Source organism: Vibrio sp. RE88 (genome assembly GCF_013113835.1).
GTDB lineage: Bacteria > Pseudomonadota > Gammaproteobacteria > Enterobacterales > Vibrionaceae > Vibrio.
On record NZ_VTYQ01000001.1, the window covers coordinates 403,701 to 461,371 of the forward strand.

The window sequence follows — 57,671 nt, forward strand, 5'->3', positions numbered from 1 at the left end:
CTCATGAAATGCGTACACCGCTCAATGCCATCATCGGCCTGAGTCAAAAAGAGTACTATGAGGGCTCTGATGAGCAGACCCGTCAGTTTCTTTCGATGATTAATCGCTCAGGCGACCACTTACTTAAGCTGATCAACAATGTGCTTGATTTGAGCAAGATTGAGCAGGGTAAATCCAAGCTCGAGCAGGAGGATTTCTATCTCAGTGAGCTGGTGGATATTTCGAAAACCGTGTTTATCAATTTTGATAAAAAGCATGACGTTGAGGTGTTTTTCTCTCTATCACTGGAGAGTAATTTTAAAATCCGATCGGACCGCACCAAGTTAGTACAGATCATCAATAACCTGGGTTATAACGCGATTAAGTTTACGGCCAGTGGCTACGTCGATATTAACGTCGCTTTGCGCCGTGAAGGGCAGTCCGGACAGTTGATCATCACGGTGAAGGACACTGGGATTGGTATGGCAGCGGAGCAACTGGAGAAGGTGTTTCAGGAGTTTACCCAAGGAGACGACTCGATTACCCGCAAGTATGGCGGTACCGGACTGGGCTTGTCTATCTGCCAATCTTTGGCTTCCTTACTTGGCGGCACTATCGATGTTCGCAGTGTGCCTGATGCTGGCAGTGAATTTACGGTCGATATTCCTGTTGAGATTGTTGAAGACAAGCCACTGATGAGTGCCAGTCGCCTCCTTCCTTCAGTGCGTGTCGTTTCAGAAAATCATTACGCCGCCGAGTTGATCACATCAGAATTGCAGCAGTTGGGTTTGTACGATCCGGAAGGGGAGGTCAGTTTATGCTTTCTCAGCCATGACGGAATAGAAGACGACATCCTTCACATCCAAAAGCAATCGAATGGGCCGATTATCGTGTATGGCAACATCAATACCCACCCTTCAGTGATGGACAACCTGTCATTACTAAGTAAACCCTATGATCTGTTTAGTTTAATCCAGTGCCTAGAAGATAAAGGGCAAACTCATCAGCAAGCAGAACAAGTCCCGACGGCGGAACGCAATGGCGGTCTGTCTGTCATGGTGGTTGAAGACATTCGTATGAATCAGATTGTGGCAGCTAAGATGCTGATGACGTTGGAGGCGCAGGTCACCACTGCTAATAATGGTCAGGAGTGTTTGGACCTGCTGCATGAACAGCACTTTGACATTATCTTTATGGATATCCAAATGCCCGTGATGGATGGCCTTGAAGCGCTGCGTCAAATCAAACAACGCAACCTTGCGCCAGATACGGCCATTATCGCCCTAACCGCCAACACCTTTGAGAGTGACGTTCAGAACTATTTGCAGCAGGGCTTTGATAACGTGTTGCCTAAGCCATTTAAACTTGATTGGTTACGGGGAATGCTGAATAAGTATTGTGCCAGTTGCTAAACTAAAACGCCCTTGCAATGAGTCGTCATTGCAAGGGCGTGGTGTGTCTCAAAGAGAGATTAGCTAGCAAACTTTTTTGCGTCGATGCGTCCTTCTGCATCATAGGCTTTCTCGCCATAGATGTATGTCTTAGAAACAGTGCGGTCATCGCCAAGGCTCATCAGCACAAACAGCTTTTCTTCCAAGGTTTTGGCCTGTTCCATACGGAAGCGCATCAGTTGCGTTGCGTGTAAATCCAGCACGACAAAGTCTGCTTCTTTACCCACTTCAAGGTTACCAATTTTGTCTTCAAGGTGGAGTGAACGTGCGCCGCCCAGTGTGGCTAAGAACAGCGATTTCAATGGGTGCAGTTTCTCCTGTTGAAGCTGCATGATCTTATACGCTTCACTCATCGTCTCAAGAATCGAGAAGCTGGTTCCGGCGCCGACATCGGTGCCCATACCTACGCGAACTCCATGCTCTTCCAGTTTAGGCAGCTTGAAGAGACCAGAACCGAGGAAAAGATTCGATGTTGGACAGAAGGCAATTGCCGATTCAGTTTCTGCCAAACGCTGACATTCACAGTCAGAAAGATGAATGCCGTGAGCAAACACAGAGCGCTTATGCAGCAGACCGTAATGGTCGTAGACATCCAGATAAGAGTCGCGCTCTGGGAACAGCTCAAGTACCCATTCAATCTCTTTCTTGTTCTCTGAAAGGTGGGTATGCATGTACACATCTGGGTATTCTTCCAGAAGTTTACCTACAGTCGCCAGCTGCTCAGGTGTGCTGGTTGGAGCGAAACGAGGCGTAACCGCATAAAGCAGTCGGCCTTTGTTATGCCATTTTTCAATCAGCTCTTTAGATGCTTCATAACCAGATTCTGGTGTATCGGTCAGGTAGTCTGGCGCGTTGCGGTCCATTAGGACTTTACCTGCGATCATACGCAAGTTGCGGCGCTCTGCCTCTTCAAAGAACACGTCGACCGACTCTTTATGTACCGTGCCAAACACCAATGCTGTGGTGGTGCCGTTACTCGCTAGCTCATTGAAGAACAGCTTCGCGACTTTATGCGCGTAAACCGGGTTTTTGAAGCGTCTTTCTTCTGGGAAGGTGTAGTTTTCTAACCAGTCGAGCAGTTGCTCACCGTAAGAGGCGATCATGCCGGTTTGCGGATAGTGAATATGGGTATCAATGAAACCCGATGTGATCAGTTTGTCTTCATATTCGGTGATGTTGAGATCGTTTGGCTGCCTTTTAAGCACCTCTTCTGTTTCACCGATATCAATGACGTGGCCATCTTCTACTACGAGAAGACCGTCGTCAAAAAACTGATACGAGTTTTCCAGTCCGACGTCTTTTGGGTCAGCAATACTGTGCAGAAGGCTTGCACGATAAGCTTTGCGTTGAGTTGTCATGTTTACTTCCTTTAAAGGCCCTCTTTCGGGGCTAGGCGATTTTCTCTTCCAATGATGAATCGCTCAGTTGTTCTTCTTTACTGTGTGGCGTAGGGCGCTTCTCTTCAAGCTCCATTCCCTGATAGTGTGCGATGAGTTCACCCGCAACCGATACCGCAATTTCAGCAGGATGTTTTCCATTCACCATGCTGATGCCAATTGGGCAAATCATCGTATTGATCTGTTGCTGGTTATAGCCGCGCTGCGCCAAACGCATGTCGAATTTTTTGCGTTTGGTTAGCGAACCTATCATGCCGAAATACACACTGTCGTCGCGATCAATGATGGCCTTGGCCAACTCAAAATCGAGTTGATGATTGTGTGTCATGACCAGATAGTAGCTGTTTGGTGACATGTCACGCACTTCAGCGACCGGATCATCGCTCACCAGTTTGGTTACGTTACGAGGGAGTTCGTCAGGGAATACGTCTTCACGCTCATCAATCCAAGTGACACGGAAAGGGAGAGTCGAGACGATATGTAAAAGGGCTTTGGCAACATGGCCAGCACCGAATACCACTAGATGTTTTTGCGCGGTTCCAATTGGCTCGAAGCTCAGTGTTGCCATTCCGCCACAACACTGACCTAAACGAGCCCCGAGATTAAAGCGCTCCACTTTCAGTGAACGTTCACCCGCGAGCAGCATTTCACGCGCCATTTTGGTGGCGATGTGCTCCAGATGACCACCACCAATGGTGGCAATCAAACGGTCGCGAGTGACCAACATTTTTGTGCCCGCATCCCGTGGCACTGAGCCACGGTCTTCCAATACGGTCACCATCACGCAAGGTTCACTGTTTTTCTCTAGCTGTGCCAGTTCATGAATCCAATTGTCCTTAAACATACGTCTCTCCTTGAACGGTAAACCCTTGAATAACCGCTTAAACCTCTTGCGTGTTCTGTTTTGCCACTTGTTGTTGCGTTTGCGTTACCTCGTTGATTGCCATCAACACACGCTCTGGTGTTGCTGGTGTATCTAACTTAGGTATAGCACCTTCAACGGCAACTGAGGCAATGGCATCTTTCAGTGCACTCCACACTGACATGCCGAGCATGAATGGCGGCTCACCGACAGCCTTGGAGTTAAACACGGTATCTTCTGGGTTGGCTCGATTTTCCAGAAGGTGAGTGTGGAACTCGATAGGCATATCGGCGATCGCCGGAATCTTGTAGCTGGCAGGCCCATTGGTCATCAGACGACCTTGTTCGTTCCAGATCAGCTCTTCTGTGGTCAGCCAGCCTACACCTTGCAGGAAGCCGCCCTCGACCTGGCCAATATCAATTGCCGGGTTAAGAGAAGCACCTACATCGTGCAGGATGTCTGCGCGCAGAATTTTGTATTCGCCTGTCAGGGTATCAACAATGACTTCTGAACAAGAGGCACCGTACGCGAAGTAGTAGAACGGACGGCCACGCGCTTTTTCATGGTCATAGTAGATTTTTGGTGTGCGGTAAAAACCTGTGCTCGATAGCGATACTTGGTTGAAGTAAGCCAGCTGAACAAAGGCTTCGAAGGTCAGAATTTCATCACGAATCATGACCATACCGTTTTTGAACACCACTTCTTCTGCTGACACTTTGTAGTGACTGGCAGCGAAGTCGATCAGACGCTGTTTGATGGTCAATGCGGCGTTCTGGGCGGCCTTACCGTTGAGGTCGGCGCCCGATGAGGCCGCGGTTGGTGATGTGTTCGGTACTTTGTCTGTGTTGGTAGCGGTGATTTGGATACGTTCAACATCTACTTGGAACTCCTCAGCAACGATTTGCGCCACCTTGATGTTCAGACCCTGACCCATTTCCGTACCACCGTGATTCAAATGAATACTGCCATCGGTGTAAATATGGATGAGCGCACCAGCCTGATTCAGGAAAGTCGCAGTGAAAGAAATACCAAATTTCACTGGTGTGATCGCCAGACCTTTTTTAAGGATCGGGCTTTGCTTGTTGAACTCAGCGATGGCTTTACGACGGGCGTGATAGTCACTGCTTTGTTCAAGTTGCTCAGTGATTTCTGGCAGGAAGTTATCTTCAACTGTCTGGTAGTAATGAGTGACGTTACGTCCCTCACCACCGTAGTAATTCGCTTTACGGATTTCGAGTGGATCTTTACCCAGATAGCGGGCAATTTCATCCATGATGTGCTCAATGGTCATCATCCCCTGTGGGCCACCAAATCCACGGTAAGCCGTATTCGACGCTGTGTTGGTTTTGCAGCGGTGACCTGTCACGGTGGCATCACCCAGATAATACGCGTTGTCTGAGTGGAACATGGCACGGTCAACAATCGAGCTTGATAGGTCCGGAGAGTAACCACAGTTACCCGCTACGATGATGTCAGCCCCTTCAATGACGCCATCATCGTTAAATCCGATTTTGTACTGGTTGTAAAATGGGTGACGCTTGCCCGTCATGGTCATGTCTTCCATGCGAGGCAGACGCATCTTAGTCGGGCGTTTAGTCAGGTGCGCAATGACCGCAGCCATACACGCTGGCGCCGCTGCTTGCGTTTCTTTACCCCCGAAACCGCCGCCCATACGACGCATGTCGATCACGACTTTGTGCATCGAAACCCCAAGTACTTCGGCGACCAGCTTTTGTACTTCAGTCGGGTTTTGTGTCGAGGTATAAACGATCATGCCACCATCTTCGGTTGGCATCACGCTGCTGACCTGAGTCTCAAGGTAGAAGTGTTCCTGACCACCAATCTCCAGATCGCCTTCAATCACGTGTTTTGCTTTGGCGAGTGCAGCCGCTGAGTCACCGCGTTTTTGCTGGTGGCTTTCAGTGACAAACAGCTCTTTCTCAAGCGCTTCTTTTACGTCGAGTACTGGCGGTAGGGCTTCGTATTCAACAATGGCGGCTTGCGCGGCTTTGCGTGCCGTTTCCATATCATCTGCGGCAACGGCAAGTACTGGCTGGCCGTAATATTGAACCAGACCGTCAGCAAGCAGTGGATCACCCGGCAGAATGGCACCGATATCCAACTGGCCCGGTACGTCTTCGTGGGTGATGGCAATCGCAACGCCTTCAAATTCGTAACACGGCGAGACGTCCAATTTGGTGATTTTTGCGTGAGCTTGAGTACTCAGGCGTGCATACACGTGCAACTGATTAGGGAATTCTAAGCGGTCATCAATGTAAACCGCTTCACCTGTGACCTGCTTCGGAGCGCTGTCGTGTTTTACGCTTTTACCAACGCCGGTTTTCAGATCCTGCTTTACGATGGCGACCATCTCTTCTTGAGTCATGGTCTGATGATGTGCGTTAGACATAAGACGTTACCCTTGTTTCGATCTGGTTGTTGTGATGAGTCTGCTCGATGTAGAAGCGACGCAGCATGTTCGTTGCTGTCATTGAGCGGTACTCTTTGCTGGCACGGAAGTCACTCAGTGGCTCAAAATCGTTATGGATTTCAGCCATCGCGGCATCAATGGTTGCTTGTGTCCATTCTTTGCCTAATAGCGCGTTTTCACAGTGCGTTGCACGTTTTGGCGTTGCCGCCATACCACCGAAAGCGATGCGGGCATTGATGACTTTGTTGTCTTCAATCTCAATATTGAATGCGCCACAAACCGCTGAAATATCGTCGTCTAGACGCTTGGAAAGCTTGTAAGCACGGAAGGTTTCGTTCGTTTTTGATTTAGGAATAATCACTTGCTCGATAAATTCACTTTCTTGCTGAGCAGTGACTTTGTAGCTGATGAAGTAGTCTTCAATCGGCAGGATTCTGGTCTGCTTACCACGGCGCAATTTCACTTGTGCATTCAGTGCAATCAAAAGCGGTGGCGCGTCACCGATAGGGGAGGCGTTACCAATGTTGCCACCCAGTGTGCCCTGATTACGCACCTGTAGAGAAGCAAAGCGATGCAGCAGCTCACCAAAATCAGAGAAATGTTGAGTCAGAAGTTGGTAGGCATCGCTGATCGCAACGTTAGCACCAATGTGTAGAGCATCATCACTTTCTTCACACACTTTCATGTCTTCAACCAGATTTACGCTGATCAACGTTTCAATCTCGCGATGGAATTGAGTGACTTCAAGAGCCAAATCTGTACCACCAGCAACCAGCTTCGCATTTGGATTTGCAGTGTAAATTTGTGCCAGTTCGTCAATGCTACGAGGGATATATGCTGTCAGGTTGCCTTGGCTCAGGCTGGCAGGTTGCCCTTCAAGCGCTTCTAGTCGAGCAATGGTCTCTTTTTCCAGCTCAACAAACTGGTCCATCAAAGGTTCGTCAGAAGCTAGAGACAAAGCGGCGTCAACAATAGGGCGGTATCCGGTACAGCGACATAAGTTACCCGCCAGAGACTCCATGACATCTTCCTTGTTCGCCGCAGGTTTGTTCTTGCTCAGAGCAAACATCGACATGATAAAACCTGGAGTACAGTAACCACATTGAGAACCGTGGAAATCGACCATCGCCTGCTGAGTTGGGTGAAGCTTGTTTTTGTTCTGCAAGTCTTCAACGGTAATCAGCTGCTTACCATGTAGTGCGGATACGAACGTCAGACAAGAATTCACTGAACGGTACTGAAGTTGACCATCGATCACTTCGCCTAGTACCACGGTACAGGCACCACAGTCACCTGAACCACAGCCTTCTTTAGTACCTGTTTTTTGTACATGTGTTCTCAGGTACTGCAGCACTGTCATATTTGGTGACAGCTCACTCTCTTGTCTGAGTTCTTGATTGAGTAGGAAAGTAATCAAGAGACCTCCTTGTGCATTGACACTATTGTTCCAATAATAATTTTCTGACCTTTGGGTCAATAATTGGATAATTTGACTGTAAGGTCAACTTTAATTTTACAATATTGCAACATGAAATGACCGACAAAAATGTCATTAACGGGTAAGGTAAGATGATAAGTATATGAATTTAATGATGTTAAACTTTATTTTTATGTAAAAAATTTTAACGTAAAGAAATTTAATATTGTATTTTATTTTGTGTACAATCTTTATGGTGAGAAACAAAAAGTCCGGCAGGGCGCCGGACTTAGATGATGCAAAATCAGTGGATTATTTGCTTTTCAGTAGGTCGGAGAACACGACATGCAGGTCGTTTGAAGCGGCATTGCTATCAAGGTTTAGCTTGGAGCGAATGTGAGACAAGTGCTCCTCCATCAGGCAGATTGCTTGTTCGGTATCGCCAGATTCAATCGTATCTAGCAACTGAGTATGCTCATCCTGAGAACAGTTTGAATGGTTGCCAGTTTCATACTGAGCAATCAGCAGTGACGTTTGCGACACTAAGCTTCTCTGGAACGCGAGCAGTGGGGCGTTGTTCGCCATCTCGGCCAGCTTAATGTGGAATTCACCAGACAGTCGAAGCCCTTTACCGTAATCACCGTTATCGAAAGCTTCGTTTTCTTTCTCTACCAAACGTCGGCACTCGTCTATCTTAGCGGTGGTGGCATGTTCAACGGCGAGCTCAATAATAGCAAGCTCCATGACTTCACGCGCTTTGATGATTTGCTTGGCTTCTTCCTTGGTCGGTGCAGACACCATTGCACCGCGGTTTGGCCTGATGCTGACCACCTGTTCCATCGACAATCGGAGCAAAGCTCGGCGTATGATGGTTCGACTAACACTGAAGATCTCAGCCAAAGCTTCTTCATTCAGCTTGGTCGCAGGTGGCAACCGTTGTTCAAGTATCGCATCGAAGATGTGGCAATAGACCACGTCATCCTGCGTTTGACCGGCGACTTTTGTTTTAATGTTTTTCGCCACAGAATTTTTTAGATTTGCCATAGGCGGCTTGTCACCCTCAACCTATTTATTTCCCTGATAAAACAATGATACTTCACTTTGTATACACGTGGCTAGCATTGGCATGTCAGGCAAGCACAGAAGTGAAACCTAAAGCGCAAAATTCCACCCATTTTTCTAGCGTGATTGTTAATAAAGTGTTTTGTTCAGCACTGCTGATATTCAGAGAGTTGCTGTGCACTTTCAACTAGCGTATCCCACCAAATTATCCTTGTTTCTGTATGCGGTAGATAGGCTGATAGTTGCTTCCATTCATTAAGCGCATTTCTGTGTATTCGTCATTGAGCATTTTAAACCGCCACAGTTGTTTACCACGGTGGAACTCAAGGTAATTGCCGTCAAAGTGCAATTGTGTCGTAACAAACCCTCGACCAAAAGAAACGCCGTGTTGGTTTATGTTCATAGTCGATGCGGTGTAGGACGGTACGAATTGCTCAACCCACGTACCGTAGATAATGTGTGTAGCTGGCGTTCGCCATTTAGAAATGATCACACCTGAGAGATACACCACCAAGACTGAGGCAATGATAGTTAATACGGTAAGGGACGAAATCCCCCAACTGTGTTCTAGCCAACTTGAGAACTTAATGCGAATCGCTGTGCTCACACCTTTCAGAGTGCCCATCAACTATCCCCTTTAATCAATCTGTACAATTCAGTCATATCGAGAAACTACGTTAGAGTTAATGGGAAATATGAAGTGGTTTGTCATAAAAAAAGCGCCCTAAAAAAGGCGCGTCACAAATCAAAAATAATAAGCGAATACGAAGTTAAAACTAACCTCTTCAAACGTAATAGCAGTTGTCTGATCGTCAAAACACAATAATGTTTAAGGCAATCAAAAGGGTCGCTAGCCCTCGTAGTGGGTACACCGAGATAGATTTGTGTCGACCACCACGAAAAGGCTAGCGTAGTGCTGGGGTAACTTGGGGGAACCTCAGCACTCAGAGAATAGTAACAACTTCCTAATCGCATTTCTTGAAGCTATTTTCTTACAAAAATGAGTGAGTTAGAGGGGAGTTATGTCAGGTGTGGTGCTTATCTTTTATATATTCTAACCCTAACTTGTCTGACTGTATGTAACGGCTCTAAGACAATTTCTTTGCGACAATAAAATAGCTAGACGCTCCTTTATATATTTCTTCGGATGCAACTGTCTGGAAACGACTTGTTTTTATTAAGTTATCCAAATCCGAGCTTTTGTATCTTCTTATTGTGATAGGGATTAGTCCGAGTCTCGAAAGGCCTCTGACGAGATAAATCTGCATGCTAACTAACAGGGACTTTCTGCCACCTAAACACGGTGTGGTCGAAATCAATAACCCATTCGGCTTTAGTAATTCATATATTCTCTGAACGACATGGTGTGGGCTATCTACTGTATGTAACATATTGAAAGCGAAGATCACGTCAAACGACTCCCGCTTGTATCTGCTGTCAAAAATGGTTGTCTGGGCAAATTTGACGTTTTTGATATTGCTATTGGCTGCTTTAGCTTTCGAAACTTCAATCATTTTTGACGATATATCAATAGCATGTATTTCCTTAACCTTGCCAGAAAGCTCACATGATTTTGTCCCTGTTCCACATCCGTAATCCAATACAACATAACTAGGATCAAGGTACTTACTTGTGTTTTCTCTGGTCTTGTTATGGATGTATTCGAAACGTTTTTCAGATTTATCGTAGTCCTTTGAAGCTTTATCCCAGAACACTTTTGCTTTGCTCATTGTCTGCACCTTGTGAGTGTTGAAGATATTGCATTGCGTGTTCGGAACAACATGCAATGATCAAAATTGATGGACGTTCAGAATTGTATCAATGCTAATATGAATAGATATAAGCAAAAATGCATGAATGGTATTCATATGGGAATAGATTGGAAGGCAGTAGACTTTGACTGGAACTGCGCCAGAGCCTTCTTAGCGACTGCTGAACTCGGTTCCTTATCAGCAGCGGCAAAGGTATTAAACAGCTCTCAGTCTACGTTGAGTAGGCAGGTGAGTGCATTGGAGAAACAACTTAAGGTTGTTTTGTTTGAACGTGTTGGCAAAGGGTTGGAGTTGACACCTAGTGGCATTGAGTTGGTCGAATGTGTAAAAAACATGAGCAATGCAGCCTCTCATTTATCCCTCGTAGCTTCAGGGAAATCAGAATCGCTAGAGGGAGTGGTGTGCATTAGTGCGTCCGAAATAATGGCGGTGTACGAACTGCCAATTCTCATTTCAAAACTGCGAAGTCTTGAGCCCAAAATCACCATTGAACTCGTTGCATCTAATGAGACTAGTGATCTGAAAAGAAGAGAAGCAGATATCGCTCTAAGATCCTACAGGCCAACTCAACCTGACTTAATTGCCAAGAAAATTAGGAATGATGATTTTTTCCTCTGTGCGACGTCTAGTTACCTAGAATCAGTTGGAGAGCCCAGTACTTTGGCTGATTTTAATAACCTTGATTTTATAGGGCCTCCAGACTCGCAAAAGGTAGTTTCGATGTTGAATCAGCGTGGCCTAGATTTAACATCAGAAAGCTTTGCTGTTACAGCAAGCAATTATGCCGTTTATTGGGAGTTAGTTAAGCATGGCGTTGGCATTGGGTTTGTTCATGACAACCTAGTTAAAACAGAAGATATGGTGGAAAAAGTACTGCCTGAAATAGGTCCATTCACAAGTGAACTTTGGCTTGTTACTCATCGTGAGCTAAGAACAAACAGACGAATTCAATATGTCTTTGAGTTTTTGAGTAAAGAGTTGTCAATCTATTGTTAGCGCAAGCGGATTCATGAGAGATATTCACTATATCCACGGGTTGAAAGGGGTCTTCCAATGTAAAAGGCTCCTTGCCCAATAAGATCGAGGAATGAAACCTAATTGTTGGACAGACATGAGCCAGTCGAAGTTAGACTGGCTTGAAGTAAGACAACTTGGTCATCTAATCGGAATGTAGATTTCGGTTTTTAAGTTCTCTGGCTTGGTTCGTCTTGGATCCCGGTTTTGATAAACCTCGAAACATGGATCCTCTCGTAGCTTGAAGCCACTATCTGGTAGCCACTTTAGGAGTAAATAGCTATAGGCTTCAGATAGTTTCTCGTAGGCTCCTTTATGTAACACCATTGCATATTTTCCGCCCACAATCGTCTTACGTTCTATCCCATCTGGTAAGTCCATCTCAGTAAAAATCGTTGCGCAGGCGTCGTAACGAATGTTGTCTACATGAGTAATATTCGGATCGTCGTGGCTTATTCCCATCGTTATGGTCTCAGGTTTAATTAGACGATTACCATAAACAAACGGCATCAGTTTCTCCCATGCCATTGTTGCCGCATCGCTATATTTTCCACTGCCTCTGGAATATAGAACTTCCACTGGTTTGCGATCTACCACTTTTACGTTCATCTTGATGCCCTCAAAATTAGTCAATTGATACTCTTTTAATGCTGGAACTGTCTTTTGATAACGGATGTCCGACGGAGTACAAGAAAACTGTTTGCGCATCGCCTTATTGAAAGAGGCTTGGTTTTCATAGCCACAAGCAAAAGCAATTTCAGTCACGCTCTCATTCCCATAGGCTAGACTTCGTGCTGCCCTTTCTAAAAGCAGGCGTTTACGCATCGCATAAACTCCCTCCCCATAGCAAGCGCGGAACAAGTGATGAAAATGGTATTTTGAGAAGTGAAACTTTGATAGTAGCTCTTCAATAACCAAATGCTGATCAAGATGAGATTCTATATGCCTTACGACCTTCTCTAATCTTGCATAGTTGTTTTGCATTGTTTCTCCATCCGTCATGCTTCGACACAAGTAATGTCCCATATGACGACACAAATTAATTTTCCATTATTGCTAATTTTAGAGAAGTAGCCCCGGTTCAAGAATGACTTAGCCCCAACCCCATAAACACACTATCAGAATAAGAAAACGTATCGGAGAAAGGCAGGTTTTAGTTTTCTAAAAGCATTTCCATATCAAAGTTAACAAGAGTGAAACCTTGCCGATGTAACTCATATTGACCTCCTTTTAAGTGCTACGGGTCAGTATTGAGTTTGGCTATCAATAGGAATGTTTGGGTAAGTAGCAAGTGATAAGAAATGAGCGCTCTTATCGCTGAAAGTAAAAGTTGGTACGAACGAGTAAAAACTGAGTTTGAGTAAGAGAGTTGTCTCTCTGTCAGGCAAGATACTGCAATATGAGTTTATTCATAAGCAGGGCTAGGGTTAATTTGAGTTTATGAACCGTTCAGCACTAGCAAACAGCCTATCACAGTTTTTTTTCTGTTTGGTATGCTCAGGAGTGCCTTCGGTCATTGAATCAAGAATTTCTTTAGCTTTGTGATATTCAGCCACCATAAGAGAAAACTTCTCTTCAAAGTTACTCTTTCGAATTTTATTACTTGATTTCTTTGCTGGTTTTCTCATTTTCATCTCATAGGTCCCATAATTTTTTCTGCTCACGTTCTAATAGAATATCCTCGATTTTCTTTCTTATCTCATGGATGGTTTCTTTACGATCGCCGTTTTCATTACTCTCGACAACTTCTGCTTTCAACTTACGAACCGCTGTTTTTTTCAAAGGCTAATCTCCTCGGCCTACAAAGATATAAAAATGTCCTAAGACGATATCTTGTGAATCTCTTATTTCCCCAGAATTTTCAGACTCACAAAACAAAAATTTCAGGTTTAAGCAGTGAGTATTTGCTCTGGGAAGGATATGACGTTTCAAAACATCGCTGTTTAGCTGATTTATGGTCGCTGACCAAGAGGTATTTTTGTGATAAAGATAATATTTAATTTGGTACAATTAACTGTTGCTCTTAAGGTACTTTTTCTCACGCAAAACATAGTACCAATATTTTTTTCGGTTGGTTCTTCGAATCATTTCACTCCTTAATAAGTGCTAAAATGGAGAGATCTCACCGTAACTAGGAAGTCAGTAAGATCTCACCAGAATGCTTACAATACAGTAACGTTAGCTGCTTGTGGGCCTTTGCCACCTTGCTCTACGTTAAACGAAACTTTTTGGCCTTCCGCTAGTGTTTTGAAGCCATCGCTGGTAATTGATCTGAAATGAACAAATACATCAGCAGTGCCATTATCTGGTGCGATAAATCCAAAGCCTTTTGTTTCGTTAAACCATTTTACTGAGCCAGTTGTTTTATTTGACATGCATATCTCGATAGATTGATTGAGTTAAAAAGAGAGCTACTAAATAAGGAATGAAGAAAAAGGTATCGCAGGATAGATATGATGAATCAAATCGAAAGAGAACTGAGAAGATCTTGAACTAAATAAGTTATCAATAGCTCACTGTTTGAGCTGCTCGCTACTATACACTGTATGAACTAAATAGATATACATTTCTTCGTCTATTTTTTTTCAATATAAATCATGCAGTTACGCGGAGCTTTCTCTCTACCTTAATTTGGGAACCCAATAAGCTTTGGGCCAAAACCTTCTCAGACTTATCCCTGTCCTGTAAACCGAACACGTAAACGACATCCAGCACAAATCTCACCATTGGTGACTATTTAGCCTCCGTTCTACTGTACATTCACAAGGCTGAAAAAATTTTTGAGTGCGTGTCGAAAATGGCGCAGCGAAAACGTCCTTGAGTATGAAACAACAAAACCAGAAGGAAACTTAAGATGAAATACATGCTTTTGCTTTATGCTGCACCAGATCAAGAACCGGCGTTTGGTACCCCTGAGTTTGACAAAATGATGGAAGATTTTGCCCTTACCACTGAGACTTTCGAAAAGGATGGGGTATTTGTTGGCGGTGAGGGGTTGCAGGAGGTTGAAACAGCGACTTCACTGCGGATTAAGTCCGGTAAGGTGGAAACCATGGACGGCCCTTTTGCGGAAACGCGTGAACACTTGGGAGGGTACTATATCGTGGACGTTCCCGACTTGGACGCCGCACTGCGATGCGCAGAAATCATTCCTGTGGCTAAGTTTGGCACCGTCGAAGTCCGCCCTCTATTGGATTATAACGAAGTCGGTTAACGTATGAAAAACGCCTCTTCAAAAGCCATCGCGGTCAGTCATGTTGTTAATGATGTCTTAAGTAAAGACAGAGGGCGGCTTTTGGCGGGGCTTATTTCACGTCTTAATGATTTTCAATTAGCCGAGGATGCCTTACAGGAAGCATCGATGGCGGCATTGAAACACTGGGCTCGCTCTGGCCCACCTCATAACCCTGAAGCTTGGCTGCTAAGGGTGGGTTTGAACAAGGGTATAGACCACATTCGTCGAGCACAGCGAGAGCAACGTAAAGTGGGGGACCTTGCTGAGACTTTCACCGGTGGTAAAGAGCTTGATGTTCCCGAAATCATTCCGGACGAACGTCTACGCCTTATCTTTACCTGCTGTCATCCAGCCTTGGAAGAAAAGTCTCGTATCGCTTTGACCCTGCGTACGGTCTGCAATTTAACGACCAAGGAAATTGCCGCCGCTTTTCTTGATAGCGAGCAAACCATGGGGCAGCGATTGTATCGTGCCAAGGCTAAGATTAAAGCCAAAGGAATTCGGTTCTCAATCCCCGAAGCAGACAGATGGCATGACAGACAGGAGACGGTGTTAACAACCATCTATTTGATATTCACCACTGGCTATGTCATGGAAGAGGAGTGCCCGCGAACCCTATGCCAAGAGGGCATCTTTTTGGCCAGACTTCTCACGAAACTGCGACCGCATGAGCCGGAAATAGAAGGCGCACTGGCGTTAATGTTACTGACCGATGCGAGAAGCGCAGCTCGAATAAACGTAGATGGAGTCATGGTGCCTGTCGAAGAACAGGACACTGCGCTATGGCAGCAAAACAATATTGATGAAGCTCGCCACATCCTTTCCTCTGCCTTAGAAAGAAGACAACCCGGGCCGTTTCAGATTAAGGCAGCAATTGCAGACTGCCACATGATGCAGCCCAGCCCCGATTGGGTTCAGATGTTTCTGCTTTATCAATCGCTCTGGCGATTCGAGCCTACTCCGGTTGTCGCCTTGAACTGGGCAGTCGTGATGGCAGAGCTGGATCATACCGAACTTGCGCTTAAGAAGTTGGATGAATTAACAGAGGACCTTAAAGATTACCAACCTTGGTATGCAGCGCGGGCGCATATTCTCAGTAAGTTAGGGCAAAAAGCAGAGGCAAGCATTTTTTATAAACTGGCAATTGAGAAAGCACCAAGTGCCGCAACTCGTAAGTTTTTGGAGTTGAGATTACGAGAGCTCATACATTAATTTAGTCCCTCTTGGTTAACATGGTGTTGTCAAAAGTGAGTAGCTCATGCTAGCGAACTCACCTGATAATTTAGCCTTCACCTATCCACACCAGAGGTTAACCGTTTATGTGTTGAAATCGACAGCATTAACGCTTTAAAAAATGGATAGTTACTCTGCATTAGGATGCAACTGTTCATGATGGCGTTTGCTCCAGTCACACAGCATATCCATTATCGGTCTCAGTTCATCAGCGATGTCTGTGCTCGAATATTCAACCTTTGGCGGCACCTCAGCATAGACTTTACGTTCGACAAGACAATTTGACTCCAATTCACGTAACTGCTGCGTCAACATTTTCTGGGTAATCTTAGGAATACGCTTTCTAAGCTCGCCAAAGCGCAGCGTGTTATCTCTTAGGTGATACAAAATGATTACTTTCCATTTTCCGCCAATGACATCCATCGCGTTGGTTACTGGGCACTCCTGATTCTCAGTACAACCTTTATTGTCATATAACTCATTGTTTTTACTCATTAGTTACCTGCTGTATATCTAGTTTACAAACGGTGCGTACTTGAACTTAATATATCAAAACCTTATGGTATATAAAAGATACCAAGGGATAAAAAGTTCCTTTGAGTTATTTTTGTCTGTATGCGATTAAACATATCAGATATAGGTATCAAAACGCACAGTGCTGCTAAAAACGAAGCAGTGAATGATTTGTATAACGGGATTAATTCGATTACATCGAATCTGGAGAACACGAACAATGATTAAAGTACTACCTAACTTCAACAAGAACCTAACTCTGTTCAGCTTACTATTGCTGGCTTTGCTCGCACCTTCGATGAGTATGGCTGGTGGTGTTTCCTCAGCAACAGGGACGCCACAAAAACCGGTATCTGAAGAGGGGGCTGCAAAACCAATGGTTAAGATCAGCTACCTTATGAGCCGCAAGTCTGGAATGACTCGCCAAGAGTTTCTGGATTATTGGTCAAATCAACATCCAGCAGCGGGAGGTGAAGGTTCTTTTGAAGCTCTGGGCGTAAAACGATACATTCAGACCCACACCTTGGATATTCCTGAGCTTGAAGCCGTAGTAAGCGTGCGCACAGGTTTGCTTCCTGAATTTGATGGCGTCGCGGAAATTTGGGTCGAGCGAGAGTATCTTGAGAAAGAATGGCCGACAAAAAAGGTGCAAGACTTTATTAAGAAGTTTTATGCTGACGAGTTGAACTTCGTTGACTGGTCACGATCAACTATTTTGGTGTCGAAAGAATTGGTTTACATGCCTTAAAAGTCATTGAATTCACAAGAGGGTCTTGAGACTGGGTAAATTAATGAGTTTTCAGTTTAGAAGCCATGCTCTGCCCACACTTCATGCCTATCTATGAACTCCGATTAAGCCAGATGTTTATCGCATCTGGCTTTTTCTTTAAAACTGTCAACGTATTTTAGGAAAAGGCAAAGACTTTTGTTTCCAGTCGGATGTCGCTGGCATTAAAAAGAGGTAAAGAAGCCTCCCTGAACGGAAGACCCCTACTCAAAACCTGATTAATCCATCAGACTTTTGGATTTAATCGCTTTCTTGGCCAGTTCTTTGGCAAATTCATTGATATCTGCTTCGAAAGCTTCAACGCTCTGGCGAATGTCGTCTAGCTGCACGGTTTCCATTTCACGTTCATGCATGACGACTTGCCCGTTGACGATGGTGGTTGAAACATTGCTTGGGTTAGCTTGGTATACCAAGGTCGCGTACGGGTCATAGTTTGGCATCATGTTCGCAGACTGTGTTTCTACAATAATGATGTCCGCTTTTTTACCTTTCTCCAATGAACCTATCTGGTCTTCCATGTGCAGGGCTCTTGCGCCGCCGATGGTAGCCAGCTCGATGGTTTGCTGAGGAATCATGATGGTACGGTCGTTATGTTTGAGTCTTTGCATGTTGGCGGAGTAGCTTAGCGTGCGCCAGAGATCGACCTGATTCGAACTCATTGGCCCGTCTGTACCTAGCCCCATACGTATACCTGAGCGGTACATCTCCCATGCTGGGGCAATACCTGTTGCACCTTTGGCGTTGGCCATTGGGTTGTATGATACACCTGCATCAGCTTGTTTGATCAGTTGCTGATCTTGTTCTGACAGGTGGATGGCGTGAGCTAAAACGGTGCGTTTATCCAGTGCGCCAATCTGAGCTAGGTAATCAACCGGAGATTTGGCGTTGTGTTCTTCTTTGATGCGCTCCTGTTCATTCGGGAACTCGGCAACATGGATAAGCACAGGCACATCATGTTGTTTTGACAACTGATTGATTTGTTGAAGTTTTTCTTTGCTGACCGTGTAAACGGCGTGAGGTGCGTAAGCCGGAGTGATCAGCGGGTCGTTTTTGTATGTGTCGATAAAGTGTTCAGCGTATTCAATGCCACCATAGGGCTCTTTGGCATCTACGACGGGAAACTTAATCACGGTCTCACCTAATACCGCGCGCAGACCCACTTCTTTGGTCGCTTTGGCCATTTCATCCATGTGGTAATACATGTCTGCGTAGGTCGTTACGCCACTTTGCGCGAGATCGATAGTGCCGAGTTTAGTCGCATTATAAATCAGTTCTCGGCTGAGCTTTTCGCCCTCTAGGGGGAAGAAGTAGGCGAACAGGCGATTGGAAATCCCTTCTTCGCCAAGACCGCGAAAGGCAATCATCGGCAAATGGTTGTGGGCGTTGATAAAGCCGGGTAATACGATGCCATCATCAGCATCGATGGTTTGTTTAGCTTGATACTGATCAGCCAGTTCTTGCCCGCCAATCGCGACAATGGTGTCATCTTTAACGACAACGACACCATTGTCGATCACGTCCATGTCGGCGTTAATGGTCAGAACTTGGCCGTTGGTGATCATCAGGTCGACTTGGTTTTCTGGTGCAAGCTGAGCACAACTAGAGAGGAATGTTGCTGCGATAGCAATGGAGAGTGTTTGCTTTTTCATGGATGCCCTGAAGCCTCTTTGTTTTCGAAACGTATCGATAGCAAGAGGAAAAATTATCTGTATATAAAAAGCGCGCCAGCCTAACACCGAAATATGACAGTTTTAGGTCAGTGCAGTTACCGAATTGAGTAAAGTATCATGACGCGAAGCAAGAGGCTTGTCTGTGCTTAGTATCAAAAAATGCCAGTCAGCAAACGCTGACTGGCACTGTTGTTTAAGGATAAATTGGCGAGTTAGTAGCTAGCCTGAACGCTGACACCGCTAAAGCTCGTGTAGCCATTAAGCATCACGTAGTAGCGACCGTTTTGAGTGCTAGACACAGTACATGTTTCGCTGTTGCCGTAGCGATATGGGCGGCAGTCCCAAGAGCTGGTCGTTGGTTTGGCGCCAAAGCGAACATAGAGATCGGCATCACCCGAACCACCATTGATGTTGACAGTCAGTCTTTGGCCAGCAGTCACATCAATGTAGTAATGCTTCTGTTCACCACGGCTTCCACTAATACCTGTCACTGGTGTGCCATTAGTCAATTCACCATCTGGAGAAGGCGTGCCACAATCTGGGTCACAGCCACTGTCGGTTTGGCTGTATAGCAGTTTGTTCACAGTACCTTTAGTATCACTGACTTTGTTTGCGCTCGCGCGTTCGCTGATCAGCGTTGATACTTGAGCAGGTGACAGTGAGCTGTTTTCTTGTAGATACAGAGCCGCGACACCAGCTACGTGTGGCGTTGCCATGGATGTACCACTGATGGTGCGGTAGCCGCCATCGTACCAAGCCGATTTGATATCCGAACCTGGCGCAAATACGTCAACACAGCTACCCCAGTTAGAGAAACTTGAGCGGCTATCACTGCTGGTTGTTGAGCCTACCGTCACACCGCTAGACTCGCGTGCTGGTGAGGAGTTACAAGCGTCAGCGTTGGAGTTACCTGCTGCGAGCATAAAGCTGATGCCTGATTGAACTGCGCTGGCGACCGCTTGATCAAGTGCTGTTGAAACGCCACCACCCAAGCTCATGTTGGCTACTGATGGGCCAGAAGCGTTTGCTGCTACCCAATCAACACCGCCAATGACGCCCGACGTTGTACCTGAACCGCTACAACTTAGTACGCGCACCCCGACGATATTGACGTTTTTCGCCACACCGTATTGTGAGCCACCAATCGTACCCGCCACGTGGGTACCATGACCGTTACAGTCGGTTGCGTCACTATCGTTGTCGACGAAGTCATAACCTGATCTTGAGCGGCCACCAAACTCAACGTGAGTGTTTGTCACACCAGTATCGATCACGTACGCAGTCACACCTGAACCATCGTAGTTATAGGTGTAGCTGTTACTGAGTGGTAAATCACGTTGGTCGATTCGGTCTAATCCCCAAACTGGATTGGTTTGAGTCGCGTTGGCAGAGACAACAGGGTCAAGTGAAATGATTTGGTCTTGCTCAATGAAGTCAACTTGTTGATCGGCGCGCAGCGCTTTCAGCTGTTCAGCGGAGAGGGTCGCGACAAAACCACTTAACGAACGATCATAAACTTTATCGATCTTAAAGGCGTGCTGGCTAGCTAAGCCCGAAACGGTTTGCTGAGTAAATTGCTGAAGGGCTTGTTGGTCGTTACTCATCGTTAATGGCTGTTTTAGCACAACGATGTATTGGTTTTTAATCGCAGATTCTGCCGACGCCGTCATTAAAGGCGCAAGCATTTGATCCTCAGATGCAATGGCTCCTCCTTCGTTCTGTTGCGCAAGCCCCGAGGTTGAGATCACTGAAAGAGTCGAGGCGATACAACAACTTAATAATTTCTTAAACATACTGTCTTCCTTTGAATAGTAAAAGAGATTGTTGAACATGGCCTACTACAAACATCAAGCATGCAAAGTGGGTTCTCGTGGTTCAAAGAGAACCTGATTACAGATTTCACACTATGCATATATTCAATGTGTTGCATATTGTTGTTTTAGTTAGTCTATGAATCTGCGCGCGGTTTATAAAATTATTGAAATTGACTTATTACACTTTCTTGAATCGTGGGATGAGAGTCATAAATGAGAGCTTTTGCTCTATGTGGTGAAATCTACGTGCTAAAGCAATAGTGATTTATTTTGGATGAAGGGTTTGCAGAAGGCCTCTGTTAGATAAGAGGCCTTACTGAGGCTTAAATCAATTGCTCAGTGTTTATCAACGGAACACGTGTAGAGATGGCATGAAGGGCAATGTTATGAATCATTTCATCGGTGGTGGTGCAACAATCCGCCAGCACAGATACTTCATATTGCTCTGCTGCTTTGGAAATCGCAGTATGAGTCACGCAGTTTTGCGTCATCATGCCACAAATAATCAGTTCAGTTACCCCATGCTTTTTGAGCACATTGTCTAGCTCTGTTTGTTCAAAGCTGTCTGCGAAGGATTTAACCACAACATCCCCTTCTGGTGCACTCGCGAGAATCTCTGAGTGAATATCTGCGCCCGCACTGCCTTGATTGAAAAAGGGTGCGATACCCATAGCAGGGTCTGCAATATGCTGAATGTGAATAACGGGAATCTCTTTTTGTTGGGCTTTTTTAATCGCCGCTTTGATATTGGTTAACGTGTTCTCTGTGTTCCAAAGAGGGAATTTCCCGTTTGGAAAGTAGTCGTTTTGTAGATCGATGACGAGTAGTGCTTTCTGGCTCATTTTGTCTCTCCTGTTTGGTATCGTTCAAAGTAGAGTCATTATGGCGCTTTATTTTTAGGCTTTTTAGAGTCTAAAATGACATAAATGATGCTAAAAACGACATTGTATGCCTAAGATTAATATTGCCGTATTTAACTATCCTTTTGCTCTCAAATCGGCGGTGTTTGGTTTTGAAGAGCTTTTTCAGCTAGCCAACCGAGCATGTCGTGAGAATGAACTTGAGACGGAGTTTGAAGCGCATATTATTGATGCGTGTGACAGCTCTTCCAAGCAATTTGATGTCGTGCTACTTCCTCCTAGCATTGACGCTCAGTTCTATCGAAAACCAGACTCATCAACGCTTGAATGGCTGGTTGAGCAACACCGTCGTGGCAGTGTGATTGCGTCGGCGTGTGCTGGCGCGTTTATCTTGGCGGCATCAGGGATTAGTGGACAAAGGCCTCTGACCACCCATTGGGGGCTAGCTGCGGAGTTTAAGTTGCAGTATCCAACACAGCCTACCGAAATAAATCAGATTTTAATTGATCATGGCGATGTGATTACAGCGGGCGGTATGATGTCTTGGCTGGATCTTGGGCTGGAATTGGTCTCTCGGTATGCTTCACCACAAATCATGAGGCAGCTGGGCAAGATGTTGGTGATAGACACTGCGCCAAGAGAACAGAGGTTTTACCAGCAGTTCACGCCGTCATTCTCTCATGGTGATATTGCAATAGTTGAAAGTCAGCACAGAATCAGTGCTCACTTCTCTCAGACACTGTCGGTAAAACAATTGGCTGTTGAAGCAAACTTGACCGAAAGAACGTTTCAGCGTCGATTTATGAAAGCCACAGGAATGAATCCAAATCAGTATTTGCAGCGAGTGCGGGTGCAGAAGGCTTGTGATTACCTAGAAAGTTCGACTCGCTCTTTTGAGTGGATAAGCCACCAGGTAGGGTATGAAAACGCCAGCGCATGTCGAAAGGTATTCAGTCAGGTCATGGGGCTGACCCCAGGGGAATTTCGCCGGCGTTTTAGAAGATAAATAAAAAAGCCCGCAATCAATGCGGGCTTCTAGGGACTGAGCGCTTACACTTTAAATCGACCCACGAGATCGTACAGTTCATTGGCACGTTGGTTGAGCTCTTGGCTGCCCGAACGGTTTTCATTGGCCAGTTCAGCCGATTGTGAGCTCTGGTCTGAAATCACCACTATGCGCTGTGAAATTTCTTGGCCAACCAAGCTTTGCTCTTCGGTTGCGGTCGCGATGAGGGAGTTCATATCCATGATGGTGCCGATGGATTCCTGAATCTGAATCAGCGCCTGAGCCGCAGCGTTGGCTTCTTCTACTGTGCTGGCACCGCGTTTTTGGCTTGACTCCATCGCTCTTACCGCATCGTCCGACGCAGCTTTCAGTTGTTCAATCATTTGGTGAATCTCGCCAGTACTATCTTGGGTACGACTTGCCAGTTTACGCACTTCATCGGCTACAACCGCAAACCCACGACCCTGCTCACCAGCACGAGCGGCTTCAATGGCGGCGTTAAGTGCCAGCAAGTTGGTTTGCTCAGCAATATCTTGAATCACTTCCAACGAGGAGGAGATGTTTTGCACATCGCCTTCAAGACGGGAGATAACGCCATTCGCTTGAGAGACTTCCTCCGCCAGCGCTTCCACCGATTGCGCGGCAGAATTGACGATTCCCTGTGCTTCTTTGGCATTGTCGTCAGCTTCTTTGGCAGAATGCGCCGCTTGGCTGGCATTGTTTGAAATTTCGGATGCCGTGGTGGTCATCTCGGTCATCGCGGTTGCCACTTGCTCAGTCTCTTGACGTTGACCTGAGGCCAGCTCATCGACTTTCGCCGCGCGGCCTGACATGTCGCTGGTCTCGGAAACAACCTGTTGGCCTACATCGCTGACGCTTCGAATGATGGTTTGCAGGCTAGCGACAAAGGCATTGAAGTTTTTGCTGAGCTGGGAGAACTCAGGCGCTTTGAAATCTTCCATACGAGCAGTCAGGTCCGCATCGCCGCTGGCAAAAGAACTGATTGAAGCATCGAACATTTCCAATGGTTTGAGAATGGTTCGGTTAACGGCCACAGCGAAGGCGGCAACGATACCCGCGATGACGATACAGAATAAAATGATGGCAGAGAGGGTTTCCTGTAGCGCTTCTGTCGTGGTGCGTTCCATCTCTGCGATAATCGCATCGATGTCGTCGGTATAGAATCCAGTCCCTAACATCAGATCCCACTCAGGGATGAAGATGGAATAACTGAGTTTAGGTAGAGCTTCTGTTTCTCCCGGTTTAGGGAAGTAGTAAGTAGTAAATTCGCCGCTTTTAGCGTTGCGGATCAAATCCTGAATCAGATAATTGCCCTGCTTATCTTGAAGGTTCCAGAAACTGTCGCCAATGCCTTTGGTACTTTGCCCTTGGACTCTTCGGATGCCTTTTGAGTCATAGCCGAACACATAGCCGGTTTTGCCATACTCCAAAGTTTTGAGGGTCGGGTAGGCTTCTTCTAGGCTGGCTCCTCTGTCGAGAAAGGGTTGGATGGCAGATTTCGCCATTTGAAGATAATTACGCAGCTCCGCCTTTTTCATATTCATCATGTTAGTGCGGGTGACTTCGATTTGCTGATCATTGAGTTCGTTGGTTTTTACATAGGTAAAACCGAGCATACCCAGTGCGATTACTAGTAACGGAACAAGCGCCAAAATGTACAGGCGACTTCGAATAGTTAGACTCATATAAAACATCCTGTCTTTGTCTTTATTGGGCACTTGACCAAACTGGGAGGGCCAATGTTGGCTGTGCCTACTTATTGCAATTAGCTCATGACAGACCACGTCTATTTTGTTGCTGAATAGGCGAGCAAAATCATCATAAGCCAAAAGGTTATTTTATAAGATTAGCCAAATTATCGATTCAGGACTGTGAATCTTGATAGGTTAATGGGTGTTTGACGTTAGACATTAGTCCTATTTTATCGGAAACATTGACCGGAATCGCACTTTCTCTTTCCAGTCAGCAGCTTAGAAATGGTGTAGCGGTTGTTGGCAAATCTGAGGTAGCACCAATCAGCAACTGGACGGATGAGCTTCCAACGCAATGGTGCGTACAACCAGCCTTTTCCAACCAGTTTCCATGCCAGATAAGTCACATCTAAACCAAGCAGTAGCGTCCCGTTATCATCCACGGCGTGAAGGATTTTAGCCGCGCGTTTGGCGTCGATCTCAGGATAATTGAGGAAGCTTTCCGAGTGGATATCAACCAACAACAAATGCTGCTGGTTATCGTGGTGCGCTAAACGTTTCATCTCTTTGACGCACAGTGGACAGGTACCATCGTAGAAAATAGTTAGTTGACTCATAAGCTTATCCTCTTTTCATTTACTACGGGTACGCTGCCTTATTGATCAGCGGCTGGTTGCTTTAAGTAAGTGTGCCAGTTATCGCTGATCGACTGGTACTGAAAAACACAGAAATCTTTTCTATCTGCAAGATAATCATTTTCTACTTCATCGAGCAAATTGTTGTGCTTGTCGGGATTGCTGCCGTAAACCAAACACAAAGTCGAGAAGTAGCGTTGTAAGTCAAAACTGTGCTCGTCGATGTATTCACCAAAGTCGTAGAAATCTGGCCTGTCATCGGACTCAAAAGCAAACATATCGGCGGCACTGATCGCGGCTTCATCGCCATTATCCAGGTATTCGATCATTAAAATCGCCGCAAGGTTGTCCACCGCATCTTCTTCTTTGCCAAGAATGGGAATATTTTGATCGGCGATATACGCATGTCCTGCTTCGTGGAGCAGAGTGTGCAAAACGGTGTCCATCGCCCCTAATTTTGTCTCTTTGCTGTATTTTTCGTCGTACTTGTTGTTGATAAAGTAATCCAACGCTTCCTGATAGAAGTGATAAGGCATATGTACCGTGTGCTGCTCTGGGTCATACAATGGCCCGTCCTCGCTTCCGTATTGAATCGTTAGCGTCTTGTTAAATGGGAACAGCGTGTCTGACAGCTCTATCACGGTGTCGTTGACTCCGCTTGTTTCAATGTCTGCTTTCAGTTGCTTTTCGGCCTGGTTGGCGGGGGGCAGATATTGGATCTGAATGTTCTTCTCAGCGGCATACGTTGCGGGCGTGATGGCTGCTGTCATAGTAACTAGAGCCAGCGGAAAAAGGTGCTTATACATAGGCAAACCCAATCTAACGGTGTATTTAATATGCTGACTCAATATTGACATAAAAACCGCCTTTTCGCGTAAAGTTGCGCCTCGAAAGGAGAGCTGACCATGAAAATCATCCCGCTGCTTAAGCAGCCGCGCATCCAATAAGCGTTGTTTAGCTGAACGTCTAAGCAACGCCACGAAATTCGTTCCGTGGCAAATCTGAATTAAATATTGAGGATTTTGTCATGCCACAAAAACACTGGTCGACATTTCAGTTACTGCATCAAGTGGTGCAGAACAAAAACATTCATATCAAAGGGACTCACAGCTACTACAGCGATTGCTGGGATAACGGTTTTGAACAGTCCGTCGTCCGCTACTTACATGGTGACGAAGTCAGCAAGCAATGGCAGCCGAGATGGGATATTGATCAGCTCTATATCGGTGACTATGTTTGCATCGCAGCAGAAGCCGTTATTTTGATGGGTGGGAATCACAACCATAGAACGGACTGGTTTTGTCTCTACCCGTTTATGGAAGAGGTTGAACGCTCTTATCAAAGTAAAGGCGATACCGTCATTCATGACGGAGTATGGATAGGCATGCGTGCCATGATCATGCCGGGCGTGACTTTAGGTGAAGGTGCGGTTGTCGCGGCCAACAGTGTGGTGACCAAAGATGTGGAACCTTACACGATTGTCGGCGGAAACCCTGCCAGATTGGTTAAACATCGCTTTGCTCCTGAGCTGATAGAGAAGCTGGTGGCGCTGGAAATTTACCAATGGCCTGAAGAAAAATTCATCGCTATGCGTAGATATCTGACTCAACCAGACTTTGAATTGCTCGAAAAAGCCATGAAAGACTACGACCAAAAACACGTCTAACGACTAAAATTAGGGCAGCGAGTCAGCTTGTGCTACACTCGCCGCCCTTTTCTGTTTCAATGAGATCAATACCATGAGTACTAAGCAAGAACTTCAAAACCTTCACAATCGTCTGGACAAGTGTCAGCGTAAGCTGGATGCGGCGAAATCTCGTGGTGATCAGGAAATGGTGACTAAGTTCACTGATGAAGCAGATAAACTAAGCAAAAAAATTCACGTGATGAAAAGTAAACAGAAATACGACATGAACAAAGAGCGTAAGAGCTTGATTGACATGCCATTCTCACGTGCAATTACTAAAGAAGAACAAGCAGATATGGGCAAGCTGAAAAGGTCAGTTAAAGGTCTCATCGTGGTTCACCCAATGACTAAGCTGGGTAAAGAGCTGAGACTTGAAGTCATGACAGGTTATGCACCGAAAAAATTCTGATTTCCAGATAACTGAAAAAGCGCCGTAAGGCGCTTTTTTGTTAGTGAAGGAGGCTTAGTGAATATCGAGTTTGCTAAGCAATGATGGATATCCCCAACCATTGTCTCCGGCTTTGACGTCATCTCCGGTCAGGTATTGATACAGGGTTGGAGCCAGAGAGCCGTTCTCCTCACTACTCAGTGGCGTCGCATGTTTACCTATTGGACTGCCCCAAAATCCGATAAAGGCGTCCTTCTCCAAATAGCTTTCGCCTGCGTGACGGCCCGGAACTTTCGTGTTGTAGCCAATGCCTTCCCGAGGGAACAAATTCACGGTTCCTGCTCGCGGTTCGGCATAAAGCTTGGCGAGTTGTACCACTGAATCAGGCCGAGGCGTAAATTGGGTCAGGTCGCGCCATTGCATTTCATCACACCAGCTTTGTGGGTTGTCGATGTCTGCCCGGTTGACACATTGATTGACCAACTGAGCAAACGTCTCAAGCTGTGCTTGATTTGGAGAAGGCAGATAAGGGTTGAGTTTGTTGACTTCAAGTAACGCCGTTTTGCTATTGGCTTTGTAGAAATAGCGCTCTCCTTGTTTGATGATGAGCTCATCGATTCGTTTGCCGTCACGCTGAGCGACCAAACGTACCTGACACTCTGTCTCATCGCAGGTTGATTCTCTGACGACTAGATAGTCGAGACTGTCTGAAAGCTTTTCTACGGACTCGGCAATGATGTCCAGCTTTTCCCCTTGTGGTGCATTGACCGGTGTCCAGTTGGTCAGCTCCGAATAGACAGGTTGTGTTTGCCAACCCGATTGCGAATTAAACATATCCATCATGAAGTTACCGCCAGCGGTAGAGGCTACCACTACATCAACGCCTTGGTTACTTGGATAATTCAATGCATTGGTGATCTTCGGCCCTTCGCCTTCATCGGATGAAATTTTCTTGATCACCAGAGGGTAGTCGAGTGATTCCGAAAGTGGTTCAAAGATCGCTTTCTCTGGATTCAAGGTGTAATAGACCGGAGATAAACCGTGATCCCCCGCCATGCCCCAAAGTGTCTGCTGGTAAATGCCGGCGTCTTTGTACGCTTGTTCAATTTGACGTATCCAGTAATCGAGGCGGTTGAGTTCACCGGTTGGCATAATGATTTCATCACTGAAAGGGCCAACAAAGTGGGCGAAGTGATCCGGCCACGGATTGTAAATCAGGGCGTAATCTGGCATCCCTTGTCTATCAAGCTCTGCATAAGTAGCGATGTCCTGTTCAATCTTCCATTTGCGCGTCAGTTTGGTGTAGAAGTCCCATAGCGGGATCTCTTGATAGCTTTGAATGTTATCGATGAGGGATTGGCGCTGCTTCGTTAGCACGTTTTCAACTTCGGCTCTTTCATTCAGCTCTCTCAAACAACGTTTCTCACCAAAGTCACGCAGTGCTTCGCCTGCGCCAAGGTTAACCAGACCGTCGTAACTGGTGTGAGCATTCCAGTCGTATTGGGCGTTACAGTTAAGCGTTTTCAGGTGAACCAGTCGGTCAAACATCGTCTGAACCTGATTGGCCTGCATTAAGCGATCGAGTTGAAGGGCGTCATTGCCAAAGAAGTAATAGGCTCTGTCTTCGTTTCGATCGACAAAGTGGAAATTTGGGATTCCTGTTCCCTGTTCGCCAGAGACTTTTGCCCCTGTCTTGATGATAGGCAAGTTTCTTACGCTGATCGTCGGTGTGGAAGAGATACCTACCCGAGCAATGGAGTCGGTATGGTTTTGGTAAAGTCGTTTGAAAAACGGTAAGTAGTTAGGGTCACGATACGTTTGTTCTGACAGAACCTGAAGAAAACGCATGGATTGAACGTGCTCAGGGCTACTTGTTACGACAGGGCTGCCGAGCTCAGTGCTCTTGATATGTTGCTGGTAAGCGTGGGAGAGAAAAGGCTTGTTAGGGTCAACTAACCCTTCGATTAATCCTTGTTGCAATCCGTCGACCGTTATCTGAACAGCAAAGCGGCGGTTCTGTTGTGACTCGAGAAACTCAATTGCTTGTTGAGGGTGATCGTCAAACGCGTTTTGTAACCAGTCATTGAGGCGCTCTTGTCTCTCATCCTGATAGACAAACTGGCGATAGGCTTTCAGCACATTGAGACGCACAAAATCGATTAAGGTAATGGTTAACGCTTGCGCTTTGTTATTCGGTTCGCTGGCCCTGTCGGCTGCACCATCGGCCACAATACCAAGTATGGCCTGTTTCATGTCGCCATCTTCCATCCCCGAGGCGGCTTGTTGCAGGATGCCAACCACGATAGGTTGAATTTTGGCGACCAATGCCAAATCCTCAGGTGACTTGGTCAGATATGTGTATTGCTCAGGCAGTCGATCCATATCCTGCCATTCGCCAATCTGAACCAAAGCGTCATATACAGTCACCATGGCTGCCATAAACTGACCATTAATTTGGATGCCTTCCTGATGAGCCTGATCTTTGGCGTGCTGTTTAGGCGCTTTTTTCGCCTTCTCCTCTAGATCAAAGAGCGAGTGCTCAAAGCCTTTCAGTGCTTGTTTGTCATACACAATTTGCAGGTAGGCTTTAAATTCATCGTCACTGCTTATTCCTGTGTAGCGATCGTAGAACTGATAAAGAAAATAGCCGAGAGGAATGGAATAAGTCGGGTCAGCGAGCTGTGTCATGACCCGGCTTTTCGTGCTTGCATCAAGTGGTAATGTCAGTAGGTAGGTCTCTAGAGTGAGACCGCCAATGGTAAACAGGGTCATGTCACGAGCAAAGCGCGTCGAGTAGGACAATGACGAGGTGATTTGATTTTTCAGCACTTCTGTTGAGTTAAATAGCCCACCAATTACTGGGGTATCGCCGATATCGGCGCAAGCGGAACTCAAAGGGGTAAGTGCTGCGACAATTGCAGCAGGAAGAAGCCGTTTTCTCAACCAAGCCATTACTTATTATCTCATTCATTATACTGATAATTTTCATTCTGGCAGGCTTATGGGAGAGTGCAAGAACACGCTGACCAAAGCCTCGATTTGATAGCGTCAGAATGTGACTTGGTTCCAGTTGTCGTTACTGTTAGGTGTTTAATCCTAGCGAGCAAAGTTGCACATTAGATTAATTTACAATGTAAACCCTAAGAGATGGGAAGGGAATTCCCAACTTTAAATGATGACTTTTTATCATGGTTAATATGATTTAAAGTGACTTTAATTCATTCTTGATTGGTTCTACCTTAATAGCTGTCCAAGATGATATTGAAGAGAGATGACTATGAGCCAAGACAACCTCCGCATAGTGCCTATCACAGCGCAACACGATGCAGCGATCTGCCAGATAATCAAGCAGGTCGGCAAAGAGTATGGTGCTGTGGGAGAAGGGTTTGGGCCGTCTGATGCTGAGGTCGACAATATGAGCCAGCACTATCACGAGCAGAACCGCAGCTTGTACTTAGTTGCGCTCTTGGATGACAAAGTGGTTGGTGGTTGTGGCGTTGCGCCTTTTGGGCAAGATGAGCAAACGTGCGAATTGAAGAAGCTTTTTTTACTCAAAGAGAGTAGAGGGCTTGGCTTGGGGAAAACCTTGTCGTTGGCCTGTTTAGAATTTGCTAAGCAACAAGGTTTTGAGCGTTGCTATCTGGACACTTTGTCCAATATGTCTGCGGCGGTGCGTCTCTACGAAAGCTTGGAATTCGAACACCTCACTGCACCGCTAGAAGGTACCTTGCACAATGGCTGCGATGTTTGGATGCTTAAATCTTTGTGATTCTAAGAAGGTGATATGAACAACTACAAACTGCTGCACCCATTGCTGGTACTGCTCCAAACTCGTAGCTTGACCGAGGCGGCACTACAGCTCAACGTCACTCAGTCAGCGATGAGCCGAACCTTGAGCCAGATAAGGACGGCCTTTGACGACCCGATTTTGATTCGGGAAGGTAAGCAGTTTGTGGTCAGTGCCAAAGGCCAGCAGTTACTCGCTCAACTGCCAGATTTGATTGGATCATTAGATGAGCTTTATGCGGTGGAAGAGTTTTCGCCTCACGCTTGTCAGCGAGAGTTTAGACTGGCCTACACGGCATTTTTATCTGAATCGAGTGTGCCTCTTGTGTCTTCTGAACTGCTTAGATTGGCGCCAAACGCAGGAGTAAATGGAGAGCTGTGGCAAGATCAGCATGTCAGCGTTCTTGGTGACAGCCCGATTGATGTACTGGCGACTACACTCGACTACTTTCCTGAGAATATCTACGGCAAAAAATTGCTTGAAGACGAATATGTGGTGCTGATGTCTGGTAGTCATTCGCTGGCTGAGGCTAGCCTTGAAATGGATGATTATTTTGGTGCTTCTCACGTGATGGTGCATGGTATGCGAGAGATGCGTCAGTATGTGGGCGAGCAGTTTGAACAGCGCCAGATTCGCCGTAAGGTGATCGCCAGAGTGCCATCGTTTACTGCGGCAATGGAATTGGTCTGTCAGAGTGATGCGCTGGTTACCGCGCCTTTGCATCTAGCGGGCTACTTCGCCAATCGGTTTGACTATGTTGTAAAGCCATTGCCCTTCGACTTGCCCAAGCATAGTTACTATCTGCTGTGGCACAGTCAGCATCAAAAAGATCCTGCCCATCGATGGTTTCGGGAGCAGAGCTTTGCGGCATTGCAGCGGCATTTGAAGCTGATGCACGCTGCTGGCGTTGAGCAGATGTAAAAAAGCCCTGATAGTCAGGGCTTTTTGCTGAGATTGAGAACCTAGTGTCAGTAACCCATTAATTGCAGAAGGTTTTCTGCAGTTTTGATCGCCTCTTTTCGGTTCGCGATATTGAGCTTCTGGTACAGGTTACGAATGTGGGTTTTGATCGTGGTGCCCGCCACATCCAACTCCTGAGCAATTTGCTCGTTACTAAAGCCAGAATAGATCAGGCCAAGTACCTGCCATTCACGTTGAGTTAGTGGACTGGTGCGAACCAGCTCTGGAATATTCGGGTGGTTAACCAGCTTTTCAACAAACTCTTCATCAAAGTGAACCGAGCGGCTACGTTGAGTTGTCGAGATGTCTTTGAGCAACTGTTGAGCGCGGTGGCGTTCAAGATCACCCAACTCATTTTTGTTGACCAGTTTTTCGAGAATATGACCGATTTTGCCGCCTTCAACGAGGAAATTGCCCAAAATCCCCGTCTGATTTGTCAGTTCCAGCGCTTGTTTGAGCAGTAACTTGGCGCGCTCTTCATCTTGCTGCGTGGTCGCCAACACAGCTTCAACAATTAGGTTGCGGTTATTGTCCGTGACCAGACTGTTGTGATTCGCTTGCTCTTGAAGGAATTTAAGCGTTTCAGCCGCTTCATCAAACATACCCAGATTGATCTGTGCACGGGAGATGTTACGCCACTGGAGTTGAGTAAAGTGGTTACACGCTTTTTCTGGGCGAGGTGTGGTTTCCAGCCAATGTTGAATGGCTTCCATATCGCCTCGTGCCTGCCAGAACAGAATCAGAGACAACGAAGCGTTAGCCGTCCAATCAACATGGTAGGTAGACTGTTTCTGTAGGTGAACAATTTGCTCAATGAACTTGTTGGCTTTGTCCAGCTCACCACGACCGATAGCGATGCGCGCGAGCATAGAGTAGCTGTGTAGGTGTTTACTTGGGCTGTGATTGCCCAGTACATCCAAGCCTTTATAGGCGCATTCCTCGGCTTCATCAAGACGATTCCAACACCAAAAAATCTGTGCACGAATACGTAGCAGGAACTCATGCATCGGGACTTGCTGCAGCTGTTGTTCTTCGATCAGCTTGAAGGCATTTTCCTGCACCTCAAAGGCGGCCTGAACATAGCCTTGAGCAATCAGAATTTCGCTTTGCTGAAGCATCGCCCACAACGCCTGATGGTAAACCTGATACTGACGTGCCAGTTTTTCGGTCTGCTGCATCATAGGCAATGCGCGGCTCAGATGACCCAGCACGTGGTTCACTTCACCAACAACGGATGTTGCTACGATGCGGCTTCGGTAAACTGTGCTATCGAGTTGTCCTAGTGACAACTCAGCCAGCTCAAGCGCCTTCTCCGGCTCGTTTTGGTTGATGGCTACCTGCGCACGTAAGGCATTAAACTCGCCTTGCTCTTTAGTGCTGAGGGTGACATTAAGCGCTTTCATTTGCTCATCCGCTTTGGATAGCAGATCGCCCACATCGTTATATCTGTGCTGACTTTGCGCTAACCATGCCTGAAGCATGCACAATTTTGGCTCACTATAGAGCTGCTCAGGGGCGAGGGTGTTGATCGCTTTTTCTACTGTTTGTAACTCACCACCGTTAAACATTTTCCAGCCATATTGGCTCAAGATGTCTGCAGTAAGCTGACGGTTCCCTGCTTTTTGCGCATGACGAAGCGCCTGATGCGGAGAAGATAAATTCAACCACGCCTGGGCAGCGGTTTGATGCAGTTCTTGCTCTTGCTGAGGAATACGTGCCGAGCGCTCATGGGATAAAAATTCAGCAAACAGATTGTGGAAGCGATACCAGTTCTGCTCGCCTTCAAGTGGGTGGATAAACAGGCCATAGCGATTGAGTGACTCAATCATGCTCAGGGCATCATCACGCTTTGTCAGAGTGGAAACCAACACATCGTTGAAGTGATCGAGAACAGAGCATTGCAGCAGGAACAGGCGTGTTTCTGCATCAAGAAGGTCGAACACCTCTTCCACCAGATAATCCCAAAGATGGGCGTGGTTAAACTGTGAGAATGATTCGGCTGATTGGGCCAGTGTTTTGTGTTGGTGTTGAGCTTGAAGCGCAATCAGTTGCAATGCAGAAGGCCAGCCTTCTACGTAGTTTCTTAAGTTGTCGGCGGTCGTATCATCAATCCCATCAGCCACTCGCTGGTTAAAGAAGCGGGTGGTTTCTTCTGTATCGAATGCCAGCAATTCGTCACCAATCTCAATCATCAGGTCGCGAACACGTAAGTTTGCCGTACCGAGCGGCGGTGTCGCACGGCTAGTGACAACTAGGGTAAGGTTGTCTGGCATGTGTTTGAGGAAAAAGCGAATCGCCTCATGGATATCATCGTTAGAGATAAGATGATAGTCATCCAGAACCAGATAACACTCTTGGTGAAAATTGGCGAACTCGGCAAATACTTCGCTGAAAAGAGAATGAAGTGAAGAGAACTGGCGCTTTTCAGCCAGCTTCTGAGAGTTTGGACAAGCGTTGTGCGTGGCCTTGTTCAATGCCTGTAACAGGTAGTTGATAAAGCGGAACGAATCATTGTCGCTTTCATCAATACTGTACCAGCCCGCATTGGCTTTATCAGCCAGCCACTGCGAGGCCATAGTCGTCTTCCCGTATCCTGCTGGTGAGCGGAATAGGACTAGTTTATAGCAGGGGGCTTGCTGTAATAAATCGAGAACTCTTGGGCGGACAATTGCGTTGTGTAAGCGTCCCGGACGGGTTAATTTCGAAGGAATCCACATCTTCTTTTCCCTGTTCTTAAACACTCTCGAATCCAGATTCTATTCGGAGTGTGTTGATTAAAACTTAGTCAATCAGACCTAATGACAGGGATGTTACTTGAGAACAATAGCGACAGTTATTGATCAACCACCAGATTTTCGCGTATTTCACACTTTGCCCCTCCCTACGCCCTTATTTTGTGATTCTAATCACCATTTGTTGATTTTATAAGTGAGAGTTATCGCTCCTTCTGCACCAAAAACAGTGAAAGTTGCGTAAATCTGCCGCTCAATATGTGATCAGATGAACATATTGATTATTTTATTGAGAATCCAAACACCTAACATTCATACATCAGCGTTAAGGTTAAATCCGTTGATGGTGTGATCTTTATCACCAGAGCTTAGGTGTGAGCCCAATTGATTTGAGAGTTAGATCACTGAGCCTCTGGTCATACGCCCTCTACGCCCTTCATCCTCCTCCTAATAAGCCGTGTATCTGGGAGGATGTTTTGGTTGTCGTGTCAATGCACGATATGTCTCAGATGGATTAAACCCAATAAGTGAGATTTCTCTAATGAAACCTACGCAACAGAAAAATTTTGATAAGGCGTCATTCCAGGAAAGCGTCAAGAAGCATCTGACCGCGACGTACGCTACGACGGTTGAAAAAGCCGATAGCCGCGCTTGGTATCTGGCAATGGGCCGAGCTCTGGCTGAGCTGACAACGTTTGATATGCTGCAAACCGAACAGGATGACAAAATCCTTAACGCAAAAAGCGTTAACTACTTATCTCTTGAGTTCTTGATTGGCCGTTTGACAGGCAACAACCTGATCAGCCTTGGTTTATACGAGCAAATCACTGCAGCAATGGAAGAGATGGGTCAAAATTTAACAGACCTGCTTGAAGAAGAGCGTGACCCGTCACTGGGTAATGGCGGTCTGGGTCGTCTGGCTGCGTGTTTCATGGATTCTCTCGCGGCACAAGAATTCCCAACTGTGGGCTACGGTCTTCACTATGAATACGGTCTGTTTAAGCAGTCGTTCCAAGAAGGTCACCAGCAAGAAGCACCAGACGCATGGCGTGGTGTAGAAGGTTACCCGTGGGAAATCGCACGCCCTGAGCTAGCTCAGGAAATCGGTTTTTACGGTCATGTGGAAGTTTACCACGAGGGCGGTAAAGAGAAGCGTCGCTGGGTTCCGGGCATGTCTGTAAAAGCAATGCCGTGGGATCTGCCAATTGTGGGTTACGAATCTGATACGGTTTACCCACTGCGTCTTTGGGAATGTCAGGCGATTGCGCCATTCTCACTGGCGAGCTTTAACAATGGTGATTACTTCGAAGCTCAGCACTCGCTGATCGATGCAGGCAACATCACTAAAGTTCTATACCCGAACGACAATCACGAGAAAGGCAAAACGCTGCGTTTGATGCAGCAGTACTTCCACTCGGCAGCATCGGTACGTGACATTCTTCGTCGTCACGAAGAAGCTGGCCACACACTGGCGTCGCTTCCAAAATACGAAACCATTCAGCTCAACGATACGCACCCAACTATCGCGATTCCTGAACTGATGCGTATCCTGATCGACGAAAAAGGTCTGGGTTGGGATGAAGCTTGGGATATTAGCTCAAAGACGTTTGCTTACACCAACCACACATTGCTTCCAGAAGCCTTGGAAACGTGGAGTGAGTCTCTGATTCAACGTCTGCTTCCTCGTCATATGGAAATCATTTACCACATCAACCACCTGTTCCTGCAGGAAGTACGTCAGAAGTGGCCGGGTGATGTCGCTAAACAGCAGAAATTGTCGATTATTCAAGAAGGTTTCCACCGTATGGTGCGTATGGCGAACTTGTGTGTGATCGGCTCCTACGCGGTGAATGGTGTGGCTGCGCTGCACTCTGAGCTGGTTAAGCGTGACCTGTTCCCTGAGTTTGATGAACTGTATCCAACTCGTCTGCACAACGTGACCAACGGTATCACGCCACGTCGTTGGCTGAAGTTCTGTAACCCAGGTCTGTCTGCACTGATTTCAGACAAGATTGGTACCGAATGGCCAGCGAAACTGGAACAGCTAGAGCAAATCTCTAAGTTTGCGGACGATGCGAAATTCCAGAAAGAATTCATGGCGGTGAAGAAAGAGAACAAACAGCGTCTTGCGGACTGGGTGTCTGAAAACATGGGTATCGAACTTGATACCAACGCAATTTTCGATGTTCAGATCAAGCGTCTGCACGAGTACAAGCGTCAGCATCTAAACATGCTGCACATTCTGTCACTTTACCACCGCCTACTGAACGATCCTGATTTCGATATGGCGCCACGTGTAGTGTTCTTCGCAGCAAAAGCGGCACCGGGTTACCACCTAGCGAAAGAGATCATCTATGCGATCAACAAAATTGCTGAGAAGGTGAACAACGATCCACGTATCGGCAACAAGCTGAAAGTTGTGTTTATCCCTGACTACCGCGTGAGCATGGCAGAAATCATCATTCCTGCTGCTGACGTATCAGAGCAGATCTCGACTGCGGGTAAAGAAGCGTCAGGTACAGGTAACATGAAGATGGCACTAAACGGTGCACTGACTATCGGTACTATGGATGGTGCAAACGTTGAAATCCGTGAAGAAGTCGGCGACGACAACATCTACATCTTCGGTCTAGAAGTGGATGGTGTTGAAGCGCTACGAGCACAAGGTTACAACCCATTTGATTACTACAACGCAGACCCACTACTGAAAGCGTCTCTGGAGCTGTTGCTGGGTGAAGAATTCACCCCGGGTGAACCAGGTAAACTGCGTGCAACCTATGACAGCCTACTTGATGGTGGTGACCCGTACCTATGTCTGGCGGACTTCGCATCTTATGTGAAGGCGCATGAAGACATGGATAAGCAGTACCGTGACCAAGCGGGTTGGGCTAAGAAAGCGATTCTGAATACGGCATTGGTTGGTAAGTTCAGCTCCGACCGCTCTATTCGAGATTACGTCAATAACATCTGGAAATTAGAAACCGTTAAACGCTAATTCCTAACAATAAAGCCAAGGCTGCAAAGCCTTGGCTCTCTTAATTACATATTAATAAAAACCCTACATGTTGAAGGTATTCAGTCCTTCGGAGAGAGCGATGAAAGAACAAAACGCATTAAAACAAGTCGCTGAAATGGCAAAAATTGTCGACAGCTACGTTAGCGCGTGGGGAGATGAGGCAAAAGTTGACGATGAAACGATTCGTTACTTACTGGCGTCTTTAGGCTACGACACAACAAATGATGAAACTCTTCTGCAATCGGCAGAGAAAAAACACAAGAAGGATGTTCTGGATCCGGTACTGGTCGTACGCGATGGTGATCCGGTCGAAGTGGCACTAAATCTTGGTGCTAGCGCTCGTGAAAGCGAGTTCAGCTGGCGTTTAGATACCGAGCAGGGAGAGGTACTTGAAGGCTATCTTCAGTCTCAAATCGTTCGTGATGAGCGTAAAGAGGGTGGCCCTTTAGTGTTTGCATTGCCGAGTGATTTAGCGTGGGGTTACCACAAGCTAACCATCACTCGTAAGCGTCGTAAGTCCCCTTATGAGATGACTCTGATTGTCACGCCGAGATCTTGTTTCAAGCAAGACGAGATCGACAGTGGCAAAAAAATGTGGGGCCCGAGCGTTCAGCTTTACACCTTACGCACTCAGCACAACTGGGGTATCGGTGACTTCGGTGATCTGAAACAGTTGGTGGCTGATATTGCGTCCCGTGGCGGTGATTTTGTTGGTTTGAACCCGATTCATTCTCTATTCCCAGCGAACCCAGAAGGGGCGAGCCCATACAGCCCGTCTTCACGCCGTTGGTTGAACATCATGTACATTGATGTCAGCTCTGTTCCTGAGTTTGCATTGAGTATTGAAGCGCAGCAACGTGTCGGCAGCGCGGAATTCCAGCAACGTCTGCAAAAAGCTCGTGAATCGCACTGGGTCAATTACACCGAAGTGGCGGATCTGAAATTGAGCGTGTTGCCATTACTGTTCAGTGAATTCAAAAAGCGCCACTTGGATAAGAACACCGAGCGTGCTCAAGCGTTCCTCGCGTTTGTAGAGGAAGGCGGTGACAGCCTGATGCATCAAGCGGCGTTTGATGCGCTGCATGCTTCTCTGCATGCTGAAGATTCTAACGTCTGGGGTTGGCCTGTCTTCCCTGACGAGTACCGTCGTTTTGAAAATACAGCGGTTCAGAAGTTTATTGAACAGAACCACGACCAAGTACACCTCTACATGTACCTACAGTGGGTCGCAGATATCCAGATCAATGAAGCTCAGGCATTAGCGGAAGAGAAAGGCATGTCTGTTGGCCTATACCGTGATTTAGCGGTTGGTGTAGCGGATTCCGGCGCCGAAACTTGGGCAGATGACGGTAACCTAGTGATGGACGCCAGCATTGGTGCGCCGCCAGATATCCTTGGCCCGTTGGGTCAAAACTGGGGGCTACCGCCACTCAACCCACAAGTGCTTCAGGAAACCAGTTACGATGCGTACATCAAATTGCTACGCGCCAATATGAAGCATTGTGGTGCGCTGCGTATTGACCACGTTCTTGGTTTACTACGACTTTGGTGGATTCCGAAAGGTGAAAACGCAACGAAAGGTGCGTACATCTACTACCCAGTTGAAGACATGTTGGCAATCCTTGCGCTGGAATCTCACCGTCATCAATGTAGCGTGATTGGTGAAGACCTAGGTACGGTACCGGATGAGATCGTCGAGATTCTGCGTGAAGCAGGTGTGCACTCGTACAAGGTATTCTTCTTCGAAACGTCTGAGGAAGACGGTGGCTTTATTTCTCCAGCGCACTATGCGGAGCAATCTATGTCTGCGTTGTGTACGCACGATATGCCGACATTACGTGGCTTCTGGCATTGTGACGACTTGAAGATGGGCGAAGAGCTGGGTCTGTATCCGGATCCTGAACAGCTAAAAAGTCTGTTTGCTGATCGTCTTGAATGCAAACAGGGCATTCTCGATTCTGTGGCGTGGCATGGTTATCTGCCTGAAGGTGTGGGGCGCGATGCGCAGTATGTTCCAATGGACTCGTATCTTGCAGAAGCACTGCAATTGCATGTTGCTGCGGGCTCTTCCACTCTGCTCAGTGTTCAGCTAGAAGATTGGTTAGAAATGGACAAGCCGGTCAACATTCCTGGCACCGTTGAGGAGTATCCAAACTGGCGTCGTAAATTGTCGATGAATCTGGACGAGGTGTTTGCTCGTGAAGGGGTGAATCGCATCGCGCATAAGTTGACTGAAGTACGCGCTAAGGTCAGTAAGTAAAAGGCTTTTATTGCGGATAACATAGAAAAATATCGACTCTATCACTCTATGTGAAACCGGAATTCGGTAAACTTTCAGAACGCTATATTAAGCCCGCAATCATTAGCGGGCTTTGTTTTATAAAACCAGAAGCTGGTTACGTTGCGCCTCGATTGTAACGCTTATCAACCAGCGTTCCTGTCCGCAATTATCCACCTCAAAAAGTAAACAGACTTTCGGAATTTTTCAGAAAGTTAGGTTAGGGAGAGAATAACTTGAAAGCGGCAACACTAGACAAAAAAACCAGAGTGTATAACCAACTTTCACATGCGTCGTATGCGGATCCCTTCTCGTTTATTGGGCCTTTCCTCGACCCGGAACACGGTGCACTTCGGGTATGGATGCCCGGTGCCGATAAAGTGGAACTGGTGATTGAAGGGGAAGAGCGTGTTGAGCTGGAACGCGAAGATGCGTCTGGTTTTATCCTGCAGCAGCAACGCGATCTGAAATTTACGCACTATCAGCTGGCGGTTCATTGGGCTGGTGAAGAGCAGCTGATCGATGACCCGTATCAGTACCACACTATCTACGCCGAGTACGATGACCTGCATACGCCGAAAGATATGTACCATCATATGGGGGCGCAGTTTGTTACGCTTGAGCGCGACGGCAAGCAGATTTCAGGTATTCGTTTCCTCGTTTATGCACCCCATGCTTCAGCGTGTAGCTTAGTCGGTGAGTTTAACCAGTGGGATGGTCGACGCACACCGATGCAGCGTCTCGACTACGGTATCTGGGGCATTTTCATGCCAGGTCTGGAAGAAGGAACTCAGTATAAATATGAGCTGAAAGGGCCAAATGGTGAAGGACTGCCGCATAAGGCAGACCCTTGGGGCGCGTATGCAGAACAGTACCCTTCCTTTGCCTCGGTGACTTATGATCACGCCCGCTACGATTGGCAGGATACTCAGTGGCAAAACCGCCCTGTCACTGAAAAGCGTAAGCAAGCGTTGTCTTTTTATGAGCTTCACGCGGGTTCATGGCGTCGTAATGACGATGGCGATTTCTTGAACTACCGTGAACTGGCTGATCAGCTTATCCCTTATCTGGTCGATATGGGTTATACCCATGTTGAATTGATGCCAGTTTCTGAGCATCCATTCTACGGCTCCTGGGGTTATCAACCTGTTGGGTTGTTTGCACCAACAAGTCGATTTGGTTCGCCGGATGACTTTAAATATTTCGTCGACCAGTGTCACCAAGCGGAAATTGGTGTGGTGTTGGACTGGGTTCCCGCTCACTTCCCGTCCGACGATCACGGGCTGGCCAATTTTGATGGAACACCGCTGTTCCATGATCCGGATCCACGCCGAGGCTGGCATCAGGACTGGAATTCCTACATTTACGATTTAGGTCGTGAGCACGTACGCCGCTTCTTAGTATCCAATGCTCTGTACTGGTTTGAGCAATTCCATATTGATGGTATTCGAGTCGATGCTGTCGCATCCATGTTGTACCTCGATTACTCACGTAGCCACGATCAGTGGATTCCAAATGTCGATGGTGGCAACGAAAACTACGATGCCATCGCGACTCTGAAATGGATGAATGAGGAAGTGTACAAATACTTCCCGAATGCGATGACCATTGCTGAAGAATCGACGGCATTCCCGGGGGTTTCAGCGCCTACCTTTATGGGTGGCCTAGGCTTTGGCTTTAAGTGGAATATGGGCTGGATGCACGATTCTTTGCAGTACATTCAGGAAGATCCTGTCCACCGTAAATACCATCATGACACCATTACTTTCCCACTAGTATACGCGCACAGTGAAAACTACGTGCTATCGCTCTCGCATGATGAGGTAGTGTACGGTAAGGGTTCAATCCACAACAAGATGCCGGGTGATGAGTGGCAACAAACGGCTAACTTACGTGCTTATCTTGGCTACATGTACGCCCAACCGGGTAAGAAGCTCAACTTTATGGGGGCTGAAATTGGTCAGACGGCGGAGTGGAATCATGACGATCAACTGCAATGGTTCCTGCTGGAGTTTGAACGCCACCAAGGTGTGCAAGCGCTAACTCGCGACCTGAATAAGTTGTATACCTCTGAACGTGCGATGCATGAACTGGATTGTGAGCCACGAGGTTTTGAATGGCGTTTACAGGATGCCGCTGAGTCGTCCATTCTGGCCCATGAACGTTTAAGCGATAATGGTGAACGTATTTTGGTGATCACCAACTTTACCCCTGTTCCTCACGAGCAGTTCCGATTAGGTGTGCCATTGGCGGGTGAATATGAACTGCTGCTTAATACGGATGACCTGCGCTATAACGGCAGTGGTTATGAAGTGAAACAGAGCATAGTGACAGAAGAGGTTGAGAGTGAAAGTCAGCCTCAATCCTTGTACCTCAGCCTGCCACCATTAGCTACGGTGTTCTATAAACTGAAGTAATGCTGATGCAGATAACAGAAAGAGTCAGTCAATCGACTGGCTCTTTTGTTTTTTGTGATTAAGCCGTTAAGGTGGGTAAGGGCAACGGAATATTTAAAGGGACGGCGGAAGCGAATGGAGACTACGCAAACAACACAGCGCTTTGAAGTAACGACTTTTGAGCCAAGCCACACTCATGACGTCGTGTCGTTGTGGCGAGATTCAATGCAGGACGCTATTGGTATACCTCCGGTTCATCCCTTTGAATCACAGGCGTTTTTCCTCAACCATATCTTACCCGAAACGCATAGTATCTATGTGGCGCTGAGTCACGAGACGCATCAGCCTATCGCCTTTGTCGCCATTAATAACAGTGAAGTCAATCAGCTCTATGTTCATCGAAAGTATCAGTCAATGGGGATAGGCAGCAGGCTGTTGGCAATGGCGAAACAGCAGTCGTCAGGACGCCTGAGTTTGCGGACGTTTGAAAACAACGTTCGAGCTCAACAATTCTATGAGCGACATGGTTTTGTTGCGATTGGCGGCGATACAGAAAACGAAGAAGGACTGCCAGACATTCTCTATGAGTGGAGGCGTTAGCCATGACGGCAAAAGTATTCTGGGATAACCCTTATCAAACTGAGCTGGTTTCTACCGTCAGTTGGATTGAGGATCGTAATATAAAACTGGATAAAACCATTTTCTATGCCGAGTCAGGCGGTCAGGAAAGTGATGAAGGGACAATCGCAGGCATTCAGGTTGAGTGCGCACAAAAGCAGGGTACAGAGATTATCTATACTCTAGCGTCAGAAGCGCCATTTCAAGCCGGGGATGAGGTTATTACCGAGATTAATTGGGCTCGCCGCTACGCTCTGATGAAGCTACATTTTGCGGCAGAGGTGGTACTCGAATTGTTTACTCAACGTTGTCCTGATATCGAAAAAATTGGGGCGCATATCGGTCAAGACAAAAGCCGAATTGACTTCGTCTGGCCTGAGAGTCTTTCCCCTCTGCTGCCAGAGTTTGAAAATAAAGCCCAAGCCCTGATTAATAAAGGTCAACTCATTGAGAGTGAGTTTGAAGATGAAGCGAAACAGAGGCGCTTTTGGCGAGTCAAAGGGTTCGCTCAGGTAGCATGCGGCGGCACACATCTGAAAAGAACCTCTGAGGTGGGCAGAATAGCGTTGAAACGTAAGAATATTGGCCGGGGGAAAGAGCGGGTAGAAATACGCCTAGTGGTTTGATCTATCATACATTTTTATCCCTATCGATGGCTAAGCGATAAAAGGATTGGTTACACTTGGCATTATCGCTTCTGGGTTATGGAGAACCAACTTTGTCTATACTACCGCCTTGCCTGACTAAAGGTGACACCATCGGATTTTTCTCACCCTCGTCACCGGCTACCCATTTTGCCCCGACTCGGTTTCAACGAGCTAAAACGTATCTCGAAAGCAAAGGGTTCAGGCTCAAACAAGGGAAACTAACTGGAAAGTCGGATCATTACCGCTCAGGTTCAATTCAGGAACGTGTCGAGGAACTTAACACCTTGATTCGTGACCCGGAAGTCCGCTGCATTATTTCGACTATTGGCGGCCACAACAGCAACGCCTTACTGCCCTATATTGACTATGAGGCCCTGAAAGCTGATCCGAAAATCATCATTGGTTACTCTGACGTCACGGCACTTTTATTGGGTATCTATGCTCAGACAGGGCTCATCACCTTTTACGGTCCAGCTTTGGTCGCATCATTTGGCGAGTTTCCACCTCTGGTTGACGACACTTTTTCTTCGTTTGAATCCCTACTATGCTCCGCACCTTCACTACCGTATCGCTATCAGATGCCTGAAGTCTGGACAGACGTTATGATTGACTGGGAATCCCAAGTGAATGCTAAACCTGTGACAGCCAATGAATGGCAGTTTATTGGTGACGGGAAAATACGAGGTCGTATTATTGGTGGAAATCTGAACACCATGAGTGGGATTTGGGGAAGTCCCTACATGCCTGACATTGGTCAAGGTGACATTCTGCTTATCGAAGATTCCCTTCATAACATTGCCGTGGTAGAGCGCAGCTTTAACCTGCTTAAGCTTTGCGGTGTGTTTGACCGCGTCGCAGCCATCGTTCTTGGCAAGCATGAACTGTTTGATGACAAAGGGACAGGTCGCACGCCTCTTGATGTTTTGTATGAGGTGTTGAACGGTCAAAAAGTCCCGATTCTTTATGGCTTCGACAGTTGCCACACGCACCCTATGCTGGTCACACCATTGGGTGTTGAAGCCGAGCTCGATTTTGATCAAGGAACTATATCTCTCGCGTCTCCTTGGGTAGTTAACCAACTGACAGGAGAAGAATAATGGCAAGGCTGTATCTCGTGTTAGCTGTTATTGGTATGGTTGTTCCCTACGCGGCATTTATACCATGGTTGTTGCACCATGGTTTGAATATTCCAGAGTTGGTGTCTGAGGCAATGGCATACCCTCTCAGTCAGTTTGCCTGGCTGGACGTCATCATTGCAGCGATCGCACTGATTGTTTTTATTCTTGTTGACGGTCAACGCCTGAAAGTAAAAGGGCGTAATTGGGCCATTGCTGCGACGTTATGTGTGGGTGTTTCCTGTAGCTTACCCCTTTACCTTTACTTGCGTGAGCGCCAGCTAGAGGTTGATTAATGACACTGGTATGGCGTCGTTTTTAAAAGACGAAACTTTTACATTGCGTAGGGTAAAACAATGTAAAGCTCATCATTCTCTGACGGACACTGATTACACTTACTGTATGTCGTATCAGGAAGTACGTTATGAATTATTACCCAGACGCGCAGATCCTTGCGGAACAGAGGTTTGGCTTTGGCCCCCGACTCGGACAACAGACGTTGCCACTGTCGAATCAGCTCGATGAAGCGGGTTACATTCACCCTGCTATTCAGGCACTGCCAACTACCGAAGAGATTTTGGCGCAATTTGGTCACAACCAAGCCCAACGTGCCAAATTCAAAAATGATGATGTGAAAAAGCGTGAGTTACAAAAACAGATTCAGGCATTTTTTCGCCAGCACTACCGACAGCAGGTTGAAGCGAGGCATCAGCAGAGCCTGCATACCCCTTACGGCTTTCAAGAACGCTTAATCCAATTCTGGAGCAATCACTTCGCCATCTCAGTGGATAATCGACGCTTAATGCCACTCGCTTCTCGAATCGAAAATGATGTCGTCCGCCAGTACTGGAACGGCAACTTCAGCGACATGCTGCTGGGGGTGACGAGACACCCTGCCATGTTGATGTATTTGGATAATCAGGTTTCAGCAGGGCCCAATTCCAAACTAGGAAAAAGAAGAGGCAAAGGGCTCAATGAGAACTTAGCGCGAGAGATTCTTGAGCTTCATACCTTAGGTGTCGATAGCAGCTACACCCAGCAGGATGTGATTGAGCTGGCAAAGGCCATTTCGGGCTGGAGCATTAAGCTAAAAGCCCCCAATGTTGGATTCCGCTTTGTGCCCAATATGCATGAACCGGGGGCCGTGACTGTTATGGGGAAAACTTATGCGCAGAAAGGGACAGAGCAAGGTGAGGCTTGCCTAAAAACGTTAGCGTTGCACCCTGATACGGCGAAACACCTTACCCGAAAACTGTGCCAGCATTTCTTTGGTGAAACGCCCCCCGCGCTGCAAGAGAGAATGGTGGATGCCTACTTGAAATCAAAGGGTGACTTACAACCCGTGTATCGGGTTTTGATTGACAGTGAGCAGGCGAAATCAGCCAAACCGATGCGATACAGGATGCCCAAAGAGTGGATGTTTGCGGTATTGCGGAGCGCACAAATTGATATCAATGATAAGCAGGCGTTTAATGCGCTGAATGCTTTAGGCCAAGCTCCATTCAAACCAGGCTCTCCGGCGGGGTGGCCGGACAGAGATAAAGATTACAACAGCCCATCTGCTCTCACGCAGCGATTACAAATCGCCAATATGTTGGCAGCGAAAACGGTAAAAAATGCCAAAACCAAAGGCATCAAGCCGCAAAAAGTGGTCGATGAAGTGATCACACGGCTTTATCACTCTGACTTGGATGAGCACACGCGTTTAGTGCTCAATAAAACCAAGAACCCCATGATGCAGCTGTCGCTACTTTGGCTCAGCCCGCAGTTTCAATATCGCTAAGGAGAAGTTTGATGTCGAATTTACAGCTAAATCGTCGCCGCTTTCTCCGGAGTGCCGCTGCGCTGAGTATTAGCTCATTGTTACCAATGCCTGTGTTTGCCAAGACGAGCTCAGATAACCTGTTTGTCTGGATATCTTTACGTGGAGCAATGGATGGGTTGAATGTCGTCGTGCCTCATGGTGATAAATCGTACGCCTCGCTCAGACCTTCGATTGGGCTCAAGCCGGAACAGTCACTCAATCTGACTTCTTACTTTGGCCTCCACCCTTCGTTGAAGCAATGTCATCTGTGGTTTAAGAATCGGGAAATCAGTTTTGTCCACGCCTGCGCCACACCTTATCGTGAGCGTTCTCATTTTGATGGTCAGAAGATACTGGAAAACGGCACTCTAGACCCGTTTTATGGGGAAGGTTGGCTAAACCGGTTGCTGAGCTTGGAAAGCCAGAATCACGGTATTGCGATTGATTCGGGTTTACCACTTATCATGCAAGGTGATGCGAGTGTTGATAGCTGGTATCCGAACCGACTTAAAACCCGAGAACGGCAAACCGAGCTGCTGGAACAGCTATTTCAAAGTGATGCTACCTTGTCTGCCAACTTTGAAAGTATGATGAAAATTGACAAGCTAGTCGGTGATGAAGGCGTCGGTAAGCAGTTCAAGTCCTTGACGCAGAAGACCGGAGAAATTCTGGCGGACCCAACTGGGCCTAATATTGCAGCGTTGGAAATTGGCGGCTGGGATACTCATGCTAACCAAGGTAGCGTGAATGGAAGGCTGAGTAATCAGCTGAAACTATTGGACGGCGGTTTAGCGGCACTTAAGCAAGCTTTGGGTAAGCAGTGGCAACGAACAGTTGTCATTGCGGCCAGTGAGTTTGGCCGAACCGCACGTGAAAATGGCACCAAAGGGACGGATCACGGAACGGCCAATGTCATGCTGGTAGCAGGGGGAGCCATTAATGGTGGCCAGGTGCTTGGTGATTGGCCGGGGCTCGGAGAAGCCGAGCTGTATCAAGGTCGAGATCTCAAGCCAACCACTGACATGCGTTCTGTGATTAAAGGCGTGCTGGGCCAACATCTATCGGTCAATGCCGATAAACTTGAGACCATCTTTCCGCAAAGCGAGCAGGCACCACCGTGGAAGTTTGATTTCGTCTAAGTGTTACTCTTTGATTTTTGGATGAGTCGCAGTCTGGTAGTGAGAGAGCTGCTGTCGTAAGCCTTCGAAAGTATTACGAGCGCTCTCTTTTGCCAGCTCATTGGCCAACCAATCAGGTAGCGCACCTCCGGGATCGGCAAATGCGATGTACTCGATGTGAGTCGTTCCATTAGTCAGCTTTTGTAGCGTCCAAGTGGCTTTAACCCGGGTGATCCGAATGTAATCCTCTTGCTCAGGTAAGGTGTTGCTTGGCGCATCCTTGATACGTAATGTAAAACTAGCATCGTCGATTACGAACTGGGAATACGTCACCATGTCGCGATCTTTTGCAGGCCAAGGTGCCGCGAACTGGGTATAGACGATGTTTTCAGTCTCGCTGATTTGCCGTAGTACTCGGCTATGACTGACGTTATCAATCCAGTTCGGCACATTGTCACTGTCTTCCAATAGGGTTAGAAAGGCGCCATAGGAGGTGGGAGCAAACATTTCTGCACGTACTTCAACTAACCCATCCGTATGCTCCCTGATGTAAATAGAAATGCCTTTGTCACTGCTATCAAACTGCCATGGCTGAATAGGCTCAGATTGGGCGGATACTGATAATCCAACGCTGGCGATAGTGGTTAGGTAGAGTTTCATCGTCGTTTAAAAATCGGCACGGAATAGATTAAAAATAACGCTGGGTTACAGAAAACACAAAAATGGGATTCATTCGAGCGTATTTGTTTTCGCCACGCTACTATGGAACAAACAAATAAAAGGAGTCTCTGCGATGGAACCTAGAATCAGCATCATTACGCTTGGCGTTAGTAACCTCAAAACTTCATTCGACTTTTACACTAATCTCGGTCTCGAATCGGCTAAAACGCCAGAAGAGGGCATCGTATTTTTTAAAACGCGCGGAACCTATTTGGCGCTTTACCCCCTTGAAGCGTTAGCCGAAGATGTCTCGCCAGATTTTGCCGCTAAGCGGGAAGGATTTAGCGGAATAACATTAGCTCACAACACGCGAAGTAAAGACGAAGTGGATGAAGTCCTGCGTGTGGCCGTTGAGGCGGGAGGAAAGCTTGAGAAACCCGCACAAGACGTCTTTTGGGGTGGATACAGTGGTTACTTTTCAGACCCAGATGGGTATTTGTGGGAAGTGGCTTATGGCGACTGCTGGGAGTTCAATGAAGATGGCAGTTTGGTGATTTGATTGAACGACAAGCCAATAGTGAGAGCTATGGGCTGAGTTGTTTTATAAGCGACTAAAGGGCTAGCGCACCGGGCAGCTCGCCCTTGGCGTACAAGCCAAGGCTGACTTTGTTGAGTGCTTCTGCTTGCTTGGGCATCACAGTCAGAGTCGGGCTGATCCCCATGGGAATATTCTTCACCATTTGCTTGACCTGCACTAATGCTTCCTTTACCTCAGGGACTTTAGTTTCAATAAATGAGAACCACCCATCGTTCATGTGCTCTCGGATTTTAATCACCACGTCGGGGTTGCTGATGGTATAGGGCTTGGTTTGATCTTTCGATTCACGCAAAATATCGTAAATCACATGCTCTTTCTCTTTAGCAATCAGCATGTCCTTGGTGTTAAGTTGCAGCTCGCCGATGACGCCATTGCTCATTTTTAGGAAAAATTTAATATCCTTGTAGCCAGACTTCTGTGCAGAGGAGTTGAATTTGAGCAGACCGTCTTCCTGTGTACCACTTGAATATCGGTCTTTGAGCGCTTTCTGGTAGCCCTTGACGGCCAAGAACTCCTGAGATTGAGCAATTTTTGCTTTCGCCAATAACATTTGTTTCTGGTTATCAAACTCGATTGTCATACGCGCGCAGTCTTTTAGGTCTCCCACTTCATCGCTACGTTCACGTTGGGTAATTTTGTTGAGGGCGCCGTTAAAGCTCTTGATGCCGTTGAAAGCCCCCGGAGGTGCGCAAACCTTGCCTCCCACGGTTGAGACCACGTCATCACACAAGACACGCAGAGCAACCTGAGCTTCAATAATGCGTTTGTAAAGCAGAAACAACTGTTTGCGCTTGAAACGTAAACTACTTAACTGATTCCGAGTGCGATCGCTGTAGCGTATACCTGTCCCCACTTTTGTGGTTTTCGATGTAGTTGGCTTAGGCTTTTCACTACCCCATCTCAAGTCCTTATGGTGAATTTCTTCGACGACATCTTTATCAAGATATTTTTCCAGCTCAGTATCATTCTCCAAAATCGCCAGCATAAGTTTCGACATTTGACCTTCAGGCGTTTGTTGGAAAGTAGAGTTTTTCAGTTTTGCTTTCAGTTCAGCCAATTCACGTTTGTATTGAGATTGATTGACCAATAGAAACCCCTGACTGAGGTTTTGTTGCTTGTTGATTTGCGCTAGGAATTTCTTGCTTTTGGCTCTGGTTTTTGCAATCTCTCGGCGCTGAATTTCATCCAGTAGCGCTTTAGAAAAATCTTGGAACATCTCTCCCCCTTGAATATCGACCAGTTGTGTCGGGTTGGAAACGGTTAGTTTCTCAGGTAACGAATACGCCAGTGAACGAGCGTTTTTATTGATGCTTTTTGATATTAGGAATAATTGTGGAGAGTGAGTAGAGAGAAAAATGCACGTCTGTGGTGCATTTTTGCACCGCCTAAGAAAAGATTATTTGGACTTAGATCAATATCACACTTACACGTTCTAGCTGTATTTATTAACAAAGCATTATAGTTAATAGATTGATGAGTTACTTTTAGTTAGGAATGTGATGGTGCAAAATTCATCCATGGACTGGAGCGATGTGGCGATTTTTCTCCAGACATTGCGTGCTGGCAGTGCGCGCTCGGCAGCAGTAAACCTTAATGTCAGCCATTCAACCATTACCCGCAGAATCGCTAGCTTAGAGAAAAGTCTGGGAGTGTCCCTATTTCGTAAGGATACCTCAGGCTACACGCTTTCTCCCGAAGGTGAGAGTTTGCAACGTTATGCTGAGCAAGCCGAAATGTCACTTCGACAAGCAGAGATTGAGCTTAAAGGGAAAGACGCCAAATACAGCGGTGAGATTCGTATCACCACTGCAGACGCGATTGCCAACCATCTTTTGATGCCGACGATTGCAATGTTCAGTCAGCAGTATCCTGATATCAACGCTGAAGTGGTTTTGTCGAGTCAGGTGCTGGACTTAGGTGATCATGAAGTCGATATCGCGCTGCGGATTATGCCAATGAATCAAATGCCTCCTGAGCACTTAGTGGGGCGGATCATTGGTAAAATTGCCATCTGTTATTACGCTACACCACACTACCTTGAGCAACACGATCCTTGGATGTCAGACTCCAGCGCTCAACTGATAGGTTGGGGAGAGCTAGGCAAAGAAAGCCCTATTTTTAATGACTCCCCCCTGCGTCATTTATCTATTTCGTGCCGAATGAATCACAGTGCGATGCAGTTAGAAGCCGCTAAGCAGAGTATGGGGATTACGCTCTTGCCATGTTTTATTGCCGACAAAGAATCGACATTGGTTCGTGTTCCCAAATGTGAACCGGAAATCAAACACGATATCTGGATGTTATCTAAATCAGAGCAGAGAGAAGTGGCGCGTTTGCGTGCGTTCAAAGAACGGCTCATCGACGACTTCAACAGTAAGCAAATGAAAGAGCGGCTACTAGGTAATTGATTGGTAACTGACGGATTGGAACTAGAGTATTTTTTCAAAGTACTCTACGGGCATACCTTGATAGTAGTCACTGTCGATAGGTGTAAACCCCAGCTTGAGTAGTATCTTTTGCGAAGGGACATTATCGGGCTCAGTCAGTCCTAACACGCGCTCTATACCTTGCTGTTTGGCGATGTTCAACACTGCGCGGCTAGCTTCGATTGCATAGCCATTTCCCCGAGCTTCTGGTGTTAAGCGATAGCCAAGTTCAAGCATCGTCTGCTGTTGGTAAGTATACTTTTCCAGCCCGCAGTAACCGATTAAGTGCCCGGTTGCCCGTTCGATGATCGCAAGCTTTCCAAAAGTGGTCGATTTGGACGTGAGCTGCTCGAATCGTTGTTGTGCCTGACAAGTGTTCATTGCACCCGTTGGGGAATAGGCCATAAACGCATCGTTTTGTAGCAAATCGATGGTGATGTCTCGGTCTTCTGCAACAAACGGCCTCAGGAGGAGTCTCGGTGTCTCTATCTGCATATCAGTAATCCATTTTTCGCTGTTCAAGATCTTGTGCCATTGAGACAAAACATTCATCTTCTTCAGTGACTTGATAGCCTAATCGAGTGTAAAACTGGATAGCTTTTGTGTTGCGAGTGAAGCTGGATAGCGTGATTTTGTTGCGGCCTTCACTTTTAGCGAGAGTGGTGATCTGCTGCATGACCACTTGGCCAAAGCCCTGGTTTTGATATTGAGGAAAGAGGATCAACAAATGAATGTGGTAAGCGGTGTTATAAGGTTTGAAACACACCAGTCCAACCTTGTTCTGTTTGCTAACGATCCAGTGAAACCATTCTGGTTGATAGTCGGTGGACATTCGCTCTTTCTGAAACTGATCATCCCAACCGAACACAGAATCAACATGCTCATAAAGCGCCTGTTTAACAACAGGAAAAACCTCAGGAAACTCTTGCTCGGAGATAGGCAGTAGCTGAATAGACACTAATTTTAACGCCTTGATTTAATTAGAGTTAATAGTAAGCAATGTTGGCTTAGAAAAGGCAACTCGGATGTGTCGTAATTGTGATACTAGATGAGAAGAAAGCCCCGCCGGATAAGTTCAGGGCTTGATGCAGTGGAAGTCGTGCTGAATTTACTTAATGTGGCTGCGGAAATGCTGTGCAACTGCTTGAGTCGCTTTCTCTACATGCTCGGGCACATCATAAAAATCGAATTGCGAAACGCCCTCCAACCAAATAGCACTTACGTTATCTTTGGCATTTTCCAGATACTGATGTGTGCCATCAGGTAAAGCCATGTCCTCAGAAGCAACCAATAAAATAGGTTTGTCCTGATCTGCTGCACCGGAAACCGCATCATAAGTTAACCAGCCTTTCCAAGAAGCGACATTGAACAGATTGTCGTATTGAGCCACTTGTCCACGATTGGCTTCTGTGTAGTATGGCGCTTGGTACATTAACGCATTCTGATTTGTCGTACTTGCTGCTTCAATGTAGACAGCTTGCTCACCGTGTGCAGCGTCTTCACTTAACTGAATGAGGTTTTGAACACTGGCTTCGCCGCCATAGATAGCGTTCGCTAAGTCGGCGTTGTGTAACCAAGGAGCGACAGCCGCCGCAGCTCGGATGTGCGGGTTTGATTCTACTGCATCCAGCATGTAGCCAGAGGAGGCGCAAATACCCAGTCCAAAAATGTTTGAGCCATCGATATCTTCGCGTTTAGCGAGTGAATCAATAACCGCTCGTATGTCCTCTATTTTTCTTGCTGGCTCTTCCAGATATTTAACCTCATCCAGAGACTGACCCCAGCCTCTGAAGTCAAAAGTAATAGCGGCAAAACCTTGTTTAGTTAGAGCTTCGGCGTAAACCGCGGGCATCTGTTCTTTCACTGTTGTCCAAGCACCAGTGACAATAACGACGGGTGGAGTCTGTTTGGTTTCTTGAGGAAGATACAGATTGGCGGCCAGTGTTCCGATTTGAGCATTTAGAATGATAGATTTCATGAGCATGCTCTTTATTTGGCTGACTAAATAGTATTTACAGATGTTTGATACATCTACGGTAGAAAAGATAACCAGAGCCCCGGCTCGAAAGCAGGGACTTCTTGGTGATTAACTCACGACAGGTGCCACAAGATAATTGTGGATAAGAACATCACCTTGTGTGTCGAAGCTTACTTGCCAAGTTTCGTCGACCAAAATGTTCACCGACTGACCGACAAAGGTAGAATCAGGATAAGTATCTGCCAGTAAGCGGACTCGTAGTTTTACGTCAAACTTATCGCCATTGGATATGACTTCGACTTGCTCTACCAAGTGTTGGCAGTTGGGTTTAAATGTTTCTAGTGCAATTCGATACCAATCACGAAATCCCTCATGACCAAGGAATTGTCCTTCAGGCATTGAAAGGGTGAGGTCTCGCGCAAGATGGCGCGTAAAGAAATCGCTGTCCTCTGGTAATACGTCAAATCTTGCAAACCATTCGGTGATGAATTTATTAATTCGTGTTGTTGGTGAAGTCAGTAGTTCCGAAATTTGCGAACACAGACGCTCTGCATGATTTTTTGCGCGCGCTTGAACATCCTCCAACTCGTTATATACGTTTGGAATGTAAACCATGCGATGGGTGTAGATAGGTTGACGGTAGTTCATTCCAGCAAGATAAGCGGTTTGCTGCAAAGGATGAAGCATCTGCTCAACCGTGAAATGGTTGTAGCCCAGCGGATCATAGCTTTCAGCAGGACCGCCAACAGTAAAGGATAAAATGAAATCTTTACGTTTCAGCTTGTCACCCTCAGGCCCATAAGCGAAGTTGAAACTGAAGACATCGTCGATCCACTTCTTCATTAACGCGGGAACCGCATACCAATAGAATGGGAACTGAAGCACAATAACATCCGCTGCTAACATCGCTTGTTGTTCAGCAACTACATCAATTCGATAGTCTGGGTAAAGACCGTCGAGGCGACGTACTTCCACATCACTCAAATTGCTTTGAATCTGCTCCAAAATAACGGTGTTGGTATAAGAAGCGTTAAGATCAGGATGACCTGAAATGACTAATACTTGGCTCATGATGGTTCTCCCGTTACTGAGCAAAAAATGCGTTAAAGAAAGCGTCAGAGGTGTATAAATCACCTGAAAAATTTTGAACGCGTTTGATCTTCCCGTCTTCAATTTGGTAGAGAAGAATCCAGTTCAGGTCGATATTTTCGTCGGCAGCCGTACTGAACCCACGGTGAGCATCAATGACATAGGTATCATTTGCCGCAAGAATCATGACTTCCGCTTTAAATCCTGCCTGCCCAAGTTTGCCAAAGAACTCGGTAAATTCGGTGATGCCGCGTTTTGTGCCTGCTGAGGAATGGCGACCGGGGATGTGCCACTCCACCTCTTCAGAGACATATTGCTTTATTCCCTCAAGGTCACCTTTGGCGTAAGCGGCGAAAAAACCTTGCACGACTTTGAGTGCTTCGCTGTTTTCAGAGCCAGCTGCTACTGGGTTGTCGGGTTTTGGCCAAAGTTTGGCATTATTAATCGCTTTGGCGTCTTGAATTGCTGACATGTTTTCGACTCCTGACTGCGCTAACACGGAATTCGAAAAGGCGATAGTACTTGCTAAAAGAGCGACAGATTTGATGGTTCTGAACATGATTTCCTCACTCATTACGTGATTGCTGTTGGTATGGAAATCAGTCTAAGAGAATTGATTCGTAATGATTAGATGGTATTTATCTAAATAATTGTTAGCCTTGAGCTAATAATTGGAGGGTTTGAGATGAATGGCACTATCTTCAATCAGTTAACGGTTTTTCATGCCATTGTGCGTGAAGGAAGTATTACAAAAGCGGCGCAGAAGCTTGAAATGGCTTCACCTTCTGTGAGTAATGCATTGAAAGCCTTGGAGGAACAACTGGGGTTGCCTTTGTTTACTCGCACAACTCGACGTATTGAATTAACGGAAGCAGGGCGCTTGTTGCATCTGAGGACATCAGATTCGATGTCAGATCTGAGTTTGGCTTTTGAGAGTATTAGTGATCTTAGCAAAGTGCCGTCCGGCAAAGTCAGGCTGACAACCCCAAGGTTTGTGTATCAATATCTACTTCAGCCTATATACGCGGAGTTCTGCCAACGTTACCCCAATATTCAGTTGGAAATATCTATCTCTGATGCGGCAATTGATATTCTCAATGAAGGTTTTGATCTGGGTATTCGCTTTGGTGATCGCGTCGAGGAAGGCATGATCGCGAGGCAGCTGACGCCAGCGATGAGGGAAGCCTTGTTTGCCTCTCCGGAGTATATTGAGCAGTACGGAATGCCTGACTCACCCGAAGCTCTCAAGCAACATAAACTCGTCCAGTATCGATTCATTTCTTCTAATCAGCTTGCACCCTTAGAGCTTAGTAATCAGGGGGAACGATTAACGGTTGAAATGCCTCATGCCCTAGTTGTTAATGATACCGGGTTAATGCTGGATGCCGCGCTAAAAGGTTTAGGTATTGGCAGAATTGTCGATCCTATGGTGGAAGATCTATTTGCCTCTAAACAACTAGTACCAGTACTTGAGGAGTATTGGGCACCTTACTCTGGGCTCTACGTTTATTTTCATAAGAACACCCAAAAAGCTAAGCGTGTCCGAGTCCTGATTGACTTCCTGCTGGAGAAAAGCGCGTTATCAAATTAATGACACTGCTCGCGAAAGTAGCCCGGTGACACCCCTTTCCACGAACTGTAGGCGCGAATAAAGGAGTTGGACTCTTGAAAACCGAGCAGAAAAGAAATTTCCCCTAGAGACATCTGAGATTTTTCTAAGTAATGATCGGCCAGTTCAGCGCGCACATTTTGTAGCAGTACCTGAAAGCTTTCTTTTTCACTACTGAGTTTGCGCTGAAGTGTGCGCTTACTCATTGCCAGTTTCTCGGCAACACCTTCGATAGAGCTGTCACCACTTGGCAAGGCTTCTAAGAGTACGGCCTTCACCCGTTCAGCGGTTGAGGCGGACTGATCTAAGTCAGCTAATTTCTGGTTGAGTTTGGTTTCAAAAAACTCCCACATGGCTGAATTTGAAGTCAGAAAGGGACGTGCGGCGTCCTGCGCTGAAAAACGAATACTCACGCTTTTTCCTTTGCTTAACGTACAGCCGAAATAGTCTTCGTATAGAGATAATTTCTCAGGCAGTTCAGGCAGAGACAAGCGAATGGGTTTGACGTTCTCACGGGTGGTGGTGCGTATGAGTTGCGTAAAGAATACTAACTCCATCAGTCCTAATGCTCGGGGCAGTGGACCACGGTGGCCGTAACAGCTGGTGGTCAATTCGGTAAAGCTCTTTGCCTGATTGACTGTCAAAACCATCGGTCCTATCAGTGGCTTGTACTGGCTCAGACGCCTGAGCGCCACATTCATATTCGGGCTACATATCGCGGCGAAGACAGGAGCATCAAATGACTCCACTGAAAAGTTTTCCGCGAGCAACAAAGGAACTTCACGCTCTCCGGCGGCTTGCTCCATTCCGTGACAGAGCTGGAAATATTCGTGAGGCACCAAACTGGCGTGCTCACGGTTAAATAGGTCTGCGGGTAGCTCTGCGAATTTGAGAACATCAGCAGGGTCAATTTGCATATCACTGAGCAGTAACTTCCAGTTGGGCGCAATGATAAATTTGTTGGCTCTTTTCATGGTGTCAGTTTTTTTCCATAAATTGACGTGACATTTTTAGCACAGTCTTACGTGGTAGTAGGGGGACCACCCAGTTAAGCATAAGCTTCAATCCTATTTCATTAAAAGCGACCAACTCACCTTTTTCCATTGCCTGATAGCCACATTCAGCGACAGATCGTGGGGATTTGGCATTCTTCCACACATCGAGACCATCTAAATCTCCTGCTTTAACAAAGCCTGTATCAACCGCACCAGGGCATAAGGCGGTGGCAGTCACATTGTATTCAGAGACTTCTTCGGCTATCGCTTGGGTAAATGAAGTAACATAGGCTTTAGTTGCGTAATAGACTGCTTGTAATGGGCCCGGCATAAAGGAAGCGGTGGAAGAAACATTGAGAATTTTTCCGCGCTTACGTGCGACCATATCTTGCAGAAAATGATGGGTAAGGTTTGTGAGTGTAATCATGTTCACTTGCATCATCGCTTGATCGGCACTCAACTCACGCTCATGGAAAAGACCATGGCCACCAAAGCCGGCATTGTTGATCAGGATGTCGATCTCAAGTCCTAACTCTCTAACTTTCTCGGCAATACGATCAGCGGAAAGAGGATCGGAAAGGTCTTCAGCAATGACATACACTTGCGTCTGATGTTTCGCTTCGAGCTCTTGTTTAAGCTCGTTAAGTTTGTCTTCAGAGCGGGCGACTAAAATCATATCTCGACCTTTTTCAGCGTGTATACGCGCTAGCTCTAGGCCTATACCGCCAGAAGCACCTGTGATTAATGCTGTTTCTATCATCTCTTTTTCCTCACTTTGACTGCCATTCTGCTAGGTTGCATCATGTCGTTGAGGAAATATTAAGCAATCTGATCGCGCCACGCACTGGCAGATAATGACAGCTTACTCGCGAATTGTGCCATCGAGTCTTGATCTGTATCGCGAAAAAACTCAGTGGTTT

51 protein-coding genes (1 of these 51 only partly in view) are annotated in these 57,671 nt (G+C 46.6%); 22 read left to right on the forward strand and 29 right to left on the reverse strand.

Annotated features, from left to right (window positions below):
- Positions 1 to 1,391: the 3' portion of an ATP-binding protein gene (locus F0265_RS01940; RefSeq protein ID WP_171747544.1), read on the forward strand. It extends 724 nt beyond the left edge of the window; the window shows 1,391 of its 2,115 coding nt (coding positions 725-2,115); the start codon falls outside the window, past its left edge; the stop codon is at positions 1,389 to 1,391.
- Between the two features lie 59 nt (positions 1,392 to 1,450).
- On the opposite strand, the gene guaD is transcribed toward F0265_RS01940, so the two are convergent.
- The 7 genes from guaD to F0265_RS01975 form a co-directional block, all read right to left on the reverse strand.
- Positions 1,451 to 2,788, reverse strand: a complete 1,338-nt coding sequence (gene guaD, locus F0265_RS01945) for a guanine deaminase (protein ID WP_038156756.1) — start codon at positions 2,786 to 2,788, stop codon at positions 1,451 to 1,453.
- Between the two features lie 31 nt (positions 2,789 to 2,819).
- Positions 2,820 to 3,671, reverse strand: a complete 852-nt coding sequence (gene xdhC, locus F0265_RS01950) for a xanthine dehydrogenase accessory protein XdhC (protein ID WP_171747545.1) — start codon at positions 3,669 to 3,671, stop codon at positions 2,820 to 2,822.
- Between the two features lie 37 nt (positions 3,672 to 3,708).
- The gene (gene xdhB / locus F0265_RS01955) at positions 3,709 to 6,099 is read right to left on the reverse strand and encodes a xanthine dehydrogenase molybdopterin binding subunit (RefSeq protein ID WP_171747546.1); all 2,391 of its coding nucleotides are present in this window, start codon (positions 6,097 to 6,099) and stop codon (positions 3,709 to 3,711) included.
- Entirely contained in the window at positions 6,092 to 7,537 is a 1,446-nt protein-coding gene (gene xdhA / locus F0265_RS01960; RefSeq protein WP_171747547.1) for a xanthine dehydrogenase small subunit, read from the reverse strand. The genes xdhB and xdhA overlap by 8 nt, the downstream gene beginning before the upstream one ends.
- A 312-nt stretch (positions 7,538 to 7,849) precedes the next feature.
- Positions 7,850 to 8,581 (reverse strand): GntR family transcriptional regulator, encoded by a 732-nt coding sequence (locus tag F0265_RS01965; RefSeq protein WP_065742474.1) that lies wholly within the window; start codon positions 8,579 to 8,581, stop codon positions 7,850 to 7,852.
- Between the two features lie 223 nt (positions 8,582 to 8,804).
- Entirely contained in the window at positions 8,805 to 9,224 is a 420-nt protein-coding gene (locus F0265_RS01970) for a DUF2850 domain-containing protein (protein WP_171747548.1), read from the reverse strand.
- Between the two features lie 463 nt (positions 9,225 to 9,687).
- Positions 9,688 to 10,329: a class I SAM-dependent methyltransferase gene (locus tag F0265_RS01975; RefSeq protein ID WP_171747549.1), complete on the reverse strand. Its 642-nt coding sequence runs from the start codon at positions 10,327 to 10,329 to the stop codon at positions 9,688 to 9,690.
- Between the two features lie 69 nt (positions 10,330 to 10,398).
- Here F0265_RS01975 and F0265_RS01980 point away from each other — a divergent pair, with 69 nt between their 5' ends.
- Positions 10,399 to 11,367 (forward strand): LysR family transcriptional regulator, encoded by a 969-nt coding sequence (locus tag F0265_RS01980; RefSeq protein WP_253809273.1) that lies wholly within the window; start codon positions 10,399 to 10,401, stop codon positions 11,365 to 11,367.
- A 159-nt stretch (positions 11,368 to 11,526) separates the two neighbouring features.
- Here the strand turns inward: F0265_RS01980 and F0265_RS01985 are convergent, their stop codons facing one another.
- From F0265_RS01985 to F0265_RS02000, 4 genes are all read right to left on the reverse strand, one after another.
- On the reverse strand, positions 11,527 to 12,369 hold the full coding sequence (locus F0265_RS01985) for an AraC family transcriptional regulator (RefSeq protein ID WP_171747550.1): 843 nt from the start codon (positions 12,367 to 12,369) through the stop codon (positions 11,527 to 11,529).
- Between the two features lie 443 nt (positions 12,370 to 12,812).
- A complete protein-coding gene (locus F0265_RS01990) occupies positions 12,813 to 13,013 on the reverse strand; it encodes a hypothetical protein (RefSeq protein ID WP_065742952.1) in 201 nt (66 codons plus the stop codon).
- Between the two features lie 7 nt (positions 13,014 to 13,020).
- Complete coding sequence (locus F0265_RS01995; RefSeq protein ID WP_155773271.1) at positions 13,021 to 13,167, reverse strand: hypothetical protein; 147 nt, start codon at positions 13,165 to 13,167, stop codon at positions 13,021 to 13,023.
- Between the two features lie 380 nt (positions 13,168 to 13,547).
- Positions 13,548 to 13,760, reverse strand: a complete 213-nt coding sequence (locus F0265_RS02000) for a cold-shock protein (RefSeq protein WP_065742477.1) — start codon at positions 13,758 to 13,760, stop codon at positions 13,548 to 13,550.
- Positions 13,761 to 14,239: 479 nt separating this feature from the next.
- Between F0265_RS02000 and F0265_RS02005 the strand changes: the two genes are divergently transcribed.
- Positions 14,240 to 14,599 (forward strand): YciI family protein, encoded by a 360-nt coding sequence (locus F0265_RS02005; RefSeq protein WP_065742478.1) that lies wholly within the window; start codon positions 14,240 to 14,242, stop codon positions 14,597 to 14,599.
- 3 nt (positions 14,600 to 14,602) lie between these two features.
- Positions 14,603 to 15,832, forward strand: coding sequence for a sigma-70 family RNA polymerase sigma factor (locus F0265_RS02010; RefSeq protein WP_171747551.1), 1,230 nt, complete (start codon positions 14,603 to 14,605; stop codon positions 15,830 to 15,832).
- A 150-nt stretch (positions 15,833 to 15,982) separates the two neighbouring features.
- Here F0265_RS02010 and F0265_RS02015 read toward each other — a convergent pair whose 3' ends face one another.
- Positions 15,983 to 16,348: a helix-turn-helix domain-containing protein gene (locus tag F0265_RS02015; RefSeq protein WP_171747552.1), complete on the reverse strand. Its 366-nt coding sequence runs from the start codon at positions 16,346 to 16,348 to the stop codon at positions 15,983 to 15,985.
- A 238-nt stretch (positions 16,349 to 16,586) separates the two neighbouring features.
- Here F0265_RS02015 and F0265_RS02020 point away from each other — a divergent pair, with 238 nt between their 5' ends.
- Entirely contained in the window at positions 16,587 to 17,114 is a 528-nt protein-coding gene (locus F0265_RS02020; RefSeq protein WP_171747553.1) for an EthD domain-containing protein, read from the forward strand.
- Positions 17,115 to 17,371: 257 nt separating this feature from the next.
- On the opposite strand, the gene F0265_RS02025 is transcribed toward F0265_RS02020, so the two are convergent.
- The 3 genes from F0265_RS02025 to F0265_RS02035 all read right to left on the reverse strand — a co-directional run bounded on the left by F0265_RS02025 (position 17,372) and on the right by F0265_RS02035 (position 21,479).
- Entirely contained in the window at positions 17,372 to 18,802 is a 1,431-nt protein-coding gene (locus F0265_RS02025) for an amidohydrolase (protein WP_171747554.1), read from the reverse strand.
- 233 nt (positions 18,803 to 19,035) lie between these two features.
- Positions 19,036 to 20,616, reverse strand: coding sequence for a S8 family peptidase (locus tag F0265_RS02030; RefSeq protein WP_171747555.1), 1,581 nt, complete (start codon positions 20,614 to 20,616; stop codon positions 19,036 to 19,038).
- A 344-nt stretch (positions 20,617 to 20,960) separates the two neighbouring features.
- Complete coding sequence (locus F0265_RS02035) at positions 20,961 to 21,479, reverse strand: cysteine hydrolase family protein (protein WP_045986407.1); 519 nt, start codon at positions 21,477 to 21,479, stop codon at positions 20,961 to 20,963.
- 106 nt (positions 21,480 to 21,585) lie between these two features.
- Between F0265_RS02035 and F0265_RS02040 the strand changes: the two genes are divergently transcribed.
- Positions 21,586 to 22,503, forward strand: coding sequence for a helix-turn-helix domain-containing protein (locus F0265_RS02040; RefSeq protein ID WP_065742486.1), 918 nt, complete (start codon positions 21,586 to 21,588; stop codon positions 22,501 to 22,503).
- 44 nt (positions 22,504 to 22,547) lie between these two features.
- Here the strand turns inward: F0265_RS02040 and F0265_RS02045 are convergent, their stop codons facing one another.
- From F0265_RS02045 to F0265_RS02055, 3 genes are all read right to left on the reverse strand, one after another.
- On the reverse strand, positions 22,548 to 24,209 hold the full coding sequence (locus F0265_RS02045; protein WP_065742487.1) for a methyl-accepting chemotaxis protein: 1,662 nt from the start codon (positions 24,207 to 24,209) through the stop codon (positions 22,548 to 22,550).
- A gap of 236 nt (positions 24,210 to 24,445) precedes the next feature.
- The gene (locus tag F0265_RS02050) at positions 24,446 to 24,832 is read right to left on the reverse strand and encodes a DCC1-like thiol-disulfide oxidoreductase family protein (protein WP_171747556.1); all 387 of its coding nucleotides are present in this window, start codon (positions 24,830 to 24,832) and stop codon (positions 24,446 to 24,448) included.
- Between the two features lie 38 nt (positions 24,833 to 24,870).
- The gene (locus F0265_RS02055; RefSeq protein WP_171747793.1) at positions 24,871 to 25,656 is read right to left on the reverse strand and encodes a DUF4344 domain-containing metallopeptidase; all 786 of its coding nucleotides are present in this window, start codon (positions 25,654 to 25,656) and stop codon (positions 24,871 to 24,873) included.
- Between the two features lie 221 nt (positions 25,657 to 25,877).
- Between F0265_RS02055 and F0265_RS02060 the strand changes: the two genes are divergently transcribed.
- Together F0265_RS02060 and F0265_RS02065 are read left to right on the forward strand one after the other, a co-directional pair.
- A complete protein-coding gene (locus F0265_RS02060; protein WP_171747557.1) occupies positions 25,878 to 26,516 on the forward strand; it encodes a CatB-related O-acetyltransferase in 639 nt (212 codons plus the stop codon).
- Between the two features lie 73 nt (positions 26,517 to 26,589).
- The gene (locus tag F0265_RS02065) at positions 26,590 to 26,946 is read left to right on the forward strand and encodes a YibL family ribosome-associated protein (protein WP_006961819.1); all 357 of its coding nucleotides are present in this window, start codon (positions 26,590 to 26,592) and stop codon (positions 26,944 to 26,946) included.
- 54 nt (positions 26,947 to 27,000) lie between these two features.
- Here the strand turns inward: F0265_RS02065 and F0265_RS02070 are convergent, their stop codons facing one another.
- Positions 27,001 to 29,877: an alkaline phosphatase family protein gene (locus F0265_RS02070; RefSeq protein ID WP_171747558.1), complete on the reverse strand. Its 2,877-nt coding sequence runs from the start codon at positions 29,875 to 29,877 to the stop codon at positions 27,001 to 27,003.
- Positions 29,878 to 30,202: 325 nt separating this feature from the next.
- On the opposite strand from F0265_RS02070, the gene F0265_RS02075 reads away from it, so the two are divergent.
- A complete protein-coding gene (locus tag F0265_RS02075; protein ID WP_171747559.1) occupies positions 30,203 to 30,694 on the forward strand; it encodes a GNAT family N-acetyltransferase in 492 nt (163 codons plus the stop codon).
- A gap of 15 nt (positions 30,695 to 30,709) precedes the next feature.
- Entirely contained in the window at positions 30,710 to 31,633 is a 924-nt protein-coding gene (locus tag F0265_RS02080; protein ID WP_171747560.1) for a LysR family transcriptional regulator, read from the forward strand.
- A 47-nt stretch (positions 31,634 to 31,680) separates the two neighbouring features.
- Here the strand turns inward: F0265_RS02080 and malT are convergent, their stop codons facing one another.
- Positions 31,681 to 34,389 (reverse strand): HTH-type transcriptional regulator MalT, encoded by a 2,709-nt coding sequence (gene malT / locus F0265_RS02085; protein ID WP_031342294.1) that lies wholly within the window; start codon positions 34,387 to 34,389, stop codon positions 31,681 to 31,683.
- Positions 34,390 to 34,945: 556 nt separating this feature from the next.
- Here malT and F0265_RS02090 point away from each other — a divergent pair.
- The 9 genes from F0265_RS02090 (at position 34,946) to F0265_RS02130 (ending at position 47,417) form a co-directional block, all read left to right on the forward strand.
- Positions 34,946 to 37,399 (forward strand): glycogen/starch/alpha-glucan phosphorylase, encoded by a 2,454-nt coding sequence (locus tag F0265_RS02090; protein WP_171747561.1) that lies wholly within the window; start codon positions 34,946 to 34,948, stop codon positions 37,397 to 37,399.
- 100 nt (positions 37,400 to 37,499) lie between these two features.
- Positions 37,500 to 39,680 carry a 4-alpha-glucanotransferase gene (gene malQ, locus F0265_RS02095; RefSeq protein WP_045986417.1) on the forward strand — a complete coding sequence of 727 codons (2,181 nt, stop codon included), beginning with the start codon at positions 37,500 to 37,502 and terminating at the stop codon, positions 39,678 to 39,680.
- A 254-nt stretch (positions 39,681 to 39,934) separates the two neighbouring features.
- Entirely contained in the window at positions 39,935 to 42,115 is a 2,181-nt protein-coding gene (glgB, locus tag F0265_RS02100; RefSeq protein WP_171747562.1) for a 1,4-alpha-glucan branching protein GlgB, read from the forward strand.
- Between the two features lie 114 nt (positions 42,116 to 42,229).
- Positions 42,230 to 42,694 carry a GNAT family N-acetyltransferase gene (locus F0265_RS02105; protein ID WP_171747563.1) on the forward strand — a complete coding sequence of 155 codons (465 nt, stop codon included), beginning with the start codon at positions 42,230 to 42,232 and terminating at the stop codon, positions 42,692 to 42,694.
- Between the two features lie 2 nt (positions 42,695 to 42,696).
- Positions 42,697 to 43,338 carry an alanyl-tRNA editing protein gene (locus tag F0265_RS02110; protein ID WP_171747564.1) on the forward strand — a complete coding sequence of 214 codons (642 nt, stop codon included), beginning with the start codon at positions 42,697 to 42,699 and terminating at the stop codon, positions 43,336 to 43,338.
- Positions 43,339 to 43,430: 92 nt separating this feature from the next.
- Complete coding sequence (locus tag F0265_RS02115) at positions 43,431 to 44,456, forward strand: S66 peptidase family protein (protein ID WP_171747565.1); 1,026 nt, start codon at positions 43,431 to 43,433, stop codon at positions 44,454 to 44,456.
- Positions 44,456 to 44,770: a DUF2834 domain-containing protein gene (locus F0265_RS02120; protein ID WP_171747566.1), complete on the forward strand. Its 315-nt coding sequence runs from the start codon at positions 44,456 to 44,458 to the stop codon at positions 44,768 to 44,770. The genes F0265_RS02115 and F0265_RS02120 overlap by 1 nt, the downstream gene beginning before the upstream one ends.
- Before the next feature lie 128 nt (positions 44,771 to 44,898).
- The gene (locus tag F0265_RS02125; protein WP_171747567.1) at positions 44,899 to 46,257 is read left to right on the forward strand and encodes a DUF1800 domain-containing protein; all 1,359 of its coding nucleotides are present in this window, start codon (positions 44,899 to 44,901) and stop codon (positions 46,255 to 46,257) included.
- Positions 46,258 to 46,268: 11 nt separating this feature from the next.
- Positions 46,269 to 47,417 (forward strand): DUF1501 domain-containing protein, encoded by a 1,149-nt coding sequence (locus tag F0265_RS02130; protein WP_171747568.1) that lies wholly within the window; start codon positions 46,269 to 46,271, stop codon positions 47,415 to 47,417.
- Positions 47,418 to 47,420: 3 nt separating this feature from the next.
- Here F0265_RS02130 and F0265_RS02135 read toward each other — a convergent pair whose 3' ends face one another.
- Positions 47,421 to 48,056 carry an START domain-containing protein gene (locus F0265_RS02135; protein WP_171747569.1) on the reverse strand — a complete coding sequence of 212 codons (636 nt, stop codon included), beginning with the start codon at positions 48,054 to 48,056 and terminating at the stop codon, positions 47,421 to 47,423.
- 133 nt (positions 48,057 to 48,189) lie between these two features.
- On the opposite strand from F0265_RS02135, the gene F0265_RS02140 reads away from it, so the two are divergent.
- Positions 48,190 to 48,615: a VOC family protein gene (locus F0265_RS02140; RefSeq protein WP_171747570.1), complete on the forward strand. Its 426-nt coding sequence runs from the start codon at positions 48,190 to 48,192 to the stop codon at positions 48,613 to 48,615.
- Between the two features lie 52 nt (positions 48,616 to 48,667).
- Here F0265_RS02140 and F0265_RS02145 read toward each other — a convergent pair whose 3' ends face one another.
- Positions 48,668 to 49,870, reverse strand: coding sequence for a hypothetical protein (locus tag F0265_RS02145; protein ID WP_171747571.1), 1,203 nt, complete (start codon positions 49,868 to 49,870; stop codon positions 48,668 to 48,670).
- A gap of 283 nt (positions 49,871 to 50,153) precedes the next feature.
- On the opposite strand from F0265_RS02145, the gene F0265_RS02150 reads away from it, so the two are divergent.
- Positions 50,154 to 51,062: a LysR family transcriptional regulator gene (locus tag F0265_RS02150; RefSeq protein WP_253809275.1), complete on the forward strand. Its 909-nt coding sequence runs from the start codon at positions 50,154 to 50,156 to the stop codon at positions 51,060 to 51,062.
- A 21-nt stretch (positions 51,063 to 51,083) separates the two neighbouring features.
- Here the strand turns inward: F0265_RS02150 and F0265_RS02155 are convergent, their stop codons facing one another.
- The 5 genes from F0265_RS02155 to F0265_RS02175 all read right to left on the reverse strand — a co-directional run bounded on the left by F0265_RS02155 (position 51,084) and on the right by F0265_RS02175 (position 54,721).
- On the reverse strand, positions 51,084 to 51,575 hold the full coding sequence (locus tag F0265_RS02155; RefSeq protein ID WP_171747572.1) for a GNAT family N-acetyltransferase: 492 nt from the start codon (positions 51,573 to 51,575) through the stop codon (positions 51,084 to 51,086).
- Position 51,576: 1 nt separating this feature from the next.
- Positions 51,577 to 52,038, reverse strand: coding sequence for a GNAT family N-acetyltransferase (locus tag F0265_RS02160; protein WP_171747573.1), 462 nt, complete (start codon positions 52,036 to 52,038; stop codon positions 51,577 to 51,579).
- 150 nt (positions 52,039 to 52,188) lie between these two features.
- The gene (locus tag F0265_RS02165; RefSeq protein WP_253809277.1) at positions 52,189 to 53,058 is read right to left on the reverse strand and encodes an alpha/beta hydrolase; all 870 of its coding nucleotides are present in this window, start codon (positions 53,056 to 53,058) and stop codon (positions 52,189 to 52,191) included.
- Positions 53,059 to 53,166: 108 nt separating this feature from the next.
- Entirely contained in the window at positions 53,167 to 54,129 is a 963-nt protein-coding gene (locus F0265_RS02170; RefSeq protein WP_171747575.1) for an NAD(P)H-dependent oxidoreductase, read from the reverse strand.
- A 13-nt stretch (positions 54,130 to 54,142) separates the two neighbouring features.
- Positions 54,143 to 54,721 carry a nuclear transport factor 2 family protein gene (locus F0265_RS02175; protein WP_253809278.1) on the reverse strand — a complete coding sequence of 193 codons (579 nt, stop codon included), beginning with the start codon at positions 54,719 to 54,721 and terminating at the stop codon, positions 54,143 to 54,145.
- 111 nt (positions 54,722 to 54,832) lie between these two features.
- On the opposite strand from F0265_RS02175, the gene F0265_RS02180 reads away from it, so the two are divergent.
- A complete protein-coding gene (locus F0265_RS02180; RefSeq protein WP_095559916.1) occupies positions 54,833 to 55,738 on the forward strand; it encodes a LysR family transcriptional regulator in 906 nt (301 codons plus the stop codon).
- Here the strand turns inward: F0265_RS02180 and F0265_RS02185 are convergent.
- Positions 55,735 to 56,730 carry an AraC family transcriptional regulator gene (locus F0265_RS02185; RefSeq protein WP_171747576.1) on the reverse strand — a complete coding sequence of 332 codons (996 nt, stop codon included), beginning with the start codon at positions 56,728 to 56,730 and terminating at the stop codon, positions 55,735 to 55,737. The two genes, F0265_RS02180 and F0265_RS02185, sit on opposite strands and share 4 nt — an antisense overlap.
- A gap of 4 nt (positions 56,731 to 56,734) precedes the next feature.
- On the reverse strand, positions 56,735 to 57,511 hold the full coding sequence (locus tag F0265_RS02190) for an SDR family oxidoreductase (protein WP_171747577.1): 777 nt from the start codon (positions 57,509 to 57,511) through the stop codon (positions 56,735 to 56,737).
- Positions 57,512 to 57,671 lie beyond the last annotated feature (160 nt).

Bases quoted from the DNA above. Each gene is read 5' to 3' on its own strand.
- F0265_RS01975 (WP_171747549.1), bottom strand. From the start codon at position 10,329: ATGAGCAAAGCAAAAGTGTTCTGGGATAAAGCTTCAAAGGACTACGAT.
- F0265_RS02015 (WP_171747552.1), bottom strand. From the start codon at position 16,348: ATGAGTAAAAACAATGAGTTATATGACAATAAAGGTTGTACTGAGAAT.
- F0265_RS02060 (WP_171747557.1), top strand. From the start codon at position 25,878: ATGCCACAAAAACACTGGTCGACATTTCAGTTACTGCATCAAGTGGTG.
- F0265_RS02000 (WP_065742477.1), bottom strand. From the start codon at position 13,760: ATGTCAAATAAAACAACTGGCTCAGTAAAATGGTTTAACGAAACAAAA.
- xdhC (WP_171747545.1), bottom strand. From the start codon at position 3,671: ATGTTTAAGGACAATTGGATTCATGAACTGGCACAGCTAGAGAAAAAC.
- F0265_RS02090 (WP_171747561.1), top strand. From the start codon at position 34,946: ATGAAACCTACGCAACAGAAAAATTTTGATAAGGCGTCATTCCAGGAA.
- F0265_RS02010 (WP_171747551.1), top strand. From the start codon at position 14,603: ATGAAAAACGCCTCTTCAAAAGCCATCGCGGTCAGTCATGTTGTTAAT.
- F0265_RS02180 (WP_095559916.1), top strand. From the start codon at position 54,833: ATGAATGGCACTATCTTCAATCAGTTAACGGTTTTTCATGCCATTGTG.
- F0265_RS02170 (WP_171747575.1), bottom strand. From the start codon at position 54,129: ATGAGCCAAGTATTAGTCATTTCAGGTCATCCTGATCTTAACGCTTCT.
- F0265_RS02130 (WP_171747568.1), top strand. From the start codon at position 46,269: ATGTCGAATTTACAGCTAAATCGTCGCCGCTTTCTCCGGAGTGCCGCT.
- F0265_RS02025 (WP_171747554.1), bottom strand. From the start codon at position 18,802: ATGAAAAAGCAAACACTCTCCATTGCTATCGCAGCAACATTCCTCTCT.
- F0265_RS01970 (WP_171747548.1), bottom strand. From the start codon at position 9,224: ATGGGCACTCTGAAAGGTGTGAGCACAGCGATTCGCATTAAGTTCTCA.
- F0265_RS02035 (WP_045986407.1), bottom strand. From the start codon at position 21,479: ATGAGCCAGAAAGCACTACTCGTCATCGATCTACAAAACGACTACTTT.
- F0265_RS02075 (WP_171747559.1), top strand. From the start codon at position 30,203: ATGAGCCAAGACAACCTCCGCATAGTGCCTATCACAGCGCAACACGAT.
- F0265_RS02120 (WP_171747566.1), top strand. From the start codon at position 44,456: ATGGCAAGGCTGTATCTCGTGTTAGCTGTTATTGGTATGGTTGTTCCC.
- xdhB (WP_171747546.1), bottom strand. From the start codon at position 6,099: ATGTCTAACGCACATCATCAGACCATGACTCAAGAAGAGATGGTCGCC.
- malT (WP_031342294.1), bottom strand. From the start codon at position 34,389: ATGTGGATTCCTTCGAAATTAACCCGTCCGGGACGCTTACACAACGCA.
- F0265_RS02065 (WP_006961819.1), top strand. From the start codon at position 26,590: ATGAGTACTAAGCAAGAACTTCAAAACCTTCACAATCGTCTGGACAAG.
- F0265_RS02165 (WP_253809277.1), bottom strand. From the start codon at position 53,058: ATGAAATCTATCATTCTAAATGCTCAAATCGGAACACTGGCCGCCAAT.
- F0265_RS01990 (WP_065742952.1), bottom strand. From the start codon at position 13,013: ATGAGAAAACCAGCAAAGAAATCAAGTAATAAAATTCGAAAGAGTAAC.
- F0265_RS01965 (WP_065742474.1), bottom strand. From the start codon at position 8,581: ATGGCAAATCTAAAAAATTCTGTGGCGAAAAACATTAAAACAAAAGTC.
- F0265_RS02135 (WP_171747569.1), bottom strand. From the start codon at position 48,056: ATGAAACTCTACCTAACCACTATCGCCAGCGTTGGATTATCAGTATCC.
- F0265_RS02140 (WP_171747570.1), top strand. From the start codon at position 48,190: ATGGAACCTAGAATCAGCATCATTACGCTTGGCGTTAGTAACCTCAAA.
- guaD (WP_038156756.1), bottom strand. From the start codon at position 2,788: ATGACAACTCAACGCAAAGCTTATCGTGCAAGCCTTCTGCACAGTATT.
- F0265_RS02080 (WP_171747560.1), top strand. From the start codon at position 30,710: ATGAACAACTACAAACTGCTGCACCCATTGCTGGTACTGCTCCAAACT.
- F0265_RS02045 (WP_065742487.1), bottom strand. From the start codon at position 24,209: ATGAGTCTAACTATTCGAAGTCGCCTGTACATTTTGGCGCTTGTTCCG.
- F0265_RS02125 (WP_171747567.1), top strand. From the start codon at position 44,899: ATGAATTATTACCCAGACGCGCAGATCCTTGCGGAACAGAGGTTTGGC.
- F0265_RS01980 (WP_253809273.1), top strand. From the start codon at position 10,399: ATGGACGTTCAGAATTGTATCAATGCTAATATGAATAGATATAAGCAA.
- F0265_RS02070 (WP_171747558.1), bottom strand. From the start codon at position 29,877: ATGGCTTGGTTGAGAAAACGGCTTCTTCCTGCTGCAATTGTCGCAGCA.
- F0265_RS02110 (WP_171747564.1), top strand. From the start codon at position 42,697: ATGACGGCAAAAGTATTCTGGGATAACCCTTATCAAACTGAGCTGGTT.
- F0265_RS02175 (WP_253809278.1), bottom strand. From the start codon at position 54,721: ATGAGTGAGGAAATCATGTTCAGAACCATCAAATCTGTCGCTCTTTTA.
- F0265_RS02155 (WP_171747572.1), bottom strand. From the start codon at position 51,575: ATGCAGATAGAGACACCGAGACTCCTCCTGAGGCCGTTTGTTGCAGAA.
- F0265_RS02185 (WP_171747576.1), bottom strand. From the start codon at position 56,730: ATGAAAAGAGCCAACAAATTTATCATTGCGCCCAACTGGAAGTTACTG.
- F0265_RS02030 (WP_171747555.1), bottom strand. From the start codon at position 20,616: ATGTTTAAGAAATTATTAAGTTGTTGTATCGCCTCGACTCTTTCAGTG.
- F0265_RS02040 (WP_065742486.1), top strand. From the start codon at position 21,586: ATGCCTAAGATTAATATTGCCGTATTTAACTATCCTTTTGCTCTCAAA.
- F0265_RS02190 (WP_171747577.1), bottom strand. From the start codon at position 57,511: ATGATAGAAACAGCATTAATCACAGGTGCTTCTGGCGGTATAGGCCTA.
- malQ (WP_045986417.1), top strand. From the start codon at position 37,500: ATGAAAGAACAAAACGCATTAAAACAAGTCGCTGAAATGGCAAAAATT.
- F0265_RS02055 (WP_171747793.1), bottom strand. From the start codon at position 25,656: ATGTATAAGCACCTTTTTCCGCTGGCTCTAGTTACTATGACAGCAGCC.
- F0265_RS01985 (WP_171747550.1), bottom strand. From the start codon at position 12,369: ATGCAAAACAACTATGCAAGATTAGAGAAGGTCGTAAGGCATATAGAA.
- F0265_RS02005 (WP_065742478.1), top strand. From the start codon at position 14,240: ATGAAATACATGCTTTTGCTTTATGCTGCACCAGATCAAGAACCGGCG.
- F0265_RS02105 (WP_171747563.1), top strand. From the start codon at position 42,230: ATGGAGACTACGCAAACAACACAGCGCTTTGAAGTAACGACTTTTGAG.
- F0265_RS02145 (WP_171747571.1), bottom strand. From the start codon at position 49,870: ATGTTCCAAGATTTTTCTAAAGCGCTACTGGATGAAATTCAGCGCCGA.
- F0265_RS02050 (WP_171747556.1), bottom strand. From the start codon at position 24,832: ATGAGTCAACTAACTATTTTCTACGATGGTACCTGTCCACTGTGCGTC.
- F0265_RS02150 (WP_253809275.1), top strand. From the start codon at position 50,154: ATGGTGCAAAATTCATCCATGGACTGGAGCGATGTGGCGATTTTTCTC.
- F0265_RS02020 (WP_171747553.1), top strand. From the start codon at position 16,587: ATGATTAAAGTACTACCTAACTTCAACAAGAACCTAACTCTGTTCAGC.